The organism is Pseudoalteromonas sp. SCQQ13 (assembly GCF_015864415.1).
In the GTDB taxonomy this organism is placed as follows: domain Bacteria; phylum Pseudomonadota; class Gammaproteobacteria; order Enterobacterales; family Alteromonadaceae; genus Pseudoalteromonas; species Pseudoalteromonas nigrifaciens.
The window spans coordinates 283,292-340,962 of record NZ_JADYXG010000002.1 but is presented as its reverse complement, the minus strand read 5'-3'; the positions used below and the strand labels follow the sequence as shown (position 1 = coordinate 340,962).

Here is a 57,671-nt window from a genome sequence, read left to right as displayed (position 1 = left end):
TGCGTTAATGCGCAGCAAGCAGGTTGGCAAGTGCAGGGTACACACCGCTCAGCAGTGCATGAGCATGATTTTGAACGTCAGTTTTTGCTAGAAAATGGCCAGTTAACGCATCAAATTGATTTACAAAATGCCTACTGGGTGTGCGCTATTCCTCCACGTAGTCGCCATAGTGAAAACAATTATGCGCAAACATTAACGGCAGCACTTACACTGGCAAAAAAACTGAATGCTAAGGGCTTTTTACTTTGCTCATCAACGGGAGTGTACGATCAAGAACCAGGTGTATATAGCGAAAGCAGCGATATTTCGTGTACAAACGAGCGACAAATAAAGCTATATGAAGCTGAAGAGCAAGTACTAGAGCAAAACGGTAAAGTGCTGCGCTTAGCCGGTTTAGTTGGACCCAATAGAGAGCCGGGGCGTTTTATTGCAGGTAAAGAGCTAAATACCTCTGCCGAGCAAGTCGTTAATATGGTGCATCAGCAAGATGTGATTAACGCTATTTTTGCGGTGCTTGAGCATTGGCATCAAGGGCAGAGTATTTATAATGTGGTTAACCCGTCGCATCCTTGTAAGCGCGATTACTATGCGCAAAAGTGCCAACAACATGGCGGCGAAATGCCACGCTTTACGGGAACCGATACGGCTGAGCGCAAAGTGCTTGGCTCAGCCATTGAGGCGTTAGGGTTTAGTTACCAATACGCAATTTAATAAGATACTAAGCAGTCACCCTCAATAAAGTTGCATAACTTGCCTGCGTTTAATAACGCATTTGCAGCTTCAATATCGGGGGCAAAGTAACGGTCTTTATCGTAGTAGCTTACATGCTCGCGCAGTAAGCTTTTAGCACGCTCTACTTTAGCAGCAGCTGTAAGCGGCTTTCTAAACTCTAACCCCTGCGCGGCCGCTAACCATTCAACAGCAAGTACGCCCTGGGTGTTATCGGCCATTTCCTTCAAGCGCCTTGCCGCAAAAGTGGCCATAGACACATGATCTTCTTGATTCGCCGAGGTTGGCAAACTATCTACAGAAGCTGGGTGGGCAAGTGATTTGTTTTCAGATGCCAGCGCTGCGGCAGTTACTTGGGCGATCATAAAGCCTGAGTTTACGCCGCCATTTTCAACTAAAAAAGGCGGCAATTTAGATAGGCTAGAGTCAATTAGTAAAGCAATTCGGCGCTCGGCAAGTGCGCCAATTTCAGCAATGGCAATTGCTAAGTTATCGGCGGCCATTGCCACCGGCTCTGCATGAAAATTACCGCCAGAAATAATATCACCCACATCAGCAAATACCAGCGGGTTGTCGGTTACGCCGTTAGACTCACATAATAAAACTTCTGCCGCCTGGCGAATTTGGGTTAAGCAAGCACCAAGCACTTGTGGCTGACAGCGTAAAGAGTAGGGGTCTTGTACTTTTTCACAATTTACGTGTGATTCACTAATTTGTGATTGTGGACCTAGCAAGGTTCTAAATATAGCTGCAGTATCTATTTGCCCTTGTTGGCCTCGAATTTCATGAATACGCGCATCAAATGGTGCTCGGCTGCCCATGGCCGCTTCAATACTCATAGCGCCAATTACGCAGCTTTGTGCGTATAAATCTTCTGCTCTAAATAGCCCTTGTAATGCAAAAGCAGTCGAGGCTTGGGTGCCGTTTAAAAGGGCTAAGCCTTCTTTAGCGGCTAAGGTAAGTAGTTTTAGCCCCGCAATTTTAAGCCCTTGCTCGGCACTGATTATTTGCCCTTGGTGGCGCATGTGGCCTTCGGCTAGTAACGGCAAGCACATATGAGCAAGCGGTGCTAAATCGCCCGATGCACCCACCGAGCCTTTTTTAGGCACGCAAGGGTATACTTGGCTATTAAGCAACTGGATAAAAAATTCAATGACCTGCAAACGAATACCAGAATAGCCACGCGACAGTGAATTAATTTTTAAGATGATCATTAAGCGTACGGTACTGTCATCCATATATTCGCCAATACCTGCCGCATGCGAAAGTACAATAGAGCGTTGTAATAGCTCTAGTTCGTTATCGGCAATTTTGGTGTTAGCTAATAAGCCAAAACCGGTATTAATACCATATACAGTGCGGTGCTCGTTAATTACGTTTTGCACTGTTTGTGCGCTGGCAGCTATTTGCGACTCGGCATGCTTTATAAGGCTCAATTTTACCGGTGAATTATTAATTTTTCTTAGTGTGTTTAAATCAAGCGAGCCGGGGGTGAGAGTTAGTTCAAGCATGATCATTCCTCGTTTAACATTGGTAAGTCTAGGTTTTGCTCTTTTGCACAATTTTTTGCTATATCGTAGCCTGCATCCGCGTGGCGCATAACTCCAGTTGCAGGGTCGTTCCACAGTACGCGGGCAATACGCTGTTTTGCTTCGTCGCTGCCATCAGCCACAATAACTACGCCTGCATGTTGGCTAAAGCCCATACCTACGCCACCGCCATGGTGTAGCGATACCCAAGTTGCACCACTGGCTGTGTTAAGAAGTGCATTGAGTAATGGCCAATCAGATACCGCATCAGAGCCATCTAGCATAGCTTCGGTTTCGCGGTTAGGGCTAGCAACCGAGCCAGAGTCGAGGTGGTCGCGACCAATAACAACCGGGGCTTTAAGCTCGCCATTTTTAACCATGTTGTTAAAAGCGAGCGCAAGACGGGCTCTGTCTTTTAATCCTACCCAGCAAATACGCGCCGGTAAGCCTTGAAACTGAATACGTTCACGCGCCATATCAAGCCAGTTATGTAAGTGTGCGTCATCGGGGATTAACTCTTTAACTTTGGCATCGGTTTTATAAATATCTTCGGGGTCGCCCGACAGTGCCACCCATCTAAATGGGCCAATGCCTTCGCAAAATAAAGGACGAATATACGCAGGTACAAACCCTGGGAAATCAAACGCGTTGGTAACGCCTTCATCAAATGCCATTTGCCGAATATTGTTGCCATAATCAGTGGTAGCAGCGCCCGCTTGTTGCAGCGCGAGCATAGCTCTTACTTGCACCGCCATTGATTGCTTAGCTGCTGTTACAACCGCTTTTGGGTCTTGTTCGCGCATTTTAGCTGCATGTTCCATGCTCCAGCCTTGCGGTAAATAGCCATTTAGCGGATCGTGCGCTGAGGTTTGATCGGTGACCACATCGGGAGTAACGCCACTTTTAACTAAAGTGCTAAACACATCGGCAGCATTACCAAGTAACCCGACCGAAAGAGCGTCACCTTTTACGCACGCATTAGTTATAAGTTGTAGTGCGTGTTCAAGGTTGTTGGCTTTAATATCTACGTAACCGGTTTTTATTCTAAAATCGATACGGGTTTCATCGCATTCCACCACTAATGCACAAAAGCCTGCCATAGTTGCAGCAAGAGGTTGTGCGCCGCCCATGCCACCAAGCCCGCCAGTTAATACCCATTTACCTTTAGCACTGCCAGCAAAATGTTGTTTAGCCATGGCCACAAAAGTTTCGTAAGTGCCTTGCACTATGCCTTGTGAGCCAATGTAAATCCAAGATCCCGCGGTCATTTGCCCGTACATCATCAAGCCCTTTTTATCGAGCTCGTTAAAGTGCTCCCAATTAGCCCAGTGCGGTACTAAGTTAGAATTAGCTATGAGTACTCGCGGCGCATTACTGTGGGTTTTAAATACCCCTACAGGTTTACCCGATTGTACGAGTAGCGTTTCGTCATCTTCGAGTCTATCGAGAGTTGCTATAATTTTGTCGTAACTTGGCCAGTCACGTGCAGCGCGACCAATGCCGCCATAAACAACTAATGCATGGGGATGCTCTGCAACGTCAGGGTCTAAGTTATTCATTAACATGCGTTTAGCGGCTTCGGTTTGCCAACTTTTAGCGCTAATTTTATCGCCGTGGGGGGCGCGTATTGTGCGGTTGTTGTCGAGTCGATTGTTCATATTTACTCCTGTTGTAGTTTTTAATTATTATTTTTAAAAGTTAAGTGACCACCTAAACGATACTTACTCCCTGGTGAAACAAGTCGGGCATAACTCACAATGCCGTTACTTGACCAAGTACGGCGAATGAGTTGCAGGCAAGGTTCTTGACTCGATAAGTTAAGCCACTGGCACATTTGTTTATTGGGCATAATGGCTTCCACCGTATGCGTTGCTTGGGTAAGCGGGGCTACATTCGATAAGTACTCATGTGGAGTAAGTAGCGTAAAATTTTGTTGTAAGTACTGCGTGGCAAAAGTGGGATTTACAAAGCGCTCCTCTATTTGCAGTGGTTTAGTATTTTCGTTATGCAGCAATACACTGCGATACACAGTGCTGTTAACTTTAATACCCAGTGCAATGGCAATACTAGTGATTGCGGGTAGCGACTCAAGGGCCAATACCGTACAGCTATAATTACCATTGCGTTCTTTTACTTCATCGGCAATATTTTTAATTTCAAGCAATGACGACTGCGATTTAAAGCTAGCAACAAAGGTGCCTAACCCTTGGCTGCGAGTTAAAATTCCCGCCTCGGTTAGCTCGCTTAATGCGCGTCGAGCGGTCATACGGCTTACAGAAAATTGATTGCTTAGCTCGTTTTCAGAAGGCACACGCTGGTTTTCTTGCCATGTAGCACTGCTAATTTTATCAACTATAAACTGTTTTATTTGTGCAAATTTAGGCGTTGTCATGGTGTATTTAATTGTATTAAAAATAAACTATAAGATTAAGATGGCATAATTACCTTGTATATACAAGATGGGTTGTTAGACTATATTTTAGTCATTATAAAAAACACAAGGGCGCGCAATATGCAAAGTGCAACACCAGGTTATGAATTAGAAGATATTGATTTACTGCTTACCGATGCCAACATTGCCACTATGGATACTGCTGTAGAGGCGCCTTATGGCGCGATAGAAAATGCAGCCTTAGCAATCAAAAATGGAAAAATTATGTGGCTAGGTGAGCAAAAAAACTTACCTAGTTTTGATGTGTTTGCAACGCCGACCTTGAGTATAAAAGGGCAATGGTTAACCCCAGGGTTAATAGATTGCCACACGCATTTAGTATTTGCAGGCTCTAGAGCAGAGGAGTTTGAGCAGCGCTTACAAGGGGTGAGTTATGAGCAAATTGCTGCCCAAGGTGGCGGTATAACTAGTACAGTTAAAGCCACCCGCGCTGCCGATCAAGAGCAGTTATTTGTAGCCGCCAAAGATAGGTTAAATACGTTACTGGCAGAGGGCGTGACAACTGTTGAAATAAAGTCGGGTTATGGACTCGATACTGCCAACGAAGTAAAAATATTAGAAGTGGCGCGCTTACTTGATGAGCATCACCCTATTAATATTAAAACCACCTTTTTAGGGGCGCATGCGCTACCACCAGAGTACAAAGGGCGTAGCGATGACTATATTGATTTAGTATGTAACGATATGCTTGATCAGGTAGTGGCTAATAACCTTGCTGATGCGGTTGATGTTTTTTGTGAGAATGTAGGCTTTAGCTATACCCAAACTAAGAGGGTGTTCGAGGCGGCAAAAAAACATAACTTGCCAGTAAAATGCCATGCCGAGCAGCTCTCTAATCAACACGGTGCTGAGCTGGTGGCGCAATTTAACGGGCTATCGGCTGATCATATTGAATACCTAGATGAAGATGGCGTAAAAGCGATGGCACAGGCCGGCACAGTAGCAGTATTGTTGCCTGGCGCATTTTACTTTTTAAGAGAAACACAACTTCCGCCAATAGCTTTGCTTAATCAATATAAAGTGCCTATAGCGATTGCTAGCGACTTTAATCCGGGCACCTCACCGCTGTGTTCGCTACAATTAATGATGAATATGGCATGCACATTATTTAGATTAACACCCGAGCAGTCACTTGCTGGAGTAACTCGTAATGCTGCTAAAGCTTTAGGATTAACAGACCGCGGAGTTTTAAAAGTAGGTGCGAGGGCCGACATTGCACATTGGCAAATAAGCCATCCAGCACAATTAAGTTACCAGTTTGGGGTAAATAAACTGTTAAACTTATGGATTATGGGTAAACTTATTTAGTCACACCTTTACCCCAGACCGATAAGTAGGCCTTAATATTTATGCTTTTATTTAATTTTTTAGCCAGTACCAGTAGTGCTAATTTGAGCTTGCTTAGCGACAGTGGCTTGCCGGTTTTTTTTAGTGGCGCCTTACTTATGGCGATGATCGCTACCTTGCTGAGCGTAAAAAATACAGCATCTAGATTAAGCTACTTATGCACAGGGTTAATAGGGTTGGCTATTTTAAGCAGTGGTGCTGCATGGCTTAGCGCTTTACTCGCATTAGGTTTTGGCTTTAATTTGTGGCATGCAATTGTACATAAAAACAAGCTGTTAATTATATTAAGTGCACTTGCTGCGGTGTTGTTTATAGCATTACTTATAGCCATTGCAGCGTTTGGCATTGCACTGTTTTGGATTGTTAGTGCGGTGTTGTTATTATCATTAACTGGGTTTATTACTAATAATGAGACACTTAATCAAGCGCCCTTGAAGCAGCAGCAAGCAGCACCTGAACATTACATCGAAAGCTCTCCGCTGGCCTCTTTTGCCGATAAACAAAAATTACGTCAAGGTTATAATACGTGGCGTAATAAAGCACCGTCACTAGGGGCGTTGGTAATTCTTCGTTTAGAAGGTTTTGAGCAAGTTAATCAGCATATTGGGCGTGATTTTGGTGATTTACTGCTTGCTCAGTCGGCGAATAGAATAAAAGAATTACTCAATAATGATGGCATTGTATCGTTAGAGGACGATGAAAAGCTAGCCCATTTAGGAGGGCTTAATTTTGCCTTTATTTGTAACTTAGCCAGCCATAAACACTTGCATGAAAAAATAATTACCGAAACATTTGGCGCTACACTTAAACCTTTTAATGTGGCTAACTGCACTATAGAAGTGACCGCAAGAGCAAGCTATGTGCATTGTAATGAGCAAGATGAAGACTTTGATAATTTAATTAAATCGGCTTATTTAGCACTTGATAGCCAGCCAAAACAACAGGTGGTTGCTTATCATCAACAAATGATGATCGAGCAGTTAGAGCAGCAAGCACGATTAAAAGAGCTTGCAGAAATTGATTTCACCAATGAGTTCGAGCTGTATTTTCAGCCGGTTATTGTAAATGATAATGGCCAAATTGAGTTTTTAGAACTATTACTGCGTTGGCAGCATCCTAAGCAAGGCATACTTTCAGCGAGTCGTTTTATTGATGATATTAGAATTGCAGGGCTTGCTTACCCACTGGCTATATTTGTTATAGAGCGCGCTGCTGAACTTGCAATGGCATTGCGTATGGAGGGCTTTGCAGTGCCATTGAGCATTAATGTATTTGGCCCTGAAATGCTCAATGAAGAGTTTGTAGAATTTGTAACGAGTGCTATGAAAGAGCATAACTTAAGGCCTGGCGATTTAATTGTTGAGTGCCCGCTACATATTTTTACTAACCTAGATGACAAAGGGCGAGCCATGATTGCGCGGCTTAATAATATAGGCTTAAAAGTGTGTGTTGATGGTTTGGGCGATAACCCCGTTTCGCTCTCTAAGTTACCTAGTTTAGCGGTAGAATACATTAAAGTCGCGCCAGCATTAACTGCTGATTTTAGTAATCAAAACAATATTCGCAGCCTAGTTGTTGGTATGGTGCAAATGCATAATCAACAAAGTACTAAGGTTATTTTTGAAGGGGTTGAAACCCTAGATCAGCTTAAATTTGTAAAAAGCCTAAAAGGCTATGCAGCACAAGGCTATTATTTTGGCCACCCATTAAGCAGTGTTGGTTTAATGAGCTGGTTAAAGCAGTGGCAATTAGCGCAGCAGCAAAGTAATTAAGCACACTCTTTGGCTTGCAGGTAACTATTCACTAGTGCGCTAATAACTTGTCCGCAATGCACTTTACCGGCTTTAATCCCGCTGGGATGTTGAATAGGAGCTGCTTCGCATAAGTGTAAGTAGTGAGAGTGGCGGTTGCTTGCAGCTAAATGTACAAAGTGCTCAGCGTCACTTACGCTAAAACCACTACAGGTATAAGCACTTACAGGCATAAATGCAATGCTATCTAAATCAACCTCAACACCTAGAGGCGCTGCATCAAAACTCTCCAGCGCATTGCTCACTGCTTGAGTTAGATTAATTTCACGTTTAACGGCGATTGACTGATAGCTATTAAAAGTAAAATTAGCAGCGGCTAACGCATCTATAATAGCTTGATTGTTTTTTAGCTCGTGCAAGCCAATAACATGGTAACTTTTTAAACACTGCGCGCTGTACGCATAGCTAAAGCCATTACCACTGTGGCGGCCTTCGCATTCTCGAAAGTCGGCGTGGGGATCAAAATTTATAGCGTTAATAGCGGTGTTTTTATACTTAGCTAACGCTTTTATAATACCTAAGCAATTATTATGGCCACCACCAATAACAATGGGTTCAAGTCCCGCTTTAAATATTAAACTTAATATAGCTTCTACGCGTTGATCAAGTTGCTCACATAACTCACGCAACTGTGTTAAATGGGCAGGGTTTTGGTTGTCGAGTAGAGCGCTTTGCGCCATTAAGTCAGCGGTGTGCACTTCGCCAAGTAACAGTACTTTTTGCGTGGCAATAAATTGATTATAAGGCTGGTTTAAAAAACGTTGTAAAAAAGCCGGCCATGCTTGCTCTGCACCCCCGGCTCCTAAGTTTGCTTTTGGGCCAATATCTTCACAAATACCCAGTAACACGTAGCGCATGCCAAATTGTGCGGCATCGCTAAGCGCTTGTTGTATATTTACGTCGGTATCGAGTAATGACATTGACTGCCATACTTTGGTTTCGTTAGCGCGACTAGTGCAAAACGACTTAACCGCGCTTTCATCGTAAACGTTTAAATAGTGCGCCACGTTATATTTCTACGATTTCCAGTTCTAGCTCTTCTGCAGATAATACAATGCCGGTGCTGTCGGCATAAATAAAGTCATCATCAAAAAACGATACGCCAGCAAAGTTAACCCCAATGCCGTCTTCGCCTGCGCCTTGGCTATCTGCTGCAACCGGAATAGAGGCAATAGCTTGAATGCCTAAATCAAGCTCTTCAATTTCGTCTACGTGGCGTACAGCCCCGTAAACAATAATACCTTGCCAGTTGTTTTCAAGTGCAAGTTCGGCCAGTTCAATATCGATAAGCGCACGACGAGTAGAGCCACCACCGTCAATAAGTAGCACTAGGTCTGTACCATCTTGAGAAAGTAATTCACGGATAAGTTCATTATTTTCAAAACATTTAACCGTTTTAATGCGGCCACCAAAGCTGTGTCGGCCACCAAAGTTGATGAACATAGGTTCAAGCACGTCAACCACATCGGCAAAGTGGTCACATAAGTCAGAAGTGCTGTAATCCATTATTTTATCCTCAAAAGATACATTAGTTTATGCTTCAGTATACCCTCCTTATATGCAATAACAACGACTTAATCGCAGTAAATTTAGGCAAAATAGGCGGCTAATAAATAATTTGTAATCATTGGCCTATACAATGTATAGGCCTTAAGTTATTGCTGGCATATAATCCGCAACTAAATAATTGCGCGGTTAATTAAGCTAAATAACGTCACTTTAAAAAGTGCTCAGCAGTGCAGGTGTTTTAGTGTTTTTCGGTATTTCTTTCTTTGTTAAAAGCTTAAGTTATTTAAGTGTAAGTAACAGAGTTGCTCATTAAATTTTTAAAGGTGTAACAATGATTGTTTTGCAAAACTTGACCATTAAGCGGCGTTTACAGCTAAATGCTTTAACTGTTGCTTTGGCCATGCTGGCTTTTTTATATGTAATTATCACAGGTTCACAAACCACGTTAAAGTTAACTAACATCACGCAACAGGCCGAGCAGTTAAACATTCATCAGTTGCAGTTAAGTGCACATGAAAAAACCTTTTTGTTTTATAAACAGCCACAAGCACTCTCATTATTTGAACAAGAATACGCACAGTTAAATAAACAAATAATTCAATTACAATCGCAAATGCAAGATTCAGAGATTGATACACAGCAGATAACTCTCTATATGCGTTTAATAAAAAGCTTTTATAGTGATTTTAATGAGGTTGTGCGACTGCAAAAAAGGATTGGCTTACATCAAGACGATGGGCTTTATGGGCAGCTGCGAAGTGCTGTACATGAAGTAGAAGGTTTGCTCAATCAACAAGATGAATACCAGCTATTGACCCTAATGCTACAGCTAAGACGTGCCGAAAAAGACTTTATGTTACGTTTGGATGAAAAATATTTAGCAAGTTTTCAAGATCATGTTGATACGTTACAGCAAAAAATAACGAGCTCATCACTAAGTCAAAACATTAAAAGTAATTTAAAAAACCTACTGTCTAATTATCAAAGTGCTTTTCAAACATTGGTAAAAGCGCAGCTTGAATTAGGTGTTGATCTAGACTCTGGCGCACTTGGGCGCATGCAACAAAGTGTAGAGCAAAGTGATCAGTTGGTAATGCAGTTAGTAGCAGATACTAAATTGCAAGTTGAAGCCAGTATAGCTAAAGCACAGTCGGTCGCTATTATGGTGTTTATTATATCGGGTATTATAGTTTTAACCCTGGTTTACTTAACCAGTCGCTCTATCATTGTACCTGTAGAGCGTATTTACCAATCTATAAACAAGATTCGACGCAATAATGATTTAACAGTAACCATTGAGCAAATTGGCAATGACGAAATTACGATTATGTCGAAAGATTTTAATAGTTTAATTGGTGACTTTAATAACCTTATAAATGAGGTGAATGGGGCTTTAAATGCGTTAAATATCGCGACTGAAAATTTATCAGAAAGTACCGCCGCAACCAGCTCGGGTATGCAAGAACAATTACATGAAGCCGATATGGTAGCCACTGCAGCGACCGAAATGCAGGCGACCATTCAAGATATTTCACATAATACCGAAGCTGCTGCTAAAAAAGCAGAATCAACTAATTTAAGTGCGCAACAAGGTCGTAGTGAGGTTGAGTCAACCGTCGCGCATATTAGAGGGTTGTCTGACTCTTTAGAGCATGCGTCAAGTGTCGTTTCTTTATTAGAAAAAGACGGTGAAACAATAGGCTCTGTGCTTGATGTTATTCGTGCGATTGCCGATCAAACTAACTTGTTAGCGTTAAACGCTGCTATTGAAGCCGCTAGAGCGGGTGAGCAAGGCAGAGGGTTTGCTGTAGTTGCAGATGAAGTGCGCTCATTGGCTCAACGAACACAAGAATCTACAAGTGAAATAGAAGGTATAATAAATACTCTACAACAGCGCACTCAAGAAGTGGTGAGTATTATGCATCAGTGCCGCTCACAAGGTGATGAAAGTGCATCGCAAGCAAATAGAGCTGGTGAGTTACTCGGAGCAATAACCGAAGATGTGCAAACGATTATGGAAATGAGCACACAAATTGCTGTGGCAATTGATCAACAAAGCCAAGTAGCATCTGAAGTAAATAAAAATGTGGTGAGTATTCGTGATATTGCCAGAAACACCTCAGGGCACGCTGCTAACAATGCGCAAACAAGCGAAGAAGTATCAGCGCAAGCACGAGTGCTTTTTGCTGCAATTGACAAATTTAAGGTTTAAAACTTAGCAATAAAGTACCCGTATAGTTTAAGGAATAAACTTTATGGGTACGCTGTCTTTAGAGTTATTGTGCTCACTAACCCGCTTTAAATACTCATCCCATAGAGTCGCTTGCTGCGCCTGTAGTTTTGCAAAATATTGCCAGCTAAATAACCCGCTATTGTGGCCATCGTCAAAATCTAAACGCAGTGCGTAATGACCAACATGAGCAATGTTTTTAATACCAACGGATTGTTTATTGAATACTAATTTCATTGGCCCTGAGCCATGTCCTTGCACTTCTGCAGAAGGAGAGTGCACACGTAAAAATTCACAACTAAATACGGCTTGGCTGTCATCATCAAAGTAAACATCTAAATTTTTGCTAACGCTGTGGTAATGTACTTTTGTTACGTGTTTCATTTTTATCTCATTAAAAAGCCCCCAGTGCGGAGGCTTTTAGTATAACTGTTTATGCAGCTAATTTTAATTAAAGAATGTAGCGGCTTAAATCTTCATCTTCAACCAGCGCACCTAAGTGTTTTTCAACATAAGCGGCGTCAACTACCAGTGATGTTCCGGCTTGCTCTGAAGCGTCATATGAAATTTCTTCCATTAGTTTTTCCATTACCGTATGTAAGCGACGAGCACCGATGTTTTCGGTTTTTTCGTTAACTTGCCAAGCGGCTTTAGCAATGCGCTCAATTGCATCATCACTAAATTCAATAGTAACTTGCTCAGTTTTAAGCAGTTCACGCTGCTGCTCGGTAAGCGATGCATGCGGCTCTGTTAAAATACGTTTAAAGTCATCAGCAGTAAGTGCTTCAAGCTCTACACGAATAGGAAGGCGACCTTGTAGCTCAGGGATCATGTCTGATGGCTTAGCCATTTGAAATGCGCCCGAAGCAATAAATAGCATATGGTCAGTTTTTACCATGCCGTGCTTAGTGCTAACCGTACAACCTTCAATTAATGGTAGTAAGTCTCGCTGTACGCCTTCACGACTAACGTCTGGACCTGATGAGTCACCGCGTTTACAAATTTTGTCTATTTCATCAATAAATACAATACCATTTTGTTCAACTGCAAAAATAGCCTGCTCTTTTAGTTCTTCAGGATTAACTAGCTTAGCGGCTTCTTCTTCACTTAATAATTTAAAGGCTTCTTTAATTTTTAACTTACGCTTAGTGCGCTTATCGCCACCCATGTTTTGAAACATGCTTTGCAACTGGTTGGTCATATCTTCCATACCAGGGGGGGCCATAATTTCTACGTTTGGTTGTGCTTGAGCTAAATCAATTTCGATTTCTTTGTCATCTAATTGGCCTTCACGTAGCTTTTTACGAAACGTTTGACGAGTTGAAGAGCTGTCATCGCGTTGGCTTTCGCCATATTGATCTTTAGCTGGTGGTAAAAGCGCATCTAAAATACGCTCTTCGGCTGCTTCTTCAGCGCGATGCTTAAACTTTTTAGTTTGTTGCTCACGCGTCATTTTAATCGCAACATCGACTAAATCGCGGATGATGGTTTCAACTTCCTTACCAACATAGCCAATTTCGGTGAATTTAGTTGCTTCTACTTTAATAAATGGCGCGTTAGCAAGCTTAGCTAAACGGCGCGCAATTTCGGTTTTACCAACACCCGTTGGGCCAATCATTAAAATATTTTTAGGTGTTACTTCATTACGTAAATCATCACTTAGCTGCATCCGGCGCCAGCGGTTACGCAGTGCAATAGCAACGGCTTTTTTAGCTTTTGCTTGACCAATAATGTGCTGATCTAGCTCGTGAACAATTTCTCTTGGGGTCATAGCAGACATAGCGGTTCCTGTTACAATTCTTCGATAGTTTGAAAGTCGTTAGTGAATACGCAGATATTGCCTGCAATGGTTAGGCTTTTTTCTACTATTTCGCGAGCACTTAAATCGGTGTTTTCCAGTAAGGCAGTTGCTGCCGATTGGGCAAAGTTACCGCCACTGCCAATGGCAATTAAGTCATTTTCTGGCTGTACTACATCACCATTACCGGTAATGATTAAAGAGGCTGTTTCGTCGGCTACAGCAAGCAGTGCTTCGAGCTTGCGCAAAGCGCGATCGCTACGCCAGTCTTTGGCCATTTCAACCGCGGCTTTAGTGAGGTTACCTTGGTGCATTTCTAGTTTGCTTTCAAAGCGTTCGAAAAGGGTGAAGGCATCAGCAGTACCGCCGGCAAAGCCAGCAATTACTTTGCCATTATAGAGGCGTCGAACTTTACGGGCATTGCCCTTCATTACTGTGTTACCAAGCGAAACTTGGCCGTCGCCGCCAATTACAACATTGTTGCCGCGGCGTACACTTACGATAGTAGTCATATTATTCCTCATCATCGAGCTGCAGGGGCAACTCGTAAAAAACGATTATGAAGAGGTTATATGGGTGAATGGTTTATTTTCAAGTCCAGCCCCAAATTCCGCAGCCGACTATTTTTACACGTTTAAGTTTATTTTTATCGCTCTCAGCTTGGCGCTTGGTTTTATAGGGGCCTAAGCGTACTTTATACCAAATGCCACTGCTGCCTGTGGTCTCTTTTATTTCAGAAATAAGCCCTGCAAAGGCTATTTTAGCTTTTAGCGATTCAGCCTGCGGGTAGGTTCTAAACGAACCGCATTGCATAACGTAAGGGCCTTTTTGTTCAAGTTCTTTTACTTCAACCTGAATTTCGTGGTTTCTAATTTCTTTAATAAACGCAGGCGTACGTGGTACAACAACTTCTACAGGAGTTGTAGGTACAGGGTTAGCTTGTTTTTCAACTAGCTCAGGATCGGCGTTATTTTTAATAAACCATAAGCCATAAGCAAAACCTGCCACCAATAAAGTAACAATTAAAACTAACAGTATTGGAAAGGGTTTTTTAGCGGGCGCTGATTTCGCTTTTTTGCGGTTTGCTGGTTTTTTGTTAATGTAATCGTGCTGTGCCATAGCTTTATTTTGGCCTTAACCTAAATCATGTCTATAGGGTCTACGTCTAGGCTCCAGCGTACTTTTTGTGCAAGTTTGCTAGTGCTTAGATAATCAACCATTTGCGCAAGATATTGGTGCAATACGCGGCGATCTTGCGCTTGAATGTGTAATTGAAAACGATACATACCTGCTACTTTTTCAAGAGGAGCAGGTATTGGACCGAGCAATTGTATACCAGTTACCCCGCTTACTGGAACCAAATCTGTCAAAAAATCGACGACTTGTTTTATATTGTGTCCTTGGGCGCGAACAATGGCCATATTTGTGATTGGTGGTAGGTCTGCATCTTCACGTTCACGCAGTGCAAAGCGAGCAAAATCCTGATAACCATTATTAACCAAATCTTGTAATAGTGGGTGCTCAGGAAAATGTGTTTGCAATAACACTTGGCCTGCCTCACCTGAGCGCCCAGCACGCCCGGCCACTTGCGTAACAAGTTGGGCTAAATGCTCAGTTGCTCTAAAATCACAGGAGTATAAGCCGCTGTCTACGTCTAAAATAACCACTAAACTTACATCGGCAAAGTGATGCCCTTTAGCCAACATTTGCGTGCCCACTAAAATGCGCGCGCCGCCTAGGTTTATTTCATCCAGTGCTTTTTCAAGGCTGCCTTTACGACGAGTAGAGTCGCGGTCGATACGTGTAACAGGGGTTTGTGGAAATTCACTCGATAAAAACTCTTCTATTTGCTCAGTGCCTTTACCATTAGGAAAAATTTGCGTGCTACCGCAGTCGGGGCATTGGTGTGGAACATGATATTGATCGCCACAGTGATGGCAAATCATTTGCCCAATAGCTTTATGAAAAGTGGCACTGGTGCTGCAACGCTTGCATTCGCTTAACCAGCCACATTCATGGCAAATTAACGTGGGCGAAAATCCACGACGATTTAAAAACACCATCACTTGTTTGCCACGTTTTAAATGTTGGCGCATGGTAGCAAGGCTGGCATGGGCAATGCCTGCTTGGTCGGGCTGGCCTTTCATATCGAGTAATTTAAATTGGTTATCGGTAGCGGTTTGCGCGCGCTCAGTAAGGCTCAGTAGTTGGTATTTATTATTAATTGCTTTGTGCAGGGTTTCGAGTGCCGGTGTTGCACTGCCTAATATAAGCGGAATTTTATGCTGATATGCACGATACGCAGCTAAATCACGGGCATGGTAGCGCAGCGTGTCTTGCTGTTTAAAAGACGAGTCATGTTCTTCATCAACCACTATCATGCCGAGCTTTAAAAATGGCAGAAAAATACTCGAACGTGTGCCTATTACTATGGCGCAGCTGGCTTTTTCGCAAAAACGCCAGGTTTGTAAGCGTTCATTATCGGTTAAAGCTGAATGCCAAAGCATAATGGGGGTGTCGGGAAAGCGGCGGCGAAAGCGGTTAACGGTTTGCGGGGTTAAGCCTATTTCGGGCACTAATACTAGTGCTTGTTCGCCGCGCTTTAGTACTTCTTCTAAACATTGTAAGTACACTTCTGTTTTGCCGCTACCGGTTACACCTTCTAATAAAAAGCTGCTAAAACCGCTGCTTTGATTAATTGTGGTGCAGGCAACCGCTTGCTCTTTGTTAAGTGTTGGTTTGCTACCCACTGTTGGGGCTACACTTTGCCAGTGGTTATCATGCTCAATTGACTGCGTTATGAGTGCCTTATCTATTAAGCTATCAATGGTTTTTTTACTAAAGCCCAAAGCTTTTAACTCGGTTAATGACGACTTGCCTGATTGCGATAGCTGCTTTAGTAAATTAAGTTGAGTCTTAGCTTTTAATGACGGCAGCAGCGCGCCTTTTTCCGTTAGGGCTACCATATTAATGCTGGTTTTATCAGGCGATTCGCCTTGGCGTAGTGCGCTTGGCAATGCAATATGAATGGTTTCACCCAGCGGGTAGTAATAATAACGGGCAGTAAAGCGCAGTAACTCTATGTGCTCTGCAGATAAAATTGGCGTATCGTCGATAATTTCAAAAATTGCCTTTATTTTGTTTTCAGGCACTTCGGTTGTTGTTTTAAGCGCTAAAACCACGGCTACTTTACGTTGATTACCAAAGGGTACTAACACCCGCATTCCGGGTTTTAATGGCGCAGAAGCTTCACCAAGCTGGCTATCTACTTTATAATCAAAGGTGCGCGGTAGTGGAACTTTTATAGCAACTTCAACAAAATACATAGTAACTCAACTGTTAAAAAAATAATGGGGGAGGGCGTGCTAATACTTGGCCCTAATGTACTAAAAATACAGCTAAAAACCTACTACCAAATAACCTTGTTTACTCAAAATGGTTGTTTTTTTAGCAAAAATACTAATTAATGCTTGTGTGCTTGATGGTTGTTGGATAAAATCCGCCACCAATAAATTTGTTTTAACGACGTATGGTGCCAGACTCCGGGTTTGGAGAGCGATGCGGCCTTAACTAGAGGTTTCTATGAAAGAAGGTATTCACCCTAAGTACGAAGTAATTTCTGCAACTTGTTCATGTGGAAACGAATTCGAAACTAGCTCTACTCTGTGTAAAAATATTCACCTAGACGTTTGTTCTGCGTGTCACCCGTTTTACACTGGTAAGCAAAAGATTTTAGACACTGGCGGACGTGTTGATCGTTTCAACAAGCGTTTCGGTGCACTTGGTAGCAAAAAGTAATTATTGCTATTTAGTTAAAAAAAGCATCTTAGGATGCTTTTTTTATGCCTAAAAATCCTCTAACTTCCCCCTAACCTCGCTAGTTTTAAGTTTATTGCTTTTGCATAACTATTTCCTGTTCTTATTCTCGGTATGCATAAACCTTTGCAGACAAATGACCTAATATTCTCTATATTTTTAATAGCTAAATTTTAAACTCGGTTTCTAAAAGTAGCCAACATGAAGCTATGTGTTGTTAAAGCAGAATAAATAATCGCTTTTAGCTGATTTTATTCACATTTTAAAAACGCTGTTTTGTGAATAATACTTTTAACTAAAATAAGCTTGAAAAGTGCCTTTTAGCACAATTTATATTTATGAAAAGTAGCGATGTTTTTATCGAAGTTGCTGAAAATTCGCTTAAAATTAACAGATCTAGCATATAACAGGATAGACCTGATATTGCTTGGAATTTAAAAATAATAAGGGTATCGTACTTTAAGGCATGTTAAGTGTCGCTTTACTCCCTCTCACTTTAACTTAAATTGCAGGATATAATCGCGTTATGTCGGACTTTCGTGAACAAGCACTACATTATCACTCTCACCCCGTTCCAGGTAAAATCAGCATTGAGCTAACCAAGCCTGCAGAAACGGCTCATGATCTCGCTTTAGCTTATAGCCCCGGTGTAGCTGAGCCGGTGCGTGAAATTGCTGCTGACCCTGTAAATGCCTATAAGTACACAGGTAAAGGTAATTTGGTTGCAGTGATCACCAATGGTACTGCTATTTTAGGTTTAGGAAATTTAGGGCCTTTAGCGTCAAAACCGGTAATGGAAGGCAAGGCGTTGTTGTTTAAACGTTTTGCAGGCATTGACTCAATTGATATTGAAGTAAAACACCGCACCACCGAAGACTTTATAAATACTGTGGCTAATATTGCTGATACTTTTGGCGGTATTAACCTTGAAGATATTAAAGCACCAGAGTGTTTTGAAATTGAAAAGGCGCTTATTGAACGCTGTAGTATTCCTGTTTTTCATGATGATCAGCACGGCACGGCTATTGTAACGGCTGCAGGCATGATAAATGCGCTGGAAGTGCAAGGCAAAGATATTGAAGATGCAGTTATTGTATGTTTAGGTGCCGGCGCTGCAGCGATTGCTTGTATGGAGTTATTAATTAAGTGTGGTGCACTGCGTGAACATATTTATATGCTTGATCGTAAAGGTGTTATTCACACTCGCCGTGATGATTTAAACGAGTACAAACAGTTATTTGCTAACAATACCGATAAGCGTACATTACAAGATGTAATTGAAGATGCTGACGTATTTGTTGGTGTGTCGGGCCCTAACTTATTATCGGCCGATGATTTAAAATTAATGGCAGCAAAGCCAGTCGTATTTGCTTGTTCGAACCCAGATCCAGAGATTGATCCGGCACTGGCACACGGCGCACGAAGCGATTTAATTATGGCAACAGGGCGCTCAGATTACCCTAACCAAGTTAATAACGTGTTGTGTTTTCCGTTTATTTTCCGTGGTGCACTTGATGTGCGTGCTAGTGAAATTAACGATGAAATGAAAATTGCAGCAGTTGAAGCTATTCGTAGTATTGCCAAAGAGCCGGTTCCACCAGAAGTACTAAAAGCTGCCGGTGTCGATAAGCTAGCGTTTGGTGCAGAGTATATTATTCCTAAGCCTATGGACCCGCGTTTATTGCCGCGTATTGCTAAAGCAGTTGCATTAGCAGCCATTGCTTCAGGCGTAGCGCAAATAGAGCTGCCAGCAAACTATATGGAATAAGCAGCATTATGTTGCTCGGTATTAAGTTACTTCAGTGTAATTTATAGCCATAAAAAAACCTCAGCATGGCTGAGGTTTTTTTGTTTAAAAGCCGCTGTTTAGTCTTCGTTTAAAACAGGAACTTCTAAGCCCATTTCTTGCATTATTTTTTTCACTTCTTCAGGCACTTTTTCGGCGTTATCTTTACGTAAATCATCATCGTTAGGTAACGGTTGCCCAGTAAACGCATGCAAAAATGCTTCACATAATAGCTCGCTATTAGTTGCATGGCGTAAGTTATTAATTTGCCTACGGGTGCGTTCATCGGTTAGTACTTTTAATACATTTAGCGGGATCGAAACGGTGATCTTTTTAACTTGCTCTGATTTTTTCCCGTGTTCTGCGTATGGGTGAATATACTCGCCATTCCATTTTGCCATAAGATGTATCGTTGCCTCAGATTATTAATTGCTCACCCTACTAAAAAATAGCGCGAATATGCGTGAAATTCTATCGATTTAAACAAATTAGTCAAATACTTGTTGCACAGATGGCTAGGTGTTTAAATGTTTTGACTTCTTAAGTTGAATGAATTACTGTTTTAGACGTCTAAACATCTAAATAAAGCAGGTAATAAATATGAGTGAAAAAAATAAAGCGACAATTGCAGTTCGCAGTGGTGTCGATGCTGATAAGCACCATGGCGCGGTTGTGCCTCCGCTGTATTTATCAACCACTTATTCGTTTGCCGACTTTGATACAAAACGTCAATATGACTATGGCCGCAGTGGTAATCCAAATCGTGATACTTTAGCCCAAGCACTCAGCGAACTCGAAGGTGGTGCTCGCGGCATTATTACTGCAACAGGAATGGCTGCCGTACATTTAGCCACTCAGCTGCTTAATAGTGACGATACGTTAGTGATCCCCCATGATTGTTATGGCGGCAGCTATCGCTTATTTACCTCATTACAAAAGCGCGGCCTATTAAAACTCGAAGTGTTAGATTTAACTAAACCAGAAAGTTTGCAGCAAATTTTAGTAATCAAACCTAAGTTAATTTGGATAGAAACCCCTAGTAACCCTATTTTACGTTTAACTGATATTAAAGCAGTAACCGATATTGCGAAACAATGCGGTGCTTTGGTAGCCGCAGATAACACTTTTTTATCGCCTGCATTACAAAACCCGATTAAATTTGGCGTTGATATTGTGGTGCACTCAACCACTAAGTACATAAATGGCCACTCAGACGTGGTTGGCGGTGCGGTTATTGCTGCAACTGACGAACTAGGTGAAGAACTGGCTTGGTGGGCAAATAATATTGGTATAACGGGGGCACCGTTTGATAGTTACTTAACTTTGCGTGGCTTGCGTACTTTAAATGTACGCTTACGGCAGCATCAAGAAAATGCCTTAGCTATTGCTAAGTACCTTGAAAGCTCAAAATTTGTTAGCCAAGTATATTACCCGGGGCTAGAGTCGCATCCACAACATGAATTGGCTAAAGCACAGCAACTTGGTTTTGGTGGCATGGTTAGTTTTGACATTAAAGGTGATGTAAATGACGCAGCTGCATTTTTAACAAACCTTAAAACATTTAGCTTAGCTGAATCTTTAGGTGGCGTAGAGAGCTTAATATGCCACCCAGCAACAATGACGCATGCAGGAATGGAAGCCGAGGCTCGTTTAGCCGCTGGCGTTGGCGATACGCTTATTCGTGTGTCGGTAGGTATTGAAGATGTAGCAGATTTATTAGCAGACTTTGATCGGGTATTTAATTTAGTGCAACCAGGTCAGCACAATAACGCAGGTAAAGCAGGTGCTAGCGCAAGTAGTAATGTTAAATTGAGCGCTGCTCACCCGGCGTTGTGGTAATTAATATGACTAATAATATTCATAAATTTGGTGGTTCGAGTTTAAGCTCAGCCGAGCGCTATAAAAGCGTTGCAAAAATAATTTTAGGGCAAGCTCAGCCCGGTGATTGTGTAGTGGTATCGGCTGCAGGAAAAACCACAGATACATTAGTAAAACTGTGGCAAAGTTATCAGCAGCACGATACTCAAGCGCTCGCTGATATTGTATTGCAATTAAACAATCATCAAAGTGATTTAATAACGCAGCTACTGCAGGGCGATTTAAAGCGCAGCGCCTTAACCACTCTAAATGAAGAGCTAAGTTTAGTTGCTAAATTAGCGAGTACTGAGCAGTTGCAAGAAGCGGCGCTACTCGCCCATGGTGAGTTGTGGTCAGCTCGTTTGCTCGCAGCGTATTTACAGCAACTTAATGTTGCTGCATGCATGCAAGACGCAAGAGGCTTGTTTACGCTAAGTGATGGACAATTATTGCATAGCCAAAATACGCAGCAGTGTAGTGAGCTTATTAGCCAGCACAAAATTAACGTGGTAACAGGGTTTATTGCGGCTAATACCCAAGGCGATACGGTCACTCTTGGTCGCAATGGTAGTGATTACAGTGCAACCTTATTGGCAAGTTATTGCAATGCTAAACAAGTATATATTTGGACCGATACACAAGGGATATTTAGTACCGACCCACGTAAAGTTAACAAGGCCATTAAATACGCTAAGGTATGTAGAGCGCAAGCTAACTTATTGGCAAGATTAGGTAACCCCGTTTTACACGCTAAAACATTATCGCCACTTAAAAATACCGATATAAAGCTTGCGGTGCGCAGTAGTTTTGACGTGCAAGCAAGCTCAACAAATGTAGTGAAAGAGGGCTGTGTAAAACAAAAACGCTTTATTACTACATTAGAAAATATAGATTTACTTAGTGTTGAAGGGCTAGTTGAGGGTGAGGTAACTCAGGTTAGCCAGCTTATTCAACATAGTTTGCATCATTTTAGTAGCGCGGGTGAAACTTACCTAATAGTACCTGCAGTAGCGACCCATCAAGTAGTTAGTTACTTTGCAGGAAGAGCCAATATTAGCGAGTCTAACCTACATGGTTGCGCGCTAGTTGCTCCTGAGCAAGATATAAACTTATTGAGTACTCAGGCACGCGAGTTGCTCAATTTGCATAATATTGAACCTCGCTTTGTGCATCAAGATAGTGGTTATGTATTGCTACTGACGGATCAGCTTATTGATAGTGATGTGCTTAATGTGCTGCACGATAAACTGATCACTAAAGGCCAAGAAATTGCCTTAATAGTGGCAGGGCTTGGTAACGTAGGGGATGTATTTGTTAGCCAACTATCGGCGCAGCTAGCACGCTTATCAACCGACTTTAATATTAAGTTAGTGGGATTAGCACGTTCGCAAAAACTGCTATTTAATCCCAGCGGCATAAATGTACAGCACTGGAAGAACCAATGGCAGTTAGAGGCTGTTGACTATAGCAGCCAAGATTTATTAACCGCTATTGGCCAGCTTGATTACGAGCATAAAGTGGTTATAGATATAACCGCCAGCGAGCAATTTAGTCAGTTATACCCAGATTTTGTTGCGCTTGATTGTCATTTAATTAGTGCTAATAAGTATGCTGGTACCGCGCCAACTCCTTGGTATAAAGCGTTGCAGCACAATATTGCGCAGCGCAATTTATATTGGCGCTATAACGCTAGTGTGGGTGCCGGTTTACCAATTAATTTTGCCCTTGCAGATTTACAAAACAGTGGCGATAAAATAACACGTATAGAAGGTGTTTTTTCGGGTACGTTATCGTGGTTATGTAGTATGTATAATGGCGCAACTGCATTTTCTGAGTTATTACTTGAAGCGCAACAAATGGGTTTTACTGAACCCGATCCGCGCGAAGATTTATCGGGGCGAGATATGCAGCGTAAGCTACTTATTTTAGCGCGAGAGTTAGGGGTTGAATTAGACCTTAACGACATTGCCTTAGCGCCGTTAATGCCCGATGAGCTAGCACTAGGTAGTTGGGATGACTTTTTAGCTAATAAACATAAGCTCGACACTTTTATTGAAGAGCATGCACGCAATGCAAAATTACAAAACGCGGTACTTCGTTATACAGGTTTACTGAGTATTGAGCACGATAGCGTAACGGCCAAAGTAGGGTTAGCGTATGTTACGCCCAATGACGCATTAGCAAACTTAACCCCGGGTGATAATATTTTTGTTATTAACAGCCAGTGGTACAGCAATAATGCCTTGATTATACAAGGCCCAGGTGCTGGTAAGGAAGTGACTGCAGCAGGCGTTCATTCTGACTTATATTGGCTGATAAAAAACTTAAAGTAATAATTAAATAAAACAAAAAACGGCAACCTAAAAAGGTTGCCGTTTTTTTTAGCGTAATTAATCATTTAGCTAATGAGAGGTGTGCTTATGGTTAAAATAGCTCTTCTTCTGTTTTGGTGTTTTCTTCAAAAATATCGCTTGGCTGCGAAAGCACATAACTAGTTGGGGTAGTGCCTTTTTCAAAGTATTCAAAGCGGCTAGTGTAATCATTTTTGTGGCTTAATAAGCCAGTCGCTAAATCAATACGAATAGAAACTAATCCTTCAGGTGGTTCAATTGGCGCTTCTGGTTGCCCATCAAGAGCTGCCCTCATAAATTCATTCCATGCGGGTTGAGCTGTTTTAGCGCCCGATTCAGCCCCTGTTATTTGACCACTATCAAGGTTGTTGTTATAAGCAGAACGACCTAGAGTATTGCCAGGGTTGTCAAAGCCAACCCATACTGAGGTGAGTACATTGCGGTTAAAACCACTAAACCAAGTGTCAACAGAATCGTTTGTGGTACCTGTTTTACCCGATAAATCACGACGCCCTAAACGCTGTGCTCGCCATGCAGTCCCCGTCCAGCCTGTTTTATTGCTCCAGCTTCCGCCGCCCCAAATTGCGCTGTTCATAGCGTCTGCAATTAAAAAAGCATTTTGTTTAGAAATAATACGTGGGGCACATTGCACTGTTTGCTGCGCTTTTTCACCTTGCTCAGTATTTTCTATCGTTAGGCTGCTGTTATTTTCGATAGCGAGGGGCTGCGTGTTCTCATCGCAGGCTAGGGCTGGGTTTGCTTTAAATAACACTGTACCAAAGGCATCTTGAATTTCAGATATAAAATACGGTTCTATTAAATGCCCGCCATTAGCAAACGCGCTCATACCACGAGCAAGTTCTAATGGAGAAATGGAAGCACTACCAAGCGCTAAGGATTCACTGCGGTTAATGTCTTTATTATCAAAACCAAATTTGAGTAAATGATCGGCAGTACGTTGCAAGCCTACACCACGTAGAAGACGAACCGAAATAACGTTTTTAGATTGCGCCAATGCGCGGCGAATACGAATTGGGCCATTATAAACTGCAGGGCTGTTTTTTGGGCGCCATGCAATACCTTGGCTTTTATCCCATTGATTAATTGGAGCGTCGTTTAAAATGGATGCTAAAGTGTAGCCTTTTTCCAGAGCTGCAGAGTAAATAAAGGGTTTAATGTTTGAGCCGACTTGGCGTTTAGCTTGCACTGCACGGTTGTACTGGCTTTGCTCAAAACTATAACCACCAACAATTGCTTTAATACGGCCATCTTGAGGGTCTAAAGACACAATGGCACTAGAGGCTTCAGGAATTTGACTCAATAAATAATTATTATCGTCGTTTTTACGTAGCCATATTTGTGCACCTGGTACTAATATTTCAGTTGCAGCTTTAGGAGCAAAACTTTGGCGGTAACGCGTAATATATTTACGTGCCCACTTTAAGTTATCCCATGTAAGTGTTGCCAGTTCACCATTTTTTAGTAAAACGTCGGCTGTTTTTTCGTTAACTGCCAATACCACTGCTGCTTGTAAGTCGCCAAGCTGTTTTACGTCTTTTAGCTGGTTAAGAATTTGCGCTTGGCTTAATGCTGGTTGTGTTTGCGCATCCCATAATAAACGCTCTGGACCTCTAAAACCGTGGCGCATATCGTAACTATGTAAGTTATTTACTAAAGCCGTTTGCGCAGCTTGTTGAACGTGGGACTCTACCGAGGTAAATATTTTAAAGCCAGAGTTATACGCTTTATCAATACCGTATTTAGCAACCATTTCTGCACGCACCATTTCAGATATATAAGGTGCGTATAAATCTATTTCAGCGCCATGAAAAACGGCCGTTATAGGTTGATTAATAGTCTCTTCATATTCGCTTTGGGTTATATAACGTTCAGACAACATTCTACCAAGTACGACATTACGACGCGCTTTAGCACGCACTGGATTGCGAATAGGATTAAGCGCTGAAGGTGCTTTTGGCAGGCCGGCAATCATTGCCATTTGCGCAAGGGTTAAGTCTTTTAGTTCTTTACCGTAATAAACTTGCGCTGCTGCACCAATACCAAACGCCCTATTACCTAATTCAATTTTATTTAAATACAGCTCAAGAATTTCGTTTTTGCTTAATAAGTTTTCAATATGTATCGCGATAAAAATTTCTTTTACTTTACGAATGTAGGCTTTTTCGCGGGTTAAGAAAAAATTACGTGCTAGCTGCATAGTAATAGTACTAGCGCCTTGTTTTTTCTCTCCGGTAGATATAAGTACAAGCGCAGAGCGGACTATACCTATTGGGTCAATACCAAGGTGATCATAAAAGCGGCTGTCTTCGGTGGCTAAAAATGCATTAATGAGGGGTTGTGGTATTTGGTCTATTGTGACCGGAATTCGTCGTTTTTCACCAAATTGATTGATCAACAGACCATCTTTAGTGAATACTTGCATAGGAGTTTGTAATTGCACGTCTTTTAAAACTTGCACACTTGGGATATCAGGTTTAACGTAATAATAAAGGCTGAACAAAGTGATCAGTCCAAATAATGTGCAAATGATAAAAAATTGTAAAGTTCTTTTTAATAAAATCACTGATATTTCCCTAAATGGACTCCCAATTACAAGTTGAGGCTGCTAGTATATATTGATTAAAAAATGAATAGTATTTTTTCAGATAAGAATTATAACTTGTTTATTATTAAAACAAAGGCAAAGTTGCAAACATGCTAAGTCAACTATTTAAAAAGCCATCGCCGATGATGGTAGGCATTGATATAGGATCGCACTCTATCAAAGCTGTACTGTTAAGTGAAACAGACACTGGGCTTCGATTAGAAGCACTTGCAATTGAACCTATGCCAAAAGGCGCCATGAGTGAGCGTACTATTCAAGATATTGAAGCAATTGGTAATGTAATAACTAAATTAAAACGAAAATTACCTAAATCACTAAAAGAAGCTGCGGTGGCTGTTTCAGGCCAGACCGTAATCACCAAGGTGATTTTCATGGATGTCACCTTAAGTGACGCTGAATTAGAATCGCAAATTGAAATTGAAGCAGACAGCTTAATTCCTTATCCATTAGATGAAGTTAATCTTGATTTTGAAAAGCTATCAACCAATGCCGCCGATCCTAGTAAAATGAATGTATTGCTTTCGGCTGCGCGTACTGAAAGCGTTGAAGCACGTGTTGGCGCGTTAGAAGCGGCTAACTTAGTTGCTAAAGTGGTTGACGTAGAAAGCTACGCATTAAGCCGAGCAATGGATGTGTACTATCAACAGTTACCAAGTGATGCATTTAATAAGTGCGTTGCAATTGTTGATATTGGCGCGGTATTAACACTCGTAAGTGTAGTGCAAGCGGGCGATACAATTTATACCCGCGACCAAGTGTTTGGTGGCGATCAATACACTAATAGTATTGTTGCCTATTATAATAAAGGCTTTGATGAAGCTGAAATTGGTAAAGCAACCGGCGACTTACCACCAAATTATACCTTTGAAGTACTTGCACCTTTTCAAACAGCCTTGCTACAACAAGTGCGCCGCGCGGTGCAAATGTTTTTAACCACCACGGGTAAAGATCAGCTAGATTATATTGTATTAACCGGTGGTACAGCTATGATTAGCGGTTTTGAGCGCTTATTAGTCGAAGAGTTAGGTATACACACAATTGTAGCCGAGCCATTTGTAAATATGGAAATATCTCCTAGAGTTGACCGTAATGTATTACAGCGTCATCGCACGCAATTTGCTATTGCAACAGGACTCGCTTTGAGGAGCTTTTCATCATGCCACATATAAATTTACTGCCTTGGCGTGAACTACAGCGTGAAGACTCAAAAAAGAAGTTTATTACTTCATTAATTGCAGTTGTTGTTTTGTGTTTTTTGAGTATGTATTTATTGAGCTCATTTTATGGCGCTTTAAAAGAGGGGCAAAATCTAAAAAACAATTACCTTAGTGCAGAAATAAGTATGCTAGATAAAGAAATAAGAGACATTAGAGAGCTAGATAAGAAAAAAGAAAACCTGCAGCAGCGTATGCGCTTAATTGAAAATCTGCAAAGGAGTCGTAATTTAGGCACGCAAATTATGGATGAAGTCGCAAAAATAGTACCTGCAGGGGTTTATTTAACTAAGCTAGAGCGACGCGGTAATCAAATTCATGTACTTGGAAAAAGCGAATCGAATAATCGCCTTTCAACCTTGTTACGTGAAGTGCAAGGTTCTTATTTATTAGAGCGCCCAGTAATGCAAGGTATTGTTGCTGGCGATAAATCGTCGCGTTTGTTGAGTGATTTTAATATGGAATTTTATGTAAAACCATTCGATAAAATTGGCGAGGTACATGATGAACCTTGATTTTAAAGCTTTTAAAGATATAGATTGGAATGAAATAGAACTTGATAATATAGGTGAATGGCCGGTTATTGTTAAAGTTATTTGCGGTGCTTTTATTGCGGGTTTAGTGTTGTTTTTTAGCTATAGCTTATTAGTTTCGGATGAAATAGACAGTTATCATAACGCTTTAGCCAAAGAGGTGGAGCTGCGCACTACTTATCGCACCAAATATGCGGTAGCCAGTAAACTAGATATTTATCGGCTGCAAATGATTGAAATGGAAGATAAGTTTTCTCAGCTATTAAAACGCCTACCAACCTCTAATGAAACCCCAGGCTTATTAGATGACTTATCTTATGTGGGTACTACCAGTGGCTTAACCTTTTTAAAAATTGGTTGGTTGCCTGAAGTTGAAAAAGAATTTTATACCGAACTGCCAATAAAAATAGAAGTGGTAGGGACCTACCATGAATTTGGTCAGTTTGTAGGTAAAGTGGCTCAATTACCGCGAATTGTTAGTTTACATGACTTTTCTATTTTATCATCTGGAGAAAAGCAGTTAACATTTAGTGTGATTGCAAAAACTTATCGCTACGAAGAGGGGACTAAATAATGAATAAACTCCCTTTAGTGGCTATTTTTACAATGTTATTGAGTGGCTGTAATAGTGACACTTCTGAACAAAAAGAATTTATTGATCAGGTAAAAGCAAGTACAACCCCCAGAGTGGAAAAAATACCAGAGCTCATTCAGTTTGAGTATTTTGAATACAATGCAGGTCAATTGCGTAGCCCATTTGTAGCTCCACAACCTGAAATTATACAAAATAAGTTAACGCAAATTAAAAATTGTTTGCACCCAGATCCAGATAGAGTTCGTGAGCCATTAGAAAAATATCCGCTAGATAATCTAGCGATGAAAGGCACATTAGGCTCTAATAGCCAAACATGGGCACTTATTACTGCTGCTGATGCAACGCTGCATAGAGTAACCGTAGGGAGTTACTTGGGCACTTACGACGGAAAAGTAAAAAAAGTGAGTAGTGACTATATTGAGTTAATAGAATTAATCCCTGATGGATCTGGCTGTTGGAAAGAGCGTCAGACTAAATTAGAAATGTTAGAGGCGACAATTGATGGCGCAAATTAATAACAAAAAAGGTCATACAAATATGTATAAGGATGTAGGTTCGCTTCATCGTGTATTGTCAGCTTTATTAGTGATTTTTACACTATTAATAGCCAAAACTGCGGTAGCTGAGCCGCTACTTTATGACGTGCGCTATAATCCATTATTAAAAGGCGAAACCGAACTACAACTGGTATTTGATGAAGAATTAACCCTGCAACCAAGTATTCAAGTGTTCAATAGCCCAGCGCGTATAGAAATGCTGTTTACCAATGCACAGTTAGATCAAGGGTTAGCCGATGTTGCTGTTAATTTGGCTGGAATAAATAATGTAACCAGCGTAATGACAAGTAACGGTTTAAAAGTAACGGTACATCTTGAGCGTTTGAAAATTTATGAAACCCAGGTTAATAATAATCTGGTCTCGCTGCGTATCTCTGATAATCCATTAACCGAGCAAGCGCTAACGACTGATGATGCTGCAGATAGCATTGGCGGTAGTTACATTAATCGTATTCAATCTATTGATTTTCGCCGTGGTGAAAAGGGCGAAGCTAAAGTATTGGTATTTTTGCAAGATACTCAAGCCGCAATAGAAGTACATGAAAGTGGCGGTAAAATTATTGCAGAGTTTCATCACACTGATATTTTAGATGATTTATTATACGAATTAGATGTACTTGATTTTGGTACTATCGTAAGCAATATAGAAACCTTTAAAGAAGATAACCTGAGCCGAATTGTTATTGAGCCAAACGCAGCATTTACGTTTACTTATCAGCAAATAGATAATATTTTTACCTTAAATGTTGAGAAAGACGAAACCCAAAATGCTTACCTTGATGGTGGTAAAGAATATCAAGGTCGACCAATGACCCTGAACTTTCAAGATATTTCGGTACGTGCCGTCTTGCAAATTATAGCCGGATACAACGACTTTAACTTAGTAACCAGTGATTCTGTAACGGGCAATATAACGCTACGTTTAGATGGCGTGCCATGGGATCAAGCGCTTGATGTGGTACTCAGAATAAAAGGTCTTGATAAGCGTATGGATGGCTCTATTTTAATGGTAGCCCCATCAGAAGAGCTTGCAGCACGTGAAGCAAAAGACTTAAAAGCAAAGCAACAAGTAGAAGATTTAGAGCCTTTGTACAGCGAGTACATTCGCTTAAATTATGCAAAGGCCGAAGATTTTGCAGATTTACTAAAAACGGACACTAACAGCATTATAACCCCAAGAGGGAGTGTGTCGGTTGATCAGCGTACCAATACATTATTAATGAAAGATACGGCAAAAAGTATCGAAAGCGTACGCCGCATGGTCGAAACGCTAGATATACCTGTAAAGCAGGTTGTAATTGAAGCGCGCATGGTAACCGTACGCGACAACGTTACAGAAGATTTAGGGGTACGTTGGGGCTTTAGTGATCAGCAAGGAACCGATGGTATTTCAGGCACCCTAGAGGGGGCTGAAAACATCTCTAATGGTAATATTCCAAGCTTGTCTGATAGATTAAATGTAAACCTACCAGTTGCTAACCCTTCAGCTAGCATAGGTATGCATATTGCTAAACTAGCTAATGGTACGTTAATTGATTTAGAGCTAACTGCGCTTGAAGAAGAAAATAAAGGTGAAATTATTGCTAGTCCGCGAATTACTGCGGCTAACCAGCAAAAGGCGAGGATTGAACAAGGTACCGAAATACCTTATGTTGAATCAGCCTCTAGTGGTGCGACAACAGTAAGCTTTAAAAAAGCAGTACTTAGCTTAGAAGTAACACCGCATATAACACCTGATAACAAAGTTATTTTGAATTTAATTATCACTCAAGATACCCGAGGTGATACAGTACAGACCGGAACAGGCCCTGCGGTTGCAATTGATACGCAACAAATTGAAACGCAGGTACTGGTAGAAAATGGCCAAACAGTTGTTTTGGGTGGTATTTTTCAACAGCAAATTATTAATTCGACCAAAAAAGTTCCTTTATTGGGCGACATTCCATACATTGGAAGACTGTTTAAAAGTACCAGTGAGTTTAACGAAAAGCGTGAACTACTGATTTTCGTCACTCCTAAGATACAAGTTGATTAGGGCGTGATTATATTTGAATATTGATTTTGCAGCACTCTACTTAGTTTACTAAGTAGAGAATATGCAGTGTGGTTACTTCCCAAAATATGCGATAGCAGCATAAAACCAACATGCGCTGCCCTTCGGGTGCACTCTAGTGTTATTTTGCGCTTTACTGTGTGAGTTTTACATAACATTACGTAGTAAAGTTATCAGTAATTTGATAAATACAACTTTGGATTGCACAAATTTTAACCATGAAAAATAAATACTCCCTAAAATAAGCTAATGTTTTGTTAACTAATGGATGATTATTTAGATTAATTGCTCGTTATATGGCTTTTTATGCTAATTGACTTGAAATACCCAACCGATTACTGAGATAATCCTCTCCTTAATTTTGGGGCCAGGTCGTTAGGCGGGGTTTTATTTCAAATTTTAGAGTTCGTTTGTACTAAAAGATATGGCTGAGAAACGTAATATATTTCTAGTTGGCCCCATGGGGGCTGGCAAAAGTACGATTGGTCGTCACATCGCTGACCAATTACACCTTGAATTTGTTGATTCTGATCAAGAAATCGAACGCCGTACCGGTGCAGATATTGCCTGGGTGTTTGATCTTGAAGGTGAAGAAGGCTTTAGACTTCGTGAAGAATCTGTTATTGGCGATCTAACCGAAATGCAGGGTATTGTACTTGCAACCGGTGGTGGTTCAGTAATGAGTAAAGAAGTTAGAAACAAGCTTTCGGCTCGCGGTATTGTAGTATACCTAGAGACACCGATTGAAAAACAAGTTGCACGCACACAACGCGACAAGCGTCGCCCATTACTGCAAACAGAAGAAGCACCTCGTGATGTATTAGAACGTTTAGCAGAAGAACGCGAACCGTTATATAAAGAAGTGGCTGATTTTGTTGTACGCACTGATGAGCAAAGCGCTAAAGTTGTTGCTAACCAAATCATCGAGAAATTGGATTTTTAATTACTAATATTAAAGGAAATAGCTAAGCATGCTTGAATTATCTGTTAATTTAGACGAGCGAAGTTACCCTATTTATATTGGTCAATCTACACTTCAAGATAATGGCCGCCTAGTTCATCACATTGGTGATTGTCGGCCTATCATCATTACTAACGACACTATTGCGCCTTTGTATTTACAAGGCTTATTAGCGCAGTTAGCAACATTGAATCCACTGCACTTTATTATTCCTGATGGCGAGCAATATAAATCGCTTACCTGGTTTGAAAAAATATCGGCATTTTTACTCGAAAATAACTGTGGTCGTGACACCTGCTTAATTGCATTAGGTGGCGGCGTTGTTGGTGATTTAACTGGTTTTGTTGCTGCATGTTATCAGCGTGGCATTCCCTTTATTCAAATGCCAACGACACTATTATCACAAGTTGATTCGTCGGTAGGTGGAAAAACAGCGGTAAATCATCCACTAGGTAAAAATATGATTGGGGCATTTTACCAGCCACAAGCCGTTTTTATCGACACACAATCATTACATACTTTACCTGCGCGCGAGTTTGCAGCCGGTATGGCTGAAGTGATTAAATACGGTTTGATTTACGATACTGAGCTATTTGCTTACTTAGAGCAAAATGTTGAGCGTTTACAGCAATTAGATGAAGCCTGTTTACAGCATATAATTTATAGGTGCTGTGAAATTAAAGCGCTAATTGTAGCTCAAGACGAAAAAGAGCAAGGCCTAAGAGCACTATTAAACTTAGGTCATACCTTTGCGCACGCAATTGAAGCGCAAATGGGGTACGGTGTTTGGCTACATGGCGAAGCAGTAGCAACAGGTATGGTACTTGCTGCAAAACTAGCATATACACGCCAAGATTTAACCGCTGAGGACGTTACGCGTATCTCTGGTTTAATTGCGCAATATAGCTTACCCACGCAGATCCCGGCGGTAATGACCAGCGAGCATTTTTTGCAGCATATGCGTAAAGACAAAAAGAATAAAAAGGGTACTATCCGCTTTATTCTGCCCACCCAATTTGGACAATGTGCATTAGTGGATGATGTTTCAGATGACCAAGTTCGAGCGTTAATCGAGCAATAATGCAGCCACAAATTTTACCAAGCCGTGCGGCATTGGTGGATAGAATCGCACTGCAATTTGAGTACGGACAAAACCTGATTGTTTTACTAGGCACCTCTGGCCTAGGTAAAAGCTACCTACTCGAAACTTTTATTACTGATAAATATAACGATTTTAATAAAGCATTTGTGCAAGTAACAGCGCAAATGACAGACATTCAATTAATGAGCGAGCTATTAGAGCAAAGCTTTAATGCACCTTTAATTGATCATAGCTTGAGCCTATCCGAAAACTTTTATCAATTATTACAACAGCAAGCTTGTGGCCCTTGTTTATGGGTGCTAGATAACGCCAGGCACTTATCAGAAGAATTACAGGTAGAGTTAGAACTACTGGCTAAAAACTCCCCCAGTACGCTTTATATTATGCTTGCTGCGCAGTCAAAACTGGCCTTTGCAGCGGCAATAAACATTCACTTAGAGCCATTAAACCAAAGTGAAAGTAAGCAGTTAATGCGTTGGTATTTTAGCGACCTGCCTTATGATGAAGACCCAGTTTATCAAGCTTTTATAGCTGCGGCTCAGGGTAATCCTAATTTATTACTGAGCTGGCAAGCAACAGAACATATAGCGGATGTTGTTGTAAAAGATAAAGTATCTTGGCGTTTGCATTTATTAATTTTGATGTTAATTATTCTGTTTTTAATAATTGGCTTGTTATATAAATCAGACATGACTCAATGGTGGCAACAATATTATCAGCAAGCTCAGCCTGAAGTACTCACAACGGCAATTTCGGTTAAGCAAATACAGCAGCCATTAGCGAATAGCGACAATAGCGACAATAGCGTTATTGCAGCGTCACCTAACTTACCTGCAAGCACAGTTGAGCTACAAACACCGCATAATGATGTGCCTGCAATTATGCAAAGTCTGACTGCGAAGCAAACAACTCCCAGCTCTAAAAATACACCATCGGTAGAGCCAAAGATATTAGCAGCGCAGCCACACAGTAATATTTCAGCTCAGGTTGAGAGCAAAATACTCACAGGTAATGCATGGTACTTACAACAGCCAGACACAAATACAGTTATTCAATTATTAGCGATTACTCAGCAACAAGTCAGTGCTGAATTTATTAGCCAGCATAAACTACAAAAAGTAGCGCATACCTATCAAACTAAAAGAAACAATAAAACTTGGTGGGTGGTAACAGTGGGTAGTTTTACTGATATGAATGCTGCAAAGTTAGCTATGAGCGCTTTGCCTGCAGAGGTTAAAATAAATAAGCCTTTCTATAAAAAAATAAGCAAAATAAAACAAGAAATTGTATTAGTTGATCAGTAAACTAAGCAACTTTAGTGTAAAATCGCGCAACACCAGATTGAAGTAAAGAGCCAATGCAGCAAAAGAGTAGAGCCTTCCTTAAATGGGCTGGCGGAAAATACAGTCTAGTTGAAGATATTAACGCGCGACTAAAGCAAGCTAGCCAGCAGGCTGATACTTTGGTTGAACCTTTTGTTGGTGCCGGCTCAGTGTTTTTAAATAGCGATTTTAAACACTATATTCTTAATGATATTAATGCCGATTTAATTAATTTATACAAAGAACTTAAAAACTCGCCCGATGAGTTTATAAGTGATGCTAAAAAGCTGTTTGTGGATTTAAATAATCATCCCGACGCTTACTACGAATACCGCGTGCAATTTAATCAAAGTAGCGATATATACGAACGCGCAATGCTGTTTTTATATATGAATAGACACGGTTATAACGGGCTTTGTAGGTATAACTTAAAGGGTATTTTTAATGTACCTTTTGGTAAATACAAAAAGCCTTATTTTCCCGAAAAAGAAATGTACTTTTTTGCTAAAAAAGCGCAACAGGCTACGTTTACCTGCCTTGATTACGATGACATTTTTAAACTAGTACCTAAAAATGCAGTTATTTATTGTGATCCACCGTATGTGCCTTTAAGTAAAACAGCCTCGTTTACCTCGTATGCTAAGGGCGGTTTTAATTTAGATGATCAAGCAAATTTAGCAAATTTAGCCGAGCAAGCGGCGTTTGAAAATGACACTCCAGTGCTTATCTCTAACCATGATACGGTATGGACGCGTAAAATTTATAGCCAAGCAACATTAGATCAAATTCAGGTAAAGCGCACTATTAGCCCCAAAGGGGGATCGCGTAATAAAGTGAGCGAACTAATGGCTATGTACTTAGCACCGAAACAACAATCGCGTAAATCGAAATAATAAAAACAATAAAAAGCATAATAGCTATTATGATAATGCTAACTGGCGAGTGGTGTTTAAAATCTGCGTGGCGTTTATTGTTAGATTGCACCCCAAAAAATGCAGCGAGTACACTTTGTAAGGCGCTAAAAAATTGTCGCATGTTTAAAATGATGGTTTTAAAGAGGGAAGCTTTTTAGAATCACCAGAGCTTGTAAGTAACTCTAATAAATCTAAATAATGAAACTGTGCACTGCGGCTATCGCCTGTTATCCATGAAGACCAAGACGATTCATCTACTATTTTAAGGCAAGCACTTACAGCTGTATCTGTAGAAGTTGTTTGTTTTTGCTGGCAATTGTTAATTGCCGTTAAATCTTGCTCAGAACTTGAGATAAAATTTAACGCTCCAACAAACAAAAATGCTGACGCCATTAATATCCCTGTTTTAAAAGCACGCATGATTTAAACCTAATAATTTGATCCTTTTTTAAGCATAACAAAAATTGCTTAAATAACAAACTTAAATTTTAGCATTAGCTTCTAAAGTCGAATAAAAATAAAGGCTTATCAATAATCTTTATTTTTATTAAGCCATTATATTTGTCGCGATTACTTGGGTAACATCATTAATTAAGTTACATTAACGCAATATATTATTCATTGTCGGATTAACTATGTTGAACCCAGAAAAAAAATACTTAATAGCCCCTTCTATTTTATCTGCTGATTTCGCTAAACTAGGTGAAGATGTTGATAGTGTACTTGCTGCGGGTGCCGATGTGGTTCACTTTGACGTGATGGATAATCACTATGTGCCTAACTTAACCATTGGCCCTATGGTGTGTAAAGCGCTTAGAAATTACGGTATTAAAGCGCCTATTGATGTGCATTTAATGGTTAAACCAGTTGATAGCCTTATTCCTCAGTTTGCCGAGGCCGGCGCTTCAATTATTACTTTTCATCCAGAAGCCAGTGAGCATATTGACCGCACATTACAATTAATAAAAGATCATGGCTGCCAAGCTGGTTTAGTGTTTAATCCAGGCACTAGCTTGAGCTTTCTTGATCATGTGATGGATAAAATTGATGTTATTTTAATAATGTCGGTTAATCCAGGGTTTGGTGGGCAAAGCTTTATTGCGCATACTTTAGAAAAACTACGCCAAGCAAAACAACGTATTGTAGAATCGGGTCGCAATATACGCTTAGAAGTTGATGGCGGAATAAAAGTCGATAATATTGCCGCTGCTGCAGAGGCGGGTGCTGATATGTTTGTAGCGGGTTCAGCCATTTTTAACCAGCCAAATTACCAAGAAGTTATCGATCAAATGCGTGAGCAATTAGGAAGTGTTAAATAATGAAGTACGACCTAGCCCTGTTTGATTTAGATGGCACCTTAGTAGATAGTGTATACGATTTATACATAGCACTTAATCTTACTTTGAGCGACTTAGCATTTCCGATTGTTAGCCAGCGCTTAGTAGAAAGCTGGGTTGGCAATGGTATAGAAGTATTAGTAAAACGCGCACTGAGTGGCGAAATGCAAATAAGTGAGCATTTAGATAAAGCACTTAGCGATAAAGCATTTTCATTATTTTACCAACATTATGAACAGCAAGTAGGTGAATATAGCGTACTTTACCAACATGTTGAAACTGGGCTTGCTGCCCTACGTGGTATGCCCAAGGCATTGATCACTAATAAAGATCGTTTATTTACCGAAAAATTACTGGATAAGTTAGCCTTAACGAGTCATTTTGAGCTAATAATTTGTGGTGATGACATGGCTAAAAAGCCATCAGCAGAGCCGTTGTTATTTGCCTGTAATAAACTAAATGTTGAGCCCAGTAAAGCGATTATGATTGGCGACTCTAAAAGCGATATACTAGCTGCCAATGCAGCTAAAATTGACGTTATTGCACTGAGCTATGGTTATAATCAAGGTGAAAACCTTAAGGACTATAATCCACAGTACCTATGCGATAACTTCTTAGATATAATACCTGTTCTTACACAGCGCTAAGTGCTGTTAATTAAGCAAAATAAAGGAAAATCATGAGTAAACCAGTAGTTTTAAGTGGCGTGCAGCCAACCGGTGGTATGACAATAGGCAACTATGTTGGCGCTATTAACCAGTGGCTAAAGTTACAGGAAGACTATGATAGCTACTTTATGCTTGCAGATCTTCACGCAGTAACTGTGCGTCAAGACCCTGAATTACTTCGCTCGCGCGTTTTAGATGGTGTAGCGCTTTATACTGCTTGTGGTATTAACCCAGAAAAAGCCGCGTTATTTGTGCAATCGCAAGTACCAGAGCATGCACAACTTGCTTGGGTATTAAATTGTTATGCACAAATGGGCGAACTTAATCGTATGACCCAGTTTAAAGATAAGTCGGCAACGCACGCGCACAATATTAATGTGGGCTTATTTGCTTACCCAGTATTACAAGCGGCCGATATTTTATTATACCAAGCAGAGCAAGTGCCGGTAGGGGAAGATCAAAAGCAACACCTTGAACTAACCCGCGATATCGCAACACGTTTTAACAACCTGTATGGCGAGGTATTTAAAATACCTCAAGCGTATATTCCAGAGTTTGGTGCGCGTGTAATGAGCTTGCAAGATCCGCTGAAAAAAATGTCTAAGTCGGATGAAAATCTAAATGGTTTTATTATGATGTTAGATGAGCCAAAAAAGATTGAGAAAAAACTGAAAAAAGCAGTTACCGATTCAGACGAACAAGCGCGTATTTACTTTGACCGAGCTGAAAAGCCTGGAGTGTCAAATTTACTTACCTTGTTAAGTGTGGCAACTAAACGTTCAATTGAAGATTTAGTGCCAGAGTACGAAGACAAAATGTATGGCCATCTGAAAAAAGACACTGCAGATGCTGTAGTGGCAATGATTGAGCCAATTCAAGCGCGTTTTAAAGAGATCAGAGAAGATCAAACACTCCTTAATAACATCATGAAGCGTGGCGCAGAAAAAGCCAGCAGCCAAGCCGAAGGTACGTTAAAAGCTGTGTACGATGCACTTGGTTTTATTCCTCGCGGCTAAACCTTGCTAGTTAAAATGATCAATAAAAATGCCGCTTTATTTATAAAGCGGCATTTTTGTTTTATTAGTGTATTTGGCGGTTAATAAAAGAAGTTAACCACCAAATACACAAAAAAATGAATAGCTACCCAGCTAAGCTGCACTCGTTATTTAAGCAGTTCTTTTAAATAACGGCCAGTATGCGAGCGCTCACACTCGACTACTTGCTCAGGTGTACCTGCAATGAGTATTTCACCACCGCCAGCTCCGCCTTCAGGGCCTAAATCGATAACCCAATCTGCGGTTTTAATAACATCGAGGTTATGCTCAATAACAACAATAGTATTACCGTGATCGCGCAAGCGATGAAGTACAACAAGCAGCTGTTCAATATCGGCAAAGTGTAAGCCTGTTGTTGGTTCATCAAGTATGTATAGCGTTTTACCGGTATCGCGTTTTGACAGCTCGCGGGCTAATTTAACTCGCTGTGCTTCACCGCCCGAAAGCGTTGTAGCTGCTTGGCCTAAACGAATGTACGATAAACCTACGTCCATCAGGGTTTTAAGTTTGCGTGCAATGGCCGGTATTTTATCAAAGTAGTCGTGGGCATCTTCCACTGTCATGTCGAGTACTTGATGAATATTTTTACCCTTATACAGTACTTCAAGGGTTTCGCGATTATATCGTTTACCCTTACACACGTCGCACGGCACGTACACATCAGGTAAAAAGTGCATTTCTACCTTAATTACGCCATCGCCTTGGCAAGCTTCACAGCGTCCTCCTTTAACGTTAAAGCTAAAGCGACCTACTTTATAACCACGAGAGCGCGACTCTTGCGTACCGGCAAATAATTCACGAATACCAGTAAAAATACCAGTATAAGTAGCCGGGTTAGAGCGTGGTGTGCGGCCAATTGGGCTTTGATCAATGTCGATCACTTTATCAAAATGCTCAAGCCCTGTAATTGATTTATACGCAGCGGCTTCGGCAGTCGTTGCGCCATTTAATTCAGTATGCGCAAGCTTAAATAAGGTGTCGTTTATGAGCGTAGATTTGCCCGAGCCAGACACACCTGTTACACAGGTCATTAAGCCAAATGGAATTTTTAAATCAACATTTTTTAAGTTGTTACCAGTAGCGCCAAATAACTCCAGCCATTTATCGTTAGTGGGGTGGCGTAATTTAGGTATTTCTATTCTACGTACACCGGATAAAAACTGCCCAGTAACCGACTCTTTACAGGCTAAAATATCGTCGCGAGTACCTTGGGCAATTATATGCCCGCCATGCACACCAGCACCTGGGCCAATATCAATAATGTGATCGGCTGCGCGAATGGCATCTTCGTCGTGCTCAACCACAATGACCGTGTTACCTAAATCGCGTAAATGCACCAATGTTTTTAATAATCGGTCGTTATCGCGCTGATGCAAACCAATTGATGGCTCATCCAGTACGTACATAACACCCACTAGGCCTGCGCCAATTTGGCTAGCAAGGCGAATACGTTGTGCTTCACCGCCCGAAAGCGTATCGGCACTTCTATCGAGTGAGAGGTAATTTAAACCCACGTTAATTAAAAACGATAAACGGTCGCGAATTTCTTTTAATATTTTTTCAGCTATTTGGCCTCTTTGTCCGGTTAGTTTTAACCCTTCAAAAAAGTCCATTGCTTCACCAATACTCATATGGGTAATAGTGGGTAAGTTAGTTTGGCCAATAAATACATGGCGCGACTCTTGGCGTAAACGCGAGCCATGACAGCTAGGGCAGGCCTGGCTGGTTTGATACTTTGCTAGTTCTTCACGTACCGAGTTTGATTCAGTTTCACGGTAGCGACGGTACATATTATTAAGTACCCCTTCAAACTCGTGATTACGGGTAATTAAATCGCCGCGGTCGTTACGGTAGCTAAAGGCTATTTTGGTAGTGTCGGAGCCTTCTAAAATAATTTTTTGCGAGGCTTTATCTAAATCCTGATATGGCACATCTAAATCAAAATTATAATGCTGCGCAACGGCTTGTAGCATTTGGTAATAATAAAAACTGCGTTTATCCCAACCTTTAATTGCGCCACCGGCCAAGCTTAGTTCAGGGTTTTGTACTACGCGGTTTGGATCAAAATATTGGCGTACGCCTAGGCCGTCACAGCTTTGGCATGCTCCGGCTGGATTGTTAAACGAAAACAATCTTGGCTCTAACTCGGTCATGGCATAGCCACAAGTAGGGCAGGCAAAATTAGCCGAAAACAGCATTTCTTCTGCGCTGCTGTCATCCATATAAGCTATGTTAGCCACGCCACCCGACATTTCTAATGCAGCTTCAAATGACTCAGCTAAACGCTGTTGTTGGCCATCTTTTACTTTAAAGCGGTCTACAACTACTTCTATAGTATGTTTTTTATGTAGATCAAGTGGCGGTGGATCCGATAGGTCACATACTTCGCCATCAATACGGGCACGAATGTAGCCTTGGCTCGCCAATTGCTCAAGGAGCTTAACATGTTCACCTTTACGCTCTTTTATTACCGGTGCAAGCAACATGAGTTTACTGCCCTCAGGCAGAGCTAAAACAGTATCGACCATTTGGCTAATAGTTTGTGCGGCTAACGGTAGGTCGTGAGTTGGGCAACGCGGTTCGCCCACGCGGGCAAACATTAAACGTAAATAGTCATAAATTTCGGTAATCGTACCCACAGTCGATCGCGGGTTGTGCGATGTTGACTTTTGCTCAATAGAAATAGCCGGAGAAAGACCTTCAATATGATCTACATCGGGTTTTTCCATCAGTGACAAAAACTGCCTTGCATACGCAGAAAGTGATTCAACATAACGACGCTGCCCCTCTGCATACAAAGTATCAAATGCAAGCGAAGACTTACCCGAACCAGATAGGCCAGTAATAACAATTAGCTTATCACGTGGGATGGTTAGGCTGATGTCTTTTAAATTGTGCGTGCGGGCGCCTCGGACTTCAATGTTTTCCATGCTATCTCGTCTATTACCAAAATTATTTGTCCAGTATCGCATAATACGTAACATTATTAATCTATGATCAATGAAAAATCCTTACTTATGACGATTAATTATTAGTAAGCTTATGGTAGAATCTCAGCCTAAATTTTCCACACAGTAAGATCACGCAAATAATGACCGCATCTTCACTTAATTCACGAGAAAAACGCGCGGCTATATCGCTAGCTAGTGTGTTTGCATTTAGAATGCTCGGCTTATTTATGCTGATGCCTGTATTAGCTATTTATGGCCAATCATTGGAGGGCTTTTCGCCTATCTGGATAGGCTTTGCTATTGGCGCGTATGGTTTAACCCAAGCGGTATTGCAAATACCTATGGGTCGATTGTCTGATAAAATTGGCCGTAAAAAGGTTATTGTTGGCGGCTTACTAATGTTTGCGCTGGGCTCGGTAATAGCGGCATTAGCCGATTCAATTCAAATGGTTACAGTTGGACGTGCGTTACAAGGTATGGGCGCTATAGCCAGTGCATTACTGGCGTTTGCTTCCGATTTAAGCCGCGATGAACAACGCCCCAAAGTAATGGCTGTTATTGGTATGAGCATAGGCATGAGCTTTGCGTTTGCTATGTTACTTGGGCCAATCGTCGCTGCCTCGTGGGGTATTTCGGGGGTATTTTGGTTAACCGCAATATTAGCTATAATCGGCATATTTATAGTGACTATGCTAGTACCTAATGCGGTTAATAAAGCTCCTAAAGGCGATACGCTCGCCAGCTTTAGCGATATTAAAAAATTGATTAAACACCCGCAGCTAGCGCGCTTAAATGCGGGCGTATTACTATTACATTTAACCCTCACTACTATTTTTGTAGTGTTACCGAGTCAGCTTATTAAAGATGGCTTAGTGGCCGATAATCACTGGCATTTATATATCCCAGTATTATTTTTAGCTTTTTTATTAATGGTGCCTATTATGATAATCGCCATTAAAAAAGAGAAAGAAAAGCAGGCATTTATTGGCTCCGTTATACTGTTAATGTTGAGCATGCTGGCTATGTCGGTATGGGTTAACAGTATTGTAGGTATTGCTGCTTGTATGCTGTTGTATTTTGTTGCATTTAACTTTTTAGAAGCCACCATGCCAGCGCTAGTATCGCGTATTGCACCAGCAAGCCAAAAAGGTTCTGCCATGGGTGGGTATTCTACTAGCCAGTTTTTAGGTGCCTTTTTAGGCGGTATGCTTGGCGGTTATGTAGCACAAACCACAACAACGCAAGCGGTGTTTGCGGCAGCGGCACTTGTTGGGTTAATATGGCTTATTATTGCGTGGAAAATGCAAGTCCCACCCAAAAGTAAAGTTATTAGCTTAATGACCAAATTAGACTCAGAAGAGCAGGCACAGTCGCTTGCTTCTCTGTTAGTTGCTTTACCTGGCGTAATAGAAGCAACTGTAGTGCGCGACGAAAGCCGCAGCTACTTAAAGATTAATGATAAAGAATTTGACCTAGACCAAGCACGTAAAGTAGCTGGTTTAATCTAACGTTTATAGGAGATAGTTCCATGGCACGCGGTGTGAACAAAGTAATTTTGGTTGGTAATTTAGGACAAGATCCTGAAGTACGTTATATGCCTAATGGCAACGGTGTAGCAAATATCACCTTAGCAACTTCAGATAGCTACAAAGACAAAAACACTGGCCAAATGGTTGATAAAACTGAGTGGCACCGTGTGGTATTTTTTGGCAAATTGGCAGAAATTGTTGGCGAGTATTGCCGCAAAGGTTCACAAATTTATGTTGAAGGCAAACTTCAGACACGTAAATGGACTGATCCACAAGGCCAAGAAAAATACACGACTGAAATTGTAGTTGACGGTTTTACCGGCCAAATGCAAATGTTAGGGAGCCGTGGTGGCGACCAGCAAGGTGGACAACAAAGCGGTGGTTACCAAGGTAATCAATCACAAGGCGGACAGCAAAGTGGTGGTTATCAAAATAACCAATCACAAGGCGGCCAACAAAGTGGTGGTTACCAAAGCAACCAGGGGCAAAATAACCAACAGCAAGGCGGTTATACTCCACAACAGCAGTCTGCACCAGCAGCACAGCCACAGTCGGCTCCTGCACCACAACAAAATAACCAATATCAGCAGCCACAAGGTGGTTTTGCACCACAGCAAAGCAGTGCACCACAACAGCAAGGTGGCTTTGCTCCTAAACCGCAAAATGCTCCACAAGGCGGCGCGTCTAACCCAATGGAACCAACCATTGATTTTGACGACGACATACCATTCTAACCAAAGACAAAAATAGAATATAGAGTGTCAATTTAGGCATTTAATATTATCTAAACCCAGCGTAACTGCTGGGTTTTTTGTTTTTAAAATGAGGTTTTAAATAGAGTTCAGGGTAGATTAATATTATTAAAGCGATTGATATTGATAATAGTTTGCATTAACATGCGCCTTCGGTTTTTATCTGAGAAATAGGCATGTCTCTTAAACGTTTAGCTTTAGTAATAATCTTTGCAGCATTAGCGCTCACTGGTTGCGGCTCTGGTGGTGGAGCTAACTCAGCGCCTATTTTTTCACAAGCCAGTTACCAAATCCAACTAAACGAAGACAGTGTTGCAAGCTTAATGGTTGCTGCAACCGATGCAGAAAACGACCTTCTGACATTTTATTTAGCAAATGCTGCGGCTAACGGCGCAGTTGCTGTTAATGCTAATAGTGGTCATATTAGCTATACCCCCAAAGCCAATTTTAATGGCGAAGATAGCTTTCAGGTTGCAGTATCTGATGGTGGAAACCTAACTACTAGTCGTGTGCTGGTAGTTGTTACAGCAATTAATGATGCACCAGTTATTCATATCGATAAAGTGATTGTGAGCGGTGGTGAAATTAAGCGCGGCAAAGTTAATGTATCCGATGTAGATAACGACCCCCTCAGCTATAGTATTTCACGCCCAGCAGAGCATGGCACTTTGCTAATTAATGCTAGCAATGGCGAAATTAGTTACCAAACTACACGCCTAGAAAATCTAGAGGATAGTTTTGAGCTAACGGTTGCAGATGGCAATGGCGCTGTGGTGAGTAAAAACTTAATTATAACCACTAATTTGTCGACTAATGCTGATCGCGCTTATTACTACTATGCCAGTGATGAATCGCATTTAAAGCAGGCGGAGTTACTTGCAAGCGAGTTACAAAATGATATTAATCTAAGCGCAATAAATGCATCGCTTGCAGTAGGTTATGCACAAGCTGGATTAAATAGTGAAGTTACACGTTTAACCTCGGTTGATAAAATAGCGCGTAATAATATACGCGCTATTGCCTTGTTAGAGGTAGCTACCTTATATAGTAAGCAAGGCAATAACGAGCAGGGTAATGAACTGCGTTTAACAGCAAAAAACCTTTATGCAGAGTACGTTGCAGCCAAAGGAATTAGTGCCTTTAATAGTGAGGATCAGCGTTTTTATAATGATTTAGCTTTGTCTTACTTACAGGCGGGTGAGTCTGAGTTGGCAAGTGTTAGTTTTAATATTCTCGATATTTTATTTAGCTCGGCGCTAGGAGAGGAGCAAACAACGCAAGCCTTATTGCTTTTTTTTGGTTATCGCGACCGAGTAGAGGATGTGGTTAATAATTGGCGTCAATCTCGAAACCAAGCCGACTACGATTATGCACTTAGTATGGCCGATAGGTTGTATCGTTATGCCAATATGATTGGCTACAGTTATGTAAAAAATAATAAAAATGGCAATCAAGGAAAACCCTATTTTAGCTCACGCCAAGCAGCGCTGAGTAATGTTATGGCAAACTACCTGGCGTTAAATGCAACACAAAAAGCCAAGTCAGTACTGGCCGATATATTTGCTTTATATGGGGTTGTTAATATAGACGCAGATTATCCGCGTACAGCTAATCAATATGCAAACGTAACCAGCATGGAATACCCGTATGGCTTAATTAACACCGCAGCATACTTTGTGCAGCTTTATCCGGCACTTGATGTTGAAAGCAAGTTTTTAAGCGCCTTTGAAAAAGACAGTAGTCATTACCAGTTAGCTAAAAATAAGGCAGCAGATGCACAATTGCTAGCACATGTACGTAATTCGGCCGATATAGATAGTAGCTTGCAATTAATTTTAGCAACACGTGATGCTAATAATTTACGCCCACTGTTTACTCAGCTAGTTGCATTTAATGCGAGTAAACTAGGTGCCTCGGGAATTTATATTGAGTTAGGGAATTATGACGCGGCAGCTAAGTTTATTGCCACAGGCATTGAGTTACTTAGCTCTGAAGCATATTTAGCACAGAATATTAAAAACCACGTATTTGTTACTGGTGCTACAGGGTGTCAGCTTGCGTTAGAGCAACTACTCACCATTATAAATATTACACATGACGAAAAGTACCAAACTCAAGCGGCCAACACACTACAAACATGCCGCGAAATAGCATTAACAAAATACAGCCAAGTAGATGGTATTAACGTATTTAAAGAGGATGTTGTTGATGCCAATATCGATCTTATTCCTTATCACCAAGCTTTAGGTCAAACCGCCGAAGCCGCGCCATTAGTTAATAAAGTGCAGCAGTATATTGCAACTTACACTGAGCAAGCGCTAATACAAAAAATTACGGATATTGGTAAGTTGGGCAGTGCGCTTGGCTTAAATGGTCAGTTTGCTTTAGCAAACCAGTATTATGCGCAATATATACAGCTGGTAATACAGGGTGAAGAAAAGGTCGCTCTCGCTGAGCGTTTTGCTCTTAGTGAGAAATTTTTTGATGGCTCTAGCAAATCAAAAATTAACTTTAAGCAGTACTTAAATCAGCTGTTGTATGTAGCGGGCACAAAAGCAGAATATGCCTCATTAATTACTGCAGCTAAAAGTATGTGGGCAGAGCTTATTGATTGGAATTTGGCGCGCTTAGAAAGTGCTTCATTGCAGTTACAAGTGCGTTATTTGCCTGTGTTTGCAGATCAATACGCCCAGCTTACTATGTTTAAAAGTGCTTATAAATTAACAGAAAAAGAAGTTTTAGGTGTAGTAGAAAAAGACGCTATAGCAACAAATGTTATAGGCCGTTTGAGCCGTTTTGACGCCTTTATAGGCTCAGAGGTTGCCAGTGTTGACACTGATAACGATGGCAAGGCGAACTTTTTTACCGCCCATGCAAGCGCACAAATGATTGCTAATTCAGGGATAGAATTAGACTTAGATAGCGACAACGACGGTGTCAACGATGACAGTGATGCGTTTCCATTAAATCCGAATCGACATTAAATGCAATATTTAACATTTATAGCGCTAGCTTGTACTTCGCTCACGCATGTTGCAGCTGCAGCGCAAAGCACAGTGCTAGATGAAGCAAGTGCAGCAGAGAAAACACCGGCTAAAGTAATTGCTACAAGTCACTATCAACAATGTAAAAAAAATACTGATACTTGCAGCGAAAATATCGAAATTATAGAGGTAACAGGGCAGCGACCAAACCCTATTTCGGTAAGTAGCCAAGGGGTGTATACCCTTGACAGAAAAATGCTGCGAGACTATCGCTTTGGTAATGGTAACTTAAACGATGTTTTAGGGGTTTTACCTGGTGTGCAGTATGGTGAAACTGCTTATGCTGCGGATCAGGTTAGTAATATTAAGCCATCGGAAGTGTCGCTTGCAGGTGCGCAAGGTAATGCTACAGGGTATTTAATTGATGGATTATCTAATAACTCAAACCTTAATAATGACAGCGCCAATTTTGACAAAAACTTAGCGCAAGATGTAAGTGGTCACACTCAAGCTGTTTTTTTAAATTTAGATTTAATTGACCATTTAGAAGTATACGACAGTAACATACCGGCAAAATACGGTAATTTTACTGGTGGACTAGTTAAAGCCGAAACCCGAAAAGCGGGCGATAAACTGCAATTTGGCATTAATTATCGGCAAACGAGTGACGATTGGGTTGAGTATCATAAGCTTTATGCCCCCGACTTTAGTGGCGATAACGAACTTAACAGTGCTATTTTTAATAAGCGTGATTTAAGTACCTACATTGCTACCCCACTAACCGATAAGCTGGGGTTTATTGGCCAATTTCAATATACGCAATCACAAGAGAGCCTACAGCAATTAGGGCAAACACGACTACAGCAGCAAACCAATTATAACGGTTTAGTAAAACTAGATTATGCAGCAACCGCTAACGATGACTTTTCATTTAGCTTTTTATTTGCTCCTTATAAAGGTGATTACTTTGATGTAAATGCTAAAAACAGTGATTACAACATTGAAGGGGGAGGCAATAACGCATCACTTACTTGGCAAGCAGATAGGAGTTGGGCTTATATTAAAACCCAGCTTGGTTATAGCGATAGTCGCAACAGTAAAAACACCAGTTCGATACGTTATGCTTGGCTAAATATACCGGGTACAGATTGGGGTAATATTGATGGCTCTATTACCAGTTTAGAAGGCGGCTTTGGCGATATAGAAAAGCGACAACAAACGGTCAGTTTAAAACAAGATTTCGAGCTTGCCAGTAAGACATGGCTGGGCGCTTATAGTAATTTATCGTTTGGTTATGAGTTAGCTCAGCAAAACTCAGTATTTGACCGCCTAGAAGATGCAATTGTATATAATGGCGCTATTGTGTCGCCGCAAATAGATTGTGCAGGTTATACACTTGACTGTATTGAAACGCGTTTATATCAATCAGTGGCAGATATAGAAGCAAAACTTGGACACGCACTTGATTTATCAAATCCCGATGACTTTTTAATTTATCAAAATAACTTCGCTACAACAGGGCAGTATTTTCAATATCGCCAAATTACACCTAAATCAACAGCTAGTGTAAAGCTTAATCAATTGTCGGCTTATGTAGAAAATGAATTTGAATGGCAAAATTACAGTTTAAATTTAGGAGTGCGTTACGATTATAACGATTTTCTTAAAAACCATAATTTTGCCCCACGACTACGTGGCAGCGTATCGGTATTTAATGATCAAGGTAAAATAGTGCTCGGTGCTAATCGGTATTATGCAGACGACTCAATTAGTTATAAGCTAAACCAAGCCATGCAGCCTAGCTATACCGAAGTGCGGGCTATCTATCAGCAACAGCCACAGCAATGGCAAGCGCAGTTAAGCAACCGCGGCTATCGTTATGTTTACTCTGATTTAAAAACGCCGTTTAGTGATGAGCTGTCGGCTGCTTATCGTCATCAATTACTAGGCGGAACGCTGGAGTTAAAATGGCTGTATCGAGAGCAGCAAGATGCGGTTAACCGTGTAAAAGGCACTAACGATGTAGGCGAAGCCACTTTATTTGGTGCTAACTCGGGCAGTAGCCGGTATCAGCGTTATACCTTGTCTTGGATGGCAACTTACAATAATCAACATGTTGAATTTAATGTATCGCATGCAACTAATACCACCAGTCGCGAGCAATTTGATGGTGAACCGCGCTCTTTTAATGGCGATGGGGACGCTTTTTTAGATTTTTCGTATGATGATAATGAGTTGGTTTTTTTACGTTCTGATCATTACGATATTGCCGGAAGTACTAATAAAGCTAATTATTATTTAGTAACTCGACATGATATGGAGTTAGAAAAACAAGACTTTAACCGCCCGGTGATTGCAAATTTAAGCTGGGGTGGGCAGTGGGATAATTGGACGCTATCGGCCTACGCACGTTACAACGGTGGGCAAGATGCTATTTACGCCACGAGCAAAACGCAATCAATTAAAGAAGCCAGTAATATTTGTGATGGATGTGCGCCAAATCGCCGTGAGTACCCTGTGTACCGTATTGAAAAACGCCCTGCATTTTGGCTGTTAAATACCAGTGTTAAATACACTGTGGCGGTAGCTAATAACTACCAAATAACTTTGAGCTTTGAGGCGGAAAACATCTTAAATAAACGTACCTATCAAATTAGCCCGTATAATACAGGCATTGAGTTAGGACGTCGGTTTTGGCTAGGGGCCAATATTAATTACTAACAGATTGAACTGTAAGGTTTTTTTATTTCTCTAGTCAGGTGCAATTAACGGTGAAAGTAGCTACTAGAGATAGACTTTTTATCCAGAGCTCTGGTTATTTACTGTTATAGCTGTGGTTTAGCCCCGTAACTTGACACACATTTACTTAAAACACGATAAAAACTTATGCGCTTATTATTTATTAATATCTTATTTTTTGTTGCTACTTGGTTTAACTTAGCCAATGCAGATTCAATCGATTTTACTCAGTTACGTGAGCAATATTTAAAGCCGCAAGAACAGTGGCCTAAGCCCAATTTAGATGCAGATATTACCCATGCTGAAATTACACTTTTACCAGAGGTAACATTTCCTAAAAACAATCAATTTAGTGCCGCAAAAATGCGTTTAGGCGAGCAGTTGTTTAACGACCCTAAACTATCTCGCTCTGGGCAAGTGGCTTGTGCGAGTTGTCACGATCGAGATTTAGGTTGGGCTGATGGCCGCAAACTTTCTTTTGGACACGATAGGTTAAATGGCAAGCGTAACGCACCAAGTATAGAAAATGCAGCATTTTGGCAGTCTTTATTTTGGGATGGACGCGCGCAAACTTTAGAGCAGCAGTCGTTAATGCCCGTTGAAGATCCCGTTGAAATGAACTTTACTATTGCAGAGCTAGAAGCGCGGATCAATCAAGATCAAGCTTATCAAAAAAAGTTTAACCAGGTATTTGGGCAAAGCGAAATAACCGCTACACGCATTGCCCAAGCTCTTGCTACCTACCAACGCACTATAGTGTCGCGCAATTCGGCCTTTGATTACTTTGTAAAGGCTGGTGAAACTCAAGATAAAAAATTAAAGCAACAGCTACAACAAAAACTCAGTGATCAAGCGTTGTGGGGGCTGCACTTATTTAGAACTAAAGCACGGTGTATTAATTGCCATTCTGGAGCGCTTTTTTCAGACAATAAATTTCATAATTTGGGGTTAACTTACTATAAACGAAAGCGTGAAGATCTTGGTCGTTATAATGTGACCAAAAACCCTGACGATATAGGCAAATTTAAAACTCCCAGCTTAAGAAATGTGATGAATAGTAAGCCGTGGATGCATAATGGTGTGTTTCCTTCTATTGCGGGTGTTTTAAATATTTATAATGCTGGTGGCTTTGTTTTTAATAAAGATCCTAACGATCCTTTGTCACCACAAACATCTAAAATACTGCAGCCTTTATCGTTAACGAGCAAAGAAAAAAAAGCTCTTGAGGCATTTTTACACTCTATTACTAGCGCTCCGGCTGCGGGTCCGCACAAAACGTTTATAGTACAAGAGCTAAATGAGGTATAACGTTTTAAGTTATTTAGAGAAGTTTATAAACATTATTTCTTAGCTATAAATGCAATACTAAACTTTTACTATTACCTTGTGCTTCTTGGGATCTTAGACAACACTTTAGCTAGTAATTTAACTAGCGAGTGCGTTATGCAAAAGGGTAAGCTTAAGTTTATTAACCGCTTTAAGGCTCATCTTGTTGTGTTGCTAAATTTAATTATATTAGCGGCAACTCGCTGGGTTGCTCATTTAGCAACCCGAGTAGCGTCATTGAAATCAAGGTTTAATGTAAAGCATAAAGTAGAGGCAGAAACAGCGCCTACTAATACTTTAGGTAATGACCGCCTTTTAAGTGAGAGTAGTACGGCAGCAGCTTATAATATATTTGCCCTGATCGAGTGTCATTGTCATTTTGATCCCAGTACTGATCTAGAAGCTAGTTTTAAAATTCTACTTGCAAAAAACTTACCTGCGTTAAACTATATTTCAGTTAAATTATTAAGTGCGGGTAACTTAGCGGTAACCATAAAGCATATTCCAATCATTAAGTTAGAGCTGTACATTGAGTGCTTAAATTTTTGTGCACTAACAATATGTAAAAAGCATCAAAAACACTTAACGGCAAAAAATGTAAAAATAGGCCTGTGTAATTACAGAGCAAGTGCTAATCAAACACTGGTTTATCAACAAGCAAAATCTGCGTTAACTTTATCGCAGCAAAGCCCATTACAGCATTGTCATCGCTTGGGAATAAGCCATAGCCGAGTAAATATATTTTCGAATAACCAAATAATAAAAAGCATTAAAAAAAATAAGTTTGTAATTTATTTTCAGCCTTTATTTGAGCTCGATAGTGGGCGTATTTTGCAACATGAAGTGTTGATTAGAGTACGCGGTGGCGCTAATGAGTTACTGCTAGCTAATGCTGGCATTAATCAGCTAGATAATGATCAAGACGCATTTTTATTTGATCAAGCAATTATCATCAAAGTTAAAAAGCTATTACTAGCAGATACTTCAGCCGCAATTATTAGCATTAGCTTACATCCTAAAAATTGGTTTAACAAAGCGTTTTGGCAATGGCTAATAACGCAAGTAAGCGATTTTAAAATAGAGCATAAACTACAATTTGAAATAAATGCAGCAGACTTTTTTAAATATCAAATACGTTTACAAGGCGTATTAAAAATAATAACTAAGCTAAATTATCAGATTATTATTGATGGTATTAAAAGTAGCGACCATATTATTCAACTGGTTAATTATCCACAAGTTTTAGGAGTTAAATTAGCCTACGATTTAGTGCACTCAATAGAGGCAAGCGCGCATCAACAAAGTTGTGTAAAAAACATTGTAAATGCGTGCCAGTTATTAAATATAGCGGTATTTGCTAGTGACGTAGAAACCAAACAAGAGCTACAAATGCTTACTATTTTAGGGGTAGATGCCGCGCAGGGGTTTTATTTTACGCAGTTGTTGCCTGATTTTACACAAACCGTATTTCATTAATTTTAAATAAGTCCTCTGTATTTTAAACCATCTAATCCTTGTAACCCACCCGTATGAACCGCAATAATTTTACTGCCTGGCGCAAAGTAGTCCTGCGCAATTAATTGCCACAAAGCATGCATCATTTTACCAGTATAAATAGGCTCTAATGGCAGTTGGTGCTCAGTTTTCATGTATTGGCAAAACTGCCAAAGTTCGGCAGAAAACTTACCATAACCACCACCATGAAAATCACATAATAATTGCCAATTAGTTTGTGAAGCGGCTTTAGGGCTAAGCGCTTTAATTTCATCGCGTAAATAGTCTGCTTGTTTTAGTACCGCAATTCCCAGTACCGTTGTATTAACTGAACTGCCTTCAATAAGTCCCGCTAAGGTGCCACCGCTTCCTGTGGGGCAAACTAAGTAGTCGTGCTTAGGTAAGCTCAGGGCAAGCTCTTTACAACCCTCAAGCGCCAGTTTATTTGTCCCACCTTCAGGTAAAATATAGGCATTAGGGAAACGCGATTGTAACTGCGCTAAATAATCGCTTTGGTTACGTTGTTTGTACTCTATACGTGTGATTGGGTGTAGCTGCATACCACATTGCTGTGCGAACAAAAGTGTAGGATTGTTAGGGTCTAGTTCTGGGCCGCGAATAATCCCGTGCGTTTTTATATTAAAAAACTTGCCAGCCGCCGCACACGCATGAATATGATTAGAAAAAGCACCACCAAAAGTGAGTAATTCAGTTTTTTTAAGCGCCTGCATCTGGGCTAAATTGTATTTAAGCTTTCGCCATTTATTTCCACTTATGAGGGGGTGGAGTAGATCATCGCGCTTAACGCCTAAAAATATATTTTTGCGCTTTAATAAATCACTATCTATTTGTTGTATTTGATTGTTTTCATTTATTTTAAGTTTATTTAACATTATTTGTAATAATCACTTGGCAAAGTAATGAAAATGTACGACAGTTAGTACATCGACTAATAATAATAGTAGCTATATGAAAAGAAAACTGTTTTCACTGTTTTCCTTGTTCAAGCGTAGTTTAGATAAAAATACAGTTGTAGGTGTAGCAACATATGCTAATACCGTTAATGCAGTCTGTTTAAAAAAACAGTATGGACACTGGAAAATACACAAATATCACAGTGTAGAGATCACTGAAAAACATGACTATACTGCTGCAATTACGCTATGTACGCAACAGGTTAGTAGTGATGTGTGCGCAGTGAACTTAGTTATTCCTCATTCTCTTTATCAAATTGTACAAATAGAAAAACCCGCACTAAGTGATGAAGAGATCATTCAATCGCTACCGTGGACAACGAAAGATCTAGTCGATATTGATCCTGAAAATATTGATCCTGAAAATATTGTTGCTGATTTTATTGATTATCCAATTACATTGCCGATGCAAAGTAAAAAAATGAACGTGTTTATTACCAGTAAGCTGCAGTTATTGCCGTTTATAGATAGTTTTAAGCAGGTAAAGCCTCTTTTACGCACTATGACATCAGAGGAAATGACTCTTGTAACTCTACTCGGCACGAGTAAAGACGCCCACATGCTCATTGTGCAGCATGCCAGCTTTGAGCCACGTATTTTAATTATTCGCGATGGGCAGCTATTACTTACTCGGCGTTTAAATGGCTTACTGGGTATGTCAGATAAAGATCAAAGCCAAGAGTTGGTAGAGGCATTTGGACTTGAAATTCAGCGTTCTATGGACTTTTTTGAGAGCCAGTTGAAGCAGCCACCTATTCGCAGTATTCAGCTACAGTGTGACGATTTGACGTCACTAACACTTAGAGCAGAGTTGGCTGAGTTTTTACAAGTTAAAGTGATTGATTTTAAACCAACCCTAGACCTAGCACAGCAATTAGAAACGCAATATTACTACGCATTGGGTGCGGCTTATCAATTAACTGAGCCGGAGTCTGTGATATGAAAACCCGGATTAACTTTTATCAAAAGTCCTTACGTGTAAGGCGTGATCCAGTATTACTGCAAAATATGCTAATACTGTGGGGTGGCGCGTTAATTATTATTGCTATTGTGTGGTCACTTTATGCCTACAAAGAACATGCAAACCATATACTTTTACAGCAAAGTAAAGTGCAGCTTAAGCAAGCTAAAACTCAGCTAGAAGTGGTAAAACAGCAACTTGCCGATAAACAAAATAAAACATTATTAATAAGTGAATTAAAAACACTACAGCAAGAAATACAGCATAAACAACAAGTGTTTAGCTACTTAGCGCAAACATCAGCACAATCTAAAACCGATTATGCCGAAGTAATGCGAGATTTAGCGCAATATCATGAATCGAATATTTGGCTTACCGAAATTCAGTTTATAGGCCAAAAAGTTACTTTGCATGGGCAAACCTTACAGTCTAAGTATTTACCCATTTGGTTTAGTAATTTAAAGCAATCCACTTTTTTTGCTGATAAAGAGTTCTCAGTGCTGGAGCTAGCTACTGAAGATGGGGTTAGCGAGTTTAACGTTGCCACCGACCTGAGCGGTAAGGGAGTTAAGCCATGAGCCAAAATAAAGAGAGCAAAAAAACAAGTTGGCCTACTTGGGTTAAGTATCAAGCGCAGTTTGCGGCATTGCAAAAACGTGAGAAGTACTTAACGCAGTTTGTTGGTTTGTTAATCATTATTTACTTAGGTTTGTTATTTTTTATTTTTCCACAGCAAGATGCAGTTAGTCGAATTGAGTCGCAGCAGCATTCAATATTGCAAGAGTTACAGCAAGCAAACGACCAACTTTCTATGTTAGAGCAGGCGCTTAGCCATAACTATACCCAAGTTTTACAACAGCAAATAGCGCAAGCAAAACAACGGCAGCAGCTCATTAATAAACAGCTTAATACCTTTAGCCAAGGGTTTATTGCTGCTAAAAAAGTGCCCGCGGTATTAAAAGACTTATTAATTAACAGCACCGAAGTGCAAGTTGTGAGTTTTAAAGTAAAGCCAGCTAAAGCAATTGATGTAGAAAAACTAGGGGAAAATGATACACAAACGCTATTTTTTGAACATCAAATGGTGCTTACCTTACACGGTAGTTACTTTAATTTAATGCAATATTTAGCTGCGTTAAAAAGTAATCAAAACAAATTATTAATTCAAGAGTTTAGCTATCAGGTACAGACGTATCCGCAAGCTGAGTTAACTTTGCAAATTGCTACGGTGAGCGCGAATGAAAAATTTATTGCGTTATAGTTTTTATATTTTAATGGTGTGCCTTGTCACACCTAGTGCTGCAGCGCAGCTACTGGATCCAACTAAGCCCGCAATGTTTATCAGTAATGGCGTAGTGGTTGCACAAAAAACGGAGTTTAAGCTGCAATCTATTATTAAAAATAGTACGGCATATAAAGCGATTATTTCAGGGCATCTATATAAAGCAGGCGATGCTATAGAGGGGTTTCGAGTGCTAAGTATCAACTCAAAACATGTTGTGTTAGCTAATGATGATAAGCAAATAAAATTAGAATTATATGACTATAAAATTAAAAAATAATTTATCTAGCCCATGGTTGGTGCTTTTATTATTACCGACGTTTTTAACTGCTTGCCATAGCTTTAAGCCGGGTAAAGAGCTTAAATCGCATATTGGACAAGAGTTTGCGGCCGATTCAGCTCAAGCTAAAACTATTGCGCCACTAGAGATGCCCAATGAATTAGCACAAAGCTTATTATCATCAATTAATAACGAGCAAAGTCTGAGTGATGACTTGGCTATAAAGCGTTTTGATGTGGCCGCTAATGACGTTGAGATGGGAGCATTTTTTGCAGGGCTAACCGACGGTACGCCTTTTAGCGTAGCAGTTCATCCTCAAGTAAGTGGCACTATTAGCCTTAATTTAAAAGGGGTTACATTTGATGAGGTGATTGCGGTTATTAAACGCATGTACCCGTTAGATATTGTAAACGAAGGGCGCATTGTGCAAGTGCTGCCCGCGATCATGCGCACCGAAACTATTCCTGTTAACTATTTAATGATGCAGCGCCATGGGCAGTCAACCGTGAGTGTCGTGGCCGGTGGTGTGAGCCAATTAGCACAAAATAGCGGTAGCTCCAGTGGTGGTTCAAGTAACAGTGGACAACAAAATAATGAGTTTGGTGGTGGCAGTCAAAATTTAGATTTAAACGGTTCACGTATTCAAACAATTAATAAAAACGATTTTTGGCAAGAGCTAGAAGTAGCGCTTAAGTCGCTCATTGGTGCTAACGATGGCCGCTATGTTATCACCAGTCCTCAAGCCAGTTTAGTTACCGTAAATGCTTTGCCAAGTGAAATTAGCCAGCTAAAAGAATTTTTACGCCAAAGCCAAGAAAACCTGCAACGCCAAGTAATTCTTGAGGCAAAAATTATAGAAATAACGCTAAAAGATGAGTACCAGCAAGGGGTTAACTGGGAGCGTATATCAAGCGGTTTAGGCAGCAGTATATCCTTTGCTACTACGGCAGGTAATTTTGGTAATAACCTTTCAGCATCGCTTGGCGGGGTATCGTCGTTAACCATTGAACGCGGCGATTTTAACGGCGTGATTAATTTATTGGAAACCCAAGGCGACGTACAAATGTTGTCAAATCCTAGGGTTACAGCCACTAATAATCAAAAAGCAGTGATAAAAGTAGGTCAGGACGAGTATTTTGTTACTAATGTGTCGAGCACCACAGTAACCGGAACCTCAACCACCACTTCGCCTGAAATTGACTTAACGCCGTTTTTTTCGGGGATTGCTTTAGATGTTACGCCACAAATAGATAAGTATGGCTCGGTTATTTTGCATGTCCATCCGTCGGTAACCGAAACCCAAGAGCAGCTAAAGGTAATTACCTTAGATGACCAACGCTTTGAGTTGCCGCTTGCGCAAAGCAATATTAGAGAGTCAGACACTGTTATTCGCGCTCAAAGCGGTGAAATAGTGGTTATTGGTGGCTTAATGCAAACCTCAACGCAGGACGAAGAAACCAAAACACCTATTCTTGGCGATATTCCCATATTTGGTAATTTATTTAAAAACATACGTAAACGCCAAGAGAAAAAAGAACTTATTATTTTGATCCGCCCAACAGTGGTTATGCCCGACACTTGGAAAAAGCAGCAAGCCGAAAGCCGTCAGCTTTTAGACACTTGGTATAAGAACTAATTATGTATTTAAGCTTTTTTAACCTAAGTGAAATGCCTTTCACCTTAACCCCTAACACCGAGTTCTTTTGTGCGCTTGCGCCGCATCATGAGGCAATGCAAGTGCTTACAACTGCAATAGCAATGGGTGAGGGGTTTATTAAAGTGACCGGTGAGGTTGGTACAGGTAAAACCTTACTGTGTAGGAAGTTACTTAATCATATTGAGCATGACTACACAGTTGCTTATTTACCTAACTCATATTTAAGCCCAGAAGAGTTACGCTGGGCGCTGGCTATAGAGCTGGGAATGGACGTAGACAAAGCGTTAGATCAGCAAGCGCTAAGCCAGCTTATAAACCATCACTTATTGAGCTTACAAAGCGACAACAAGCGGGTGGTTTTACTAATAGACGAAGCGCAATGTTTGAGCTGGGAGACCTTAGAAGCGTTACGACTATTTACCAATTTAGAAACCGAAAGTGAAAAATTGATTCAGGTGGTGCTTTTTGGACAACCCGAGCTTGATGAAAAACTAGCCAATAATAAGGTAAGGCAATTACGCCAACGAATTAGCTTTTCGTATGCGTTAAGACCAATGACAGCAGCAGAGGTTATTTATTATATAAACCAC

The 57,671-nt window shown here is 40.7% G+C and carries 48 protein-coding genes (2 of these 48 running past the window's edge); 32 read left to right on the top strand and 16 right to left on the bottom strand.

The features are described from left to right. Nucleotides 1-711, top strand: partial view of an NAD-dependent epimerase/dehydratase family protein gene (locus I6F41_RS03245; protein ID WP_041454596.1) — the 3' portion only. Its footprint begins 60 nt before the window's first position; 711 of the gene's 771 nt are visible here — the last part of the coding sequence; the start codon falls outside the window, past its left edge; it ends in the stop codon at nucleotides 709-711. Here I6F41_RS03245 and hutH read toward each other — a convergent pair. The 3 genes from hutH to hutC are packed head-to-tail and all read right to left on the bottom strand — an operon-like array spanning nucleotide 708 to nucleotide 4,650. Further along, entirely contained in the window at nucleotides 708-2,240 is a 1,533-nt protein-coding gene (hutH, locus tag I6F41_RS03240) for a histidine ammonia-lyase (protein ID WP_182683860.1), read from the bottom strand. The two genes, I6F41_RS03245 and hutH, sit on opposite strands and share 4 nt — an antisense overlap. Before the next feature lie 2 nt (nucleotides 2,241-2,242). Continuing rightward, a complete protein-coding gene (hutU, locus tag I6F41_RS03235; protein WP_182683861.1) occupies nucleotides 2,243-3,916 on the bottom strand; it encodes a urocanate hydratase in 1,674 nt (557 codons plus the stop codon). Between the two features lie 20 nt (nucleotides 3,917-3,936). Continuing rightward, a complete protein-coding gene (gene hutC, locus I6F41_RS03230) occupies nucleotides 3,937-4,650 on the bottom strand; it encodes a histidine utilization repressor (protein WP_011329381.1) in 714 nt (237 codons plus the stop codon). A gap of 120 nt (nucleotides 4,651-4,770) precedes the next feature. On the opposite strand from hutC, the gene hutI reads away from it, so the two are divergent. Together hutI and I6F41_RS03220 are read left to right on the top strand one after the other, a co-directional pair. Beyond that, a complete protein-coding gene (gene hutI, locus I6F41_RS03225; RefSeq protein ID WP_182683862.1) occupies nucleotides 4,771-6,018 on the top strand; it encodes an imidazolonepropionase in 1,248 nt (415 codons plus the stop codon). Between the two features lie 41 nt (nucleotides 6,019-6,059). Then, nucleotides 6,060-7,829: an EAL domain-containing protein gene (locus tag I6F41_RS03220; RefSeq protein WP_442960619.1), complete on the top strand. Its 1,770-nt coding sequence runs from the start codon at nucleotides 6,060-6,062 to the stop codon at nucleotides 7,827-7,829. Here the strand turns inward: I6F41_RS03220 and I6F41_RS03215 are convergent. Both I6F41_RS03215 and rraA read right to left on the bottom strand, forming a co-directional pair. Further along, nucleotides 7,826-8,875: a formimidoylglutamase gene (locus I6F41_RS03215; RefSeq protein ID WP_182683863.1), complete on the bottom strand. Its 1,050-nt coding sequence runs from the start codon at nucleotides 8,873-8,875 to the stop codon at nucleotides 7,826-7,828. The genes I6F41_RS03220 and I6F41_RS03215 overlap by 4 nt on opposite strands. Nucleotide 8,876: 1 nt before the next feature. Next, a complete protein-coding gene (rraA, locus tag I6F41_RS03210; protein WP_011329377.1) occupies nucleotides 8,877-9,374 on the bottom strand; it encodes a ribonuclease E activity regulator RraA in 498 nt (165 codons plus the stop codon). Nucleotides 9,375-9,708: 334 nt separating this feature from the next. Between rraA and I6F41_RS03205 the strand changes: the two genes are divergently transcribed. Further along, entirely contained in the window at nucleotides 9,709-11,589 is a 1,881-nt protein-coding gene (locus I6F41_RS03205; RefSeq protein WP_182683864.1) for a methyl-accepting chemotaxis protein, read from the top strand. Between the two features lie 27 nt (nucleotides 11,590-11,616). On the opposite strand, the gene I6F41_RS03200 is transcribed toward I6F41_RS03205, so the two are convergent. The 5 genes from I6F41_RS03200 to priA all read right to left on the bottom strand — a co-directional run bounded on the left by I6F41_RS03200 (nucleotide 11,617) and on the right by priA (nucleotide 16,731). After that, nucleotides 11,617-11,991, bottom strand: coding sequence for a gamma-butyrobetaine hydroxylase-like domain-containing protein (locus I6F41_RS03200; RefSeq protein WP_011329375.1), 375 nt, complete (start codon nucleotides 11,989-11,991; stop codon nucleotides 11,617-11,619). Between the two features lie 67 nt (nucleotides 11,992-12,058). Beyond that, nucleotides 12,059-13,387, bottom strand: a complete 1,329-nt coding sequence (gene hslU, locus I6F41_RS03195; protein WP_011329374.1) for an HslU--HslV peptidase ATPase subunit — start codon at nucleotides 13,385-13,387, stop codon at nucleotides 12,059-12,061. 11 nt (nucleotides 13,388-13,398) lie between these two features. After that, nucleotides 13,399-13,917 carry an ATP-dependent protease subunit HslV gene (gene hslV, locus I6F41_RS03190; protein WP_011329373.1) on the bottom strand — a complete coding sequence of 173 codons (519 nt, stop codon included), beginning with the start codon at nucleotides 13,915-13,917 and terminating at the stop codon, nucleotides 13,399-13,401. Nucleotides 13,918-13,996: 79 nt separating this feature from the next. Continuing rightward, nucleotides 13,997-14,524 (bottom strand): SPOR domain-containing protein, encoded by a 528-nt coding sequence (locus I6F41_RS03185; RefSeq protein WP_011329372.1) that lies wholly within the window; start codon nucleotides 14,522-14,524, stop codon nucleotides 13,997-13,999. Nucleotides 14,525-14,544: 20 nt separating this feature from the next. Beyond that, complete coding sequence (priA, locus tag I6F41_RS03180; protein WP_182683865.1) at nucleotides 14,545-16,731, bottom strand: primosomal protein N'; 2,187 nt, start codon at nucleotides 16,729-16,731, stop codon at nucleotides 14,545-14,547. A gap of 256 nt (nucleotides 16,732-16,987) precedes the next feature. Here priA and rpmE point away from each other — a divergent pair, with 256 nt between their 5' ends. Together rpmE and I6F41_RS03170 are read left to right on the top strand one after the other, a co-directional pair. Beyond that, nucleotides 16,988-17,203, top strand: a complete 216-nt coding sequence (gene rpmE, locus I6F41_RS03175; protein ID WP_011329369.1) for a 50S ribosomal protein L31 — start codon at nucleotides 16,988-16,990, stop codon at nucleotides 17,201-17,203. Between the two features lie 544 nt (nucleotides 17,204-17,747). Beyond that, complete coding sequence (locus tag I6F41_RS03170) at nucleotides 17,748-18,989, top strand: malic enzyme-like NAD(P)-binding protein (protein ID WP_011329368.1); 1,242 nt, start codon at nucleotides 17,748-17,750, stop codon at nucleotides 18,987-18,989. 98 nt (nucleotides 18,990-19,087) lie between these two features. On the opposite strand, the gene metJ is transcribed toward I6F41_RS03170, so the two are convergent. Further along, nucleotides 19,088-19,408, bottom strand: a complete 321-nt coding sequence (gene metJ / locus I6F41_RS03165; RefSeq protein ID WP_006793094.1) for a met regulon transcriptional regulator MetJ — start codon at nucleotides 19,406-19,408, stop codon at nucleotides 19,088-19,090. Between the two features lie 199 nt (nucleotides 19,409-19,607). Between metJ and metB the strand changes: the two genes are divergently transcribed. Next, nucleotides 19,608-20,846 carry a cystathionine gamma-synthase gene (gene metB / locus I6F41_RS03160; protein WP_011329367.1) on the top strand — a complete coding sequence of 413 codons (1,239 nt, stop codon included), beginning with the start codon at nucleotides 19,608-19,610 and terminating at the stop codon, nucleotides 20,844-20,846. A 5-nt stretch (nucleotides 20,847-20,851) separates the two neighbouring features. Further along, the gene (locus tag I6F41_RS03155) at nucleotides 20,852-23,197 is read left to right on the top strand and encodes a bifunctional aspartate kinase/homoserine dehydrogenase II (RefSeq protein WP_179808007.1); all 2,346 of its coding nucleotides are present in this window, start codon (nucleotides 20,852-20,854) and stop codon (nucleotides 23,195-23,197) included. Nucleotides 23,198-23,288: 91 nt separating this feature from the next. On the opposite strand, the gene I6F41_RS03150 is transcribed toward I6F41_RS03155, so the two are convergent. Continuing rightward, nucleotides 23,289-25,799, bottom strand: a complete 2,511-nt coding sequence (locus tag I6F41_RS03150) for a penicillin-binding protein 1A (protein ID WP_011329365.1) — start codon at nucleotides 25,797-25,799, stop codon at nucleotides 23,289-23,291. 131 nt (nucleotides 25,800-25,930) lie between these two features. Here I6F41_RS03150 and I6F41_RS03145 point away from each other — a divergent pair, with 131 nt between their 5' ends. The 9 genes from I6F41_RS03145 to I6F41_RS03105 all read left to right on the top strand — a co-directional run bounded on the left by I6F41_RS03145 (nucleotide 25,931) and on the right by I6F41_RS03105 (nucleotide 35,071). Beyond that, nucleotides 25,931-27,010, top strand: coding sequence for a pilus assembly protein PilM (locus tag I6F41_RS03145; protein WP_182683866.1), 1,080 nt, complete (start codon nucleotides 25,931-25,933; stop codon nucleotides 27,008-27,010). Further along, the gene (locus I6F41_RS03140) at nucleotides 26,998-27,570 is read left to right on the top strand and encodes a PilN domain-containing protein (protein WP_011329363.1); all 573 of its coding nucleotides are present in this window, start codon (nucleotides 26,998-27,000) and stop codon (nucleotides 27,568-27,570) included. The genes I6F41_RS03145 and I6F41_RS03140 overlap by 13 nt, the downstream gene beginning before the upstream one ends. Further along, nucleotides 27,560-28,162, top strand: coding sequence for a type 4a pilus biogenesis protein PilO (locus tag I6F41_RS03135; protein WP_182683908.1), 603 nt, complete (start codon nucleotides 27,560-27,562; stop codon nucleotides 28,160-28,162). The genes I6F41_RS03140 and I6F41_RS03135 overlap by 11 nt, the downstream gene beginning before the upstream one ends. Beyond that, entirely contained in the window at nucleotides 28,162-28,698 is a 537-nt protein-coding gene (locus I6F41_RS03130; RefSeq protein ID WP_011329361.1) for a pilus assembly protein PilP, read from the top strand. The genes I6F41_RS03135 and I6F41_RS03130 overlap by 1 nt, the downstream gene beginning before the upstream one ends. Continuing rightward, nucleotides 28,685-30,775 carry a type IV pilus secretin PilQ gene (locus I6F41_RS03125; protein WP_182683867.1) on the top strand — a complete coding sequence of 697 codons (2,091 nt, stop codon included), beginning with the start codon at nucleotides 28,685-28,687 and terminating at the stop codon, nucleotides 30,773-30,775. The genes I6F41_RS03130 and I6F41_RS03125 overlap by 14 nt, the downstream gene beginning before the upstream one ends. Before the next feature lie 442 nt (nucleotides 30,776-31,217). Then, on the top strand, nucleotides 31,218-31,736 hold the full coding sequence (gene aroK, locus I6F41_RS03120) for a shikimate kinase AroK (RefSeq protein ID WP_008466255.1): 519 nt from the start codon (nucleotides 31,218-31,220) through the stop codon (nucleotides 31,734-31,736). Between the two features lie 28 nt (nucleotides 31,737-31,764). After that, nucleotides 31,765-32,835 (top strand): 3-dehydroquinate synthase, encoded by a 1,071-nt coding sequence (gene aroB, locus I6F41_RS03115; protein WP_011329359.1) that lies wholly within the window; start codon nucleotides 31,765-31,767, stop codon nucleotides 32,833-32,835. After that, the gene (locus I6F41_RS03110) at nucleotides 32,835-34,160 is read left to right on the top strand and encodes an AAA family ATPase (protein ID WP_182683868.1); all 1,326 of its coding nucleotides are present in this window, start codon (nucleotides 32,835-32,837) and stop codon (nucleotides 34,158-34,160) included. The genes aroB and I6F41_RS03110 overlap by 1 nt, the downstream gene beginning before the upstream one ends. Before the next feature lie 53 nt (nucleotides 34,161-34,213). Beyond that, a complete protein-coding gene (locus tag I6F41_RS03105) occupies nucleotides 34,214-35,071 on the top strand; it encodes a Dam family site-specific DNA-(adenine-N6)-methyltransferase (protein ID WP_011329357.1) in 858 nt (285 codons plus the stop codon). On the opposite strand, the gene I6F41_RS03100 is transcribed toward I6F41_RS03105, so the two are convergent. Together I6F41_RS03100 and I6F41_RS03095 are read right to left on the bottom strand one after the other, a co-directional pair. Then, complete coding sequence (locus tag I6F41_RS03100) at nucleotides 35,028-35,213, bottom strand: DUF2970 domain-containing protein (RefSeq protein WP_182683869.1); 186 nt, start codon at nucleotides 35,211-35,213, stop codon at nucleotides 35,028-35,030. The genes I6F41_RS03105 and I6F41_RS03100 overlap by 44 nt on opposite strands. 2 nt (nucleotides 35,214-35,215) lie before the next feature. Further along, nucleotides 35,216-35,512 carry a hypothetical protein gene (locus tag I6F41_RS03095; protein ID WP_182683870.1) on the bottom strand — a complete coding sequence of 99 codons (297 nt, stop codon included), beginning with the start codon at nucleotides 35,510-35,512 and terminating at the stop codon, nucleotides 35,216-35,218. A 215-nt stretch (nucleotides 35,513-35,727) separates the two neighbouring features. Between I6F41_RS03095 and rpe the strand changes: the two genes are divergently transcribed. The 3 genes from rpe to trpS are packed head-to-tail and all read left to right on the top strand — an operon-like array spanning nucleotide 35,728 to nucleotide 38,113. Beyond that, nucleotides 35,728-36,411: a ribulose-phosphate 3-epimerase gene (gene rpe / locus I6F41_RS03090; RefSeq protein WP_089368799.1), complete on the top strand. Its 684-nt coding sequence runs from the start codon at nucleotides 35,728-35,730 to the stop codon at nucleotides 36,409-36,411. Continuing rightward, the gene (locus tag I6F41_RS03085) at nucleotides 36,411-37,076 is read left to right on the top strand and encodes a phosphoglycolate phosphatase (RefSeq protein WP_182683871.1); all 666 of its coding nucleotides are present in this window, start codon (nucleotides 36,411-36,413) and stop codon (nucleotides 37,074-37,076) included. The genes rpe and I6F41_RS03085 overlap by 1 nt, the downstream gene beginning before the upstream one ends. 32 nt (nucleotides 37,077-37,108) lie before the next feature. After that, on the top strand, nucleotides 37,109-38,113 hold the full coding sequence (gene trpS / locus I6F41_RS03080; protein ID WP_011329353.1) for a tryptophan--tRNA ligase: 1,005 nt from the start codon (nucleotides 37,109-37,111) through the stop codon (nucleotides 38,111-38,113). Between the two features lie 146 nt (nucleotides 38,114-38,259). On the opposite strand, the gene uvrA is transcribed toward trpS, so the two are convergent. Beyond that, nucleotides 38,260-41,082 (bottom strand): excinuclease ABC subunit UvrA, encoded by a 2,823-nt coding sequence (uvrA, locus tag I6F41_RS03075; protein ID WP_182683909.1) that lies wholly within the window; start codon nucleotides 41,080-41,082, stop codon nucleotides 38,260-38,262. A gap of 161 nt (nucleotides 41,083-41,243) precedes the next feature. On the opposite strand from uvrA, the gene I6F41_RS03070 reads away from it, so the two are divergent. The 6 genes from I6F41_RS03070 (at nucleotide 41,244) to I6F41_RS03045 (ending at nucleotide 51,909) form a co-directional block, all read left to right on the top strand. Then, entirely contained in the window at nucleotides 41,244-42,611 is a 1,368-nt protein-coding gene (locus tag I6F41_RS03070; RefSeq protein WP_011329351.1) for an MFS transporter, read from the top strand. A 20-nt stretch (nucleotides 42,612-42,631) separates the two neighbouring features. Next, a complete protein-coding gene (ssb, locus tag I6F41_RS03065) occupies nucleotides 42,632-43,366 on the top strand; it encodes a single-stranded DNA-binding protein (protein WP_011329350.1) in 735 nt (244 codons plus the stop codon). Between the two features lie 194 nt (nucleotides 43,367-43,560). Further along, nucleotides 43,561-46,368 (top strand): Ig-like domain-containing protein, encoded by a 2,808-nt coding sequence (locus tag I6F41_RS03060; RefSeq protein ID WP_182683872.1) that lies wholly within the window; start codon nucleotides 43,561-43,563, stop codon nucleotides 46,366-46,368. Then, nucleotides 46,369-49,089: a TonB-dependent receptor plug domain-containing protein gene (locus I6F41_RS03055; protein WP_182683873.1), complete on the top strand. Its 2,721-nt coding sequence runs from the start codon at nucleotides 46,369-46,371 to the stop codon at nucleotides 49,087-49,089. 165 nt (nucleotides 49,090-49,254) lie between these two features. Continuing rightward, a complete protein-coding gene (locus I6F41_RS03050; protein WP_182683874.1) occupies nucleotides 49,255-50,415 on the top strand; it encodes a cytochrome-c peroxidase in 1,161 nt (386 codons plus the stop codon). A 135-nt stretch (nucleotides 50,416-50,550) separates the two neighbouring features. Beyond that, nucleotides 50,551-51,909 (top strand): EAL domain-containing protein, encoded by a 1,359-nt coding sequence (locus I6F41_RS03045; RefSeq protein ID WP_197107656.1) that lies wholly within the window; start codon nucleotides 50,551-50,553, stop codon nucleotides 51,907-51,909. Nucleotides 51,910-51,911: 2 nt separating this feature from the next. Here I6F41_RS03045 and I6F41_RS03040 read toward each other — a convergent pair whose 3' ends face one another. Continuing rightward, complete coding sequence (locus I6F41_RS03040; protein WP_182683876.1) at nucleotides 51,912-52,820, bottom strand: 1-aminocyclopropane-1-carboxylate deaminase/D-cysteine desulfhydrase; 909 nt, start codon at nucleotides 52,818-52,820, stop codon at nucleotides 51,912-51,914. A gap of 76 nt (nucleotides 52,821-52,896) precedes the next feature. Between I6F41_RS03040 and I6F41_RS03035 the strand changes: the two genes are divergently transcribed. The 6 genes in view from I6F41_RS03035 to I6F41_RS03010 are tightly spaced (at most 2 nt apart) and all read left to right on the top strand, a layout consistent with a single transcriptional unit that may run on beyond the window. Continuing rightward, nucleotides 52,897-53,844 (top strand): MSHA biogenesis protein MshI, encoded by a 948-nt coding sequence (locus tag I6F41_RS03035; protein ID WP_197107654.1) that lies wholly within the window; start codon nucleotides 52,897-52,899, stop codon nucleotides 53,842-53,844. Beyond that, nucleotides 53,841-54,440 (top strand): PilN domain-containing protein, encoded by a 600-nt coding sequence (locus I6F41_RS03030; RefSeq protein ID WP_011329343.1) that lies wholly within the window; start codon nucleotides 53,841-53,843, stop codon nucleotides 54,438-54,440. Before I6F41_RS03035 ends, I6F41_RS03030 begins: the two co-directional genes overlap by 4 nt. Then, entirely contained in the window at nucleotides 54,437-55,123 is a 687-nt protein-coding gene (locus I6F41_RS03025) for an agglutinin biogenesis protein MshJ (RefSeq protein WP_182683877.1), read from the top strand. Before I6F41_RS03030 ends, I6F41_RS03025 begins: the two co-directional genes overlap by 4 nt. Beyond that, the gene (locus I6F41_RS03020; protein WP_041454587.1) at nucleotides 55,101-55,424 is read left to right on the top strand and encodes an agglutinin biogenesis protein MshK; all 324 of its coding nucleotides are present in this window, start codon (nucleotides 55,101-55,103) and stop codon (nucleotides 55,422-55,424) included. Before I6F41_RS03025 ends, I6F41_RS03020 begins: the two co-directional genes overlap by 23 nt. Beyond that, a complete protein-coding gene (gene mshL, locus I6F41_RS03015) occupies nucleotides 55,402-57,060 on the top strand; it encodes a pilus (MSHA type) biogenesis protein MshL (RefSeq protein WP_011329340.1) in 1,659 nt (552 codons plus the stop codon). Before I6F41_RS03020 ends, mshL begins: the two co-directional genes overlap by 23 nt. A 2-nt stretch (nucleotides 57,061-57,062) precedes the next feature. After that, a protein-coding gene (locus tag I6F41_RS03010; protein WP_011329339.1) for an ExeA family protein crosses the window boundary here: on the top strand, nucleotides 57,063-57,671 show its 5' portion. 294 nt of this gene lie beyond the right edge of the window; the window shows 609 of its 903 coding nt (coding positions 1-609); it begins with the start codon at nucleotides 57,063-57,065; its stop codon lies off the right edge, out of view.

Coding starts and splice junctions, on each gene's coding strand:
- I6F41_RS03135 (WP_182683908.1), top strand. CDS start 27,560: ATGAACCTTGATTTTAAAGCTTTTAAAGATATAGATTGGAATGAAATA.
- I6F41_RS03020 (WP_041454587.1), top strand. CDS start 55,101: ATGAAAAATTTATTGCGTTATAGTTTTTATATTTTAATGGTGTGCCTT.
- I6F41_RS03045 (WP_197107656.1), top strand. CDS start 50,551: ATGCAAAAGGGTAAGCTTAAGTTTATTAACCGCTTTAAGGCTCATCTT.
- uvrA (WP_182683909.1), bottom strand. CDS start 41,082: ATGGAAAACATTGAAGTCCGAGGCGCCCGCACGCACAATTTAAAAGAC.
- hutU (WP_182683861.1), bottom strand. CDS start 3,916: ATGAACAATCGACTCGACAACAACCGCACAATACGCGCCCCCCACGGC.
- I6F41_RS03155 (WP_179808007.1), top strand. CDS start 20,852: ATGACTAATAATATTCATAAATTTGGTGGTTCGAGTTTAAGCTCAGCC.
- hslV (WP_011329373.1), bottom strand. CDS start 13,917: ATGACTACTATCGTAAGTGTACGCCGCGGCAACAATGTTGTAATTGGC.
- I6F41_RS03055 (WP_182683873.1), top strand. CDS start 46,369: ATGCAATATTTAACATTTATAGCGCTAGCTTGTACTTCGCTCACGCAT.
- trpS (WP_011329353.1), top strand. CDS start 37,109: ATGAGTAAACCAGTAGTTTTAAGTGGCGTGCAGCCAACCGGTGGTATG.
- I6F41_RS03105 (WP_011329357.1), top strand. CDS start 34,214: ATGCAGCAAAAGAGTAGAGCCTTCCTTAAATGGGCTGGCGGAAAATAC.
- rraA (WP_011329377.1), bottom strand. CDS start 9,374: ATGGATTACAGCACTTCTGACTTATGTGACCACTTTGCCGATGTGGTT.
- hutI (WP_182683862.1), top strand. CDS start 4,771: ATGCAAAGTGCAACACCAGGTTATGAATTAGAAGATATTGATTTACTG.
- I6F41_RS03110 (WP_182683868.1), top strand. CDS start 32,835: ATGCAGCCACAAATTTTACCAAGCCGTGCGGCATTGGTGGATAGAATC.
- I6F41_RS03170 (WP_011329368.1), top strand. CDS start 17,748: ATGTCGGACTTTCGTGAACAAGCACTACATTATCACTCTCACCCCGTT.
- I6F41_RS03200 (WP_011329375.1), bottom strand. CDS start 11,991: ATGAAACACGTAACAAAAGTACATTACCACAGCGTTAGCAAAAATTTA.
- rpe (WP_089368799.1), top strand. CDS start 35,728: ATGTTGAACCCAGAAAAAAAATACTTAATAGCCCCTTCTATTTTATCT.
- I6F41_RS03140 (WP_011329363.1), top strand. CDS start 26,998: ATGCCACATATAAATTTACTGCCTTGGCGTGAACTACAGCGTGAAGAC.
- I6F41_RS03100 (WP_182683869.1), bottom strand. CDS start 35,213: ATGCGACAATTTTTTAGCGCCTTACAAAGTGTACTCGCTGCATTTTTT.
- I6F41_RS03205 (WP_182683864.1), top strand. CDS start 9,709: ATGATTGTTTTGCAAAACTTGACCATTAAGCGGCGTTTACAGCTAAAT.
- I6F41_RS03035 (WP_197107654.1), top strand. CDS start 52,897: ATGAAAAGAAAACTGTTTTCACTGTTTTCCTTGTTCAAGCGTAGTTTA.
- ssb (WP_011329350.1), top strand. CDS start 42,632: ATGGCACGCGGTGTGAACAAAGTAATTTTGGTTGGTAATTTAGGACAA.
- rpmE (WP_011329369.1), top strand. CDS start 16,988: ATGAAAGAAGGTATTCACCCTAAGTACGAAGTAATTTCTGCAACTTGT.
- I6F41_RS03070 (WP_011329351.1), top strand. CDS start 41,244: ATGACCGCATCTTCACTTAATTCACGAGAAAAACGCGCGGCTATATCG.
- metB (WP_011329367.1), top strand. CDS start 19,608: ATGAGTGAAAAAAATAAAGCGACAATTGCAGTTCGCAGTGGTGTCGAT.
- I6F41_RS03145 (WP_182683866.1), top strand. CDS start 25,931: ATGCTAAGTCAACTATTTAAAAAGCCATCGCCGATGATGGTAGGCATT.
- I6F41_RS03185 (WP_011329372.1), bottom strand. CDS start 14,524: ATGGCACAGCACGATTACATTAACAAAAAACCAGCAAACCGCAAAAAA.
- I6F41_RS03030 (WP_011329343.1), top strand. CDS start 53,841: ATGAAAACCCGGATTAACTTTTATCAAAAGTCCTTACGTGTAAGGCGT.
- I6F41_RS03050 (WP_182683874.1), top strand. CDS start 49,255: ATGCGCTTATTATTTATTAATATCTTATTTTTTGTTGCTACTTGGTTT.
- aroB (WP_011329359.1), top strand. CDS start 31,765: ATGCTTGAATTATCTGTTAATTTAGACGAGCGAAGTTACCCTATTTAT.
- hslU (WP_011329374.1), bottom strand. CDS start 13,387: ATGTCTGCTATGACCCCAAGAGAAATTGTTCACGAGCTAGATCAGCAC.
- priA (WP_182683865.1), bottom strand. CDS start 16,731: ATGTATTTTGTTGAAGTTGCTATAAAAGTTCCACTACCGCGCACCTTT.
- I6F41_RS03085 (WP_182683871.1), top strand. CDS start 36,411: ATGAAGTACGACCTAGCCCTGTTTGATTTAGATGGCACCTTAGTAGAT.
- I6F41_RS03220 (WP_442960619.1), top strand. CDS start 6,060: ATGCTTTTATTTAATTTTTTAGCCAGTACCAGTAGTGCTAATTTGAGC.
- mshL (WP_011329340.1), top strand. CDS start 55,402: ATGACTATAAAATTAAAAAATAATTTATCTAGCCCATGGTTGGTGCTT.
- hutC (WP_011329381.1), bottom strand. CDS start 4,650: ATGACAACGCCTAAATTTGCACAAATAAAACAGTTTATAGTTGATAAA.
- I6F41_RS03060 (WP_182683872.1), top strand. CDS start 43,561: ATGTCTCTTAAACGTTTAGCTTTAGTAATAATCTTTGCAGCATTAGCG.
- I6F41_RS03130 (WP_011329361.1), top strand. CDS start 28,162: ATGAATAAACTCCCTTTAGTGGCTATTTTTACAATGTTATTGAGTGGC.
- aroK (WP_008466255.1), top strand. CDS start 31,218: ATGGCTGAGAAACGTAATATATTTCTAGTTGGCCCCATGGGGGCTGGC.
- I6F41_RS03040 (WP_182683876.1), bottom strand. CDS start 52,820: ATGTTAAATAAACTTAAAATAAATGAAAACAATCAAATACAACAAATA.
- metJ (WP_006793094.1), bottom strand. CDS start 19,408: ATGGCAAAATGGAATGGCGAGTATATTCACCCATACGCAGAACACGGG.
- I6F41_RS03095 (WP_182683870.1), bottom strand. CDS start 35,512: ATGCGTGCTTTTAAAACAGGGATATTAATGGCGTCAGCATTTTTGTTT.
- hutH (WP_182683860.1), bottom strand. CDS start 2,240: ATGCTTGAACTAACTCTCACCCCCGGCTCGCTTGATTTAAACACACTA.
- I6F41_RS03125 (WP_182683867.1), top strand. CDS start 28,685: ATGGCGCAAATTAATAACAAAAAAGGTCATACAAATATGTATAAGGAT.
- I6F41_RS03025 (WP_182683877.1), top strand. CDS start 54,437: ATGAGCCAAAATAAAGAGAGCAAAAAAACAAGTTGGCCTACTTGGGTT.